Origin of the sequence: Citricoccus muralis (assembly GCF_029637705.1) — a bacterium.
In the GTDB taxonomy this organism is placed as follows: Bacteria; Actinomycetota; Actinomycetes; order Actinomycetales; family Micrococcaceae; genus CmP2.
This window is the reverse complement of sequence record NZ_CP121252.1, coordinates 2819882-2876555: the sequence shown is the minus strand read 5'-3', so window position 1 is coordinate 2876555 and position 56674 is coordinate 2819882. Positions and strand designations below refer to the sequence as shown.

General features: G+C 64.7%; 52 protein-coding genes and 4 pseudogenes (2 of these 56 cut by a window edge). 37 read left to right on the top strand and 19 right to left on the bottom strand.

All coding sequences use genetic code 11. The features are described from left to right. Positions 1 to 910: the 3' portion of a hypothetical protein gene (locus tag P8192_RS13255; protein WP_278157478.1), read on the top strand. 623 nt of this gene lie to the left of the window's left edge; only the last 910 of its 1533 coding nucleotides appear in the window; its start codon lies off the left edge, out of view; it ends in the stop codon at positions 908 to 910. Positions 911 to 947: 37 nt separating this feature from the next. Here the strand turns inward: P8192_RS13255 and P8192_RS13250 are convergent, their stop codons facing one another. Then, positions 948 to 1364, bottom strand: a complete 417-nt coding sequence (locus P8192_RS13250; RefSeq protein WP_278157477.1) for a phage holin family protein — start codon at positions 1362 to 1364, stop codon at positions 948 to 950. Between the two features lie 49 nt (positions 1365 to 1413). Next, a complete protein-coding gene (locus tag P8192_RS13245) occupies positions 1414 to 3303 on the bottom strand; it encodes an FAD-binding monooxygenase (protein ID WP_278157476.1) in 1890 nt (629 codons plus the stop codon). 161 nt (positions 3304 to 3464) lie between these two features. On the opposite strand from P8192_RS13245, the gene P8192_RS13240 reads away from it, so the two are divergent. From P8192_RS13240 to P8192_RS13170, 15 genes are all read left to right on the top strand, one after another. Next, entirely contained in the window at positions 3465 to 4172 is a 708-nt protein-coding gene (locus P8192_RS13240) for an IclR family transcriptional regulator (RefSeq protein WP_278157475.1), read from the top strand. 46 nt (positions 4173 to 4218) lie between these two features. Next, entirely contained in the window at positions 4219 to 5328 is a 1110-nt protein-coding gene (locus P8192_RS13235) for a histidinol-phosphate transaminase (protein WP_278157474.1), read from the top strand. 102 nt (positions 5329 to 5430) lie between these two features. Further along, positions 5431 to 6606, top strand: a complete 1176-nt coding sequence (locus P8192_RS13230) for a thiamine pyrophosphate-dependent enzyme (RefSeq protein WP_278157473.1) — start codon at positions 5431 to 5433, stop codon at positions 6604 to 6606. Continuing rightward, the gene (locus tag P8192_RS13225; protein WP_278157472.1) at positions 6603 to 7589 is read left to right on the top strand and encodes an alpha-ketoacid dehydrogenase subunit beta; all 987 of its coding nucleotides are present in this window, start codon (positions 6603 to 6605) and stop codon (positions 7587 to 7589) included. Before P8192_RS13230 ends, P8192_RS13225 begins: the two co-directional genes overlap by 4 nt. Positions 7590 to 7627: 38 nt before the next feature. Next, the gene (locus tag P8192_RS13220) at positions 7628 to 9100 is read left to right on the top strand and encodes a dihydrolipoamide acetyltransferase family protein (RefSeq protein WP_278157471.1); all 1473 of its coding nucleotides are present in this window, start codon (positions 7628 to 7630) and stop codon (positions 9098 to 9100) included. Between the two features lie 12 nt (positions 9101 to 9112). After that, positions 9113 to 9955, top strand: a complete 843-nt coding sequence (locus P8192_RS13215; RefSeq protein WP_278157470.1) for an IclR family transcriptional regulator — start codon at positions 9113 to 9115, stop codon at positions 9953 to 9955. Between the two features lie 76 nt (positions 9956 to 10031). Further along, on the top strand, positions 10032 to 11240 hold the full coding sequence (locus P8192_RS13210; protein ID WP_278157469.1) for a 4-hydroxybenzoate 3-monooxygenase: 1209 nt from the start codon (positions 10032 to 10034) through the stop codon (positions 11238 to 11240). 110 nt (positions 11241 to 11350) lie between these two features. After that, a complete protein-coding gene (gene pcaH, locus P8192_RS13205) occupies positions 11351 to 12181 on the top strand; it encodes a protocatechuate 3,4-dioxygenase subunit beta (RefSeq protein ID WP_431521117.1) in 831 nt (276 codons plus the stop codon). Next, positions 12181 to 12828 (top strand): protocatechuate 3,4-dioxygenase subunit alpha, encoded by a 648-nt coding sequence (gene pcaG / locus P8192_RS13200; protein WP_278157468.1) that lies wholly within the window; start codon positions 12181 to 12183, stop codon positions 12826 to 12828. The genes pcaH and pcaG overlap by 1 nt, the downstream gene beginning before the upstream one ends. Before the next feature lie 172 nt (positions 12829 to 13000). Continuing rightward, on the top strand, positions 13001 to 14425 hold the full coding sequence (locus P8192_RS13195) for a lyase family protein (RefSeq protein ID WP_278157467.1): 1425 nt from the start codon (positions 13001 to 13003) through the stop codon (positions 14423 to 14425). Next, entirely contained in the window at positions 14422 to 15222 is an 801-nt protein-coding gene (locus P8192_RS13190) for an alpha/beta fold hydrolase (RefSeq protein ID WP_278157466.1), read from the top strand. Before P8192_RS13195 ends, P8192_RS13190 begins: the two co-directional genes overlap by 4 nt. Before the next feature lie 33 nt (positions 15223 to 15255). Further along, on the top strand, positions 15256 to 15714 hold the full coding sequence (gene pcaC / locus P8192_RS13185; RefSeq protein ID WP_270107072.1) for a 4-carboxymuconolactone decarboxylase: 459 nt from the start codon (positions 15256 to 15258) through the stop codon (positions 15712 to 15714). Positions 15715 to 15771: 57 nt separating this feature from the next. Continuing rightward, complete coding sequence (locus tag P8192_RS13180) at positions 15772 to 16977, top strand: thiolase family protein (RefSeq protein ID WP_431521116.1); 1206 nt, start codon at positions 15772 to 15774, stop codon at positions 16975 to 16977. Between the two features lie 50 nt (positions 16978 to 17027). After that, positions 17028 to 17774 (top strand): 3-oxoacid CoA-transferase subunit A, encoded by a 747-nt coding sequence (locus tag P8192_RS13175; RefSeq protein ID WP_278157465.1) that lies wholly within the window; start codon positions 17028 to 17030, stop codon positions 17772 to 17774. Between the two features lie 17 nt (positions 17775 to 17791). Then, the gene (locus P8192_RS13170) at positions 17792 to 18454 is read left to right on the top strand and encodes a 3-oxoacid CoA-transferase subunit B (protein ID WP_270107074.1); all 663 of its coding nucleotides are present in this window, start codon (positions 17792 to 17794) and stop codon (positions 18452 to 18454) included. A 108-nt stretch (positions 18455 to 18562) separates the two neighbouring features. Here the strand turns inward: P8192_RS13170 and P8192_RS13165 are convergent, their stop codons facing one another. The 3 genes from P8192_RS13165 to P8192_RS13155 form a co-directional block, all read right to left on the bottom strand. Beyond that, positions 18563 to 19141: a polymer-forming cytoskeletal protein gene (locus tag P8192_RS13165; protein WP_278157464.1), complete on the bottom strand. Its 579-nt coding sequence runs from the start codon at positions 19139 to 19141 to the stop codon at positions 18563 to 18565. A 251-nt stretch (positions 19142 to 19392) separates the two neighbouring features. Further along, positions 19393 to 19605: a hypothetical protein gene (locus tag P8192_RS13160; RefSeq protein ID WP_278157463.1), complete on the bottom strand. Its 213-nt coding sequence runs from the start codon at positions 19603 to 19605 to the stop codon at positions 19393 to 19395. Between the two features lie 656 nt (positions 19606 to 20261). Further along, complete coding sequence (locus P8192_RS13155; RefSeq protein ID WP_278157462.1) at positions 20262 to 20474, bottom strand: hypothetical protein; 213 nt, start codon at positions 20472 to 20474, stop codon at positions 20262 to 20264. 83 nt (positions 20475 to 20557) lie between these two features. On the opposite strand from P8192_RS13155, the gene P8192_RS13150 reads away from it, so the two are divergent. The 3 genes from P8192_RS13150 (at position 20558) to P8192_RS13140 (ending at position 23613) form a co-directional block, all read left to right on the top strand. Next, the gene (locus tag P8192_RS13150) at positions 20558 to 21187 is read left to right on the top strand and encodes a winged helix-turn-helix domain-containing protein (RefSeq protein WP_278157461.1); all 630 of its coding nucleotides are present in this window, start codon (positions 20558 to 20560) and stop codon (positions 21185 to 21187) included. Between the two features lie 218 nt (positions 21188 to 21405). Then, complete coding sequence (locus P8192_RS13145; RefSeq protein WP_278157460.1) at positions 21406 to 22647, top strand: GmrSD restriction endonuclease domain-containing protein; 1242 nt, start codon at positions 21406 to 21408, stop codon at positions 22645 to 22647. A gap of 108 nt (positions 22648 to 22755) precedes the next feature. Next, positions 22756 to 23613: a methylenetetrahydrofolate reductase gene (locus P8192_RS13140; protein ID WP_278157459.1), complete on the top strand. Its 858-nt coding sequence runs from the start codon at positions 22756 to 22758 to the stop codon at positions 23611 to 23613. 2 nt (positions 23614 to 23615) lie between these two features. Here P8192_RS13140 and P8192_RS13135 read toward each other — a convergent pair whose 3' ends face one another. From P8192_RS13135 to P8192_RS13125, 3 genes are all read right to left on the bottom strand, one after another. Then, positions 23616 to 23927, bottom strand: a complete 312-nt coding sequence (locus P8192_RS13135; RefSeq protein ID WP_270107081.1) for a hypothetical protein — start codon at positions 23925 to 23927, stop codon at positions 23616 to 23618. Next, entirely contained in the window at positions 23924 to 24835 is a 912-nt protein-coding gene (locus P8192_RS13130) for a hypothetical protein (protein WP_278157458.1), read from the bottom strand. Before P8192_RS13130 ends, P8192_RS13135 begins: the two co-directional genes overlap by 4 nt. 194 nt (positions 24836 to 25029) lie before the next feature. Continuing rightward, a complete protein-coding gene (locus tag P8192_RS13125; RefSeq protein WP_278157457.1) occupies positions 25030 to 26562 on the bottom strand; it encodes a protein adenylyltransferase SelO in 1533 nt (510 codons plus the stop codon). Positions 26563 to 26628: 66 nt separating this feature from the next. Here P8192_RS13125 and P8192_RS13120 point away from each other — a divergent pair, with 66 nt between their 5' ends. From P8192_RS13120 to P8192_RS13100, 5 genes are all read left to right on the top strand, one after another. Continuing rightward, positions 26629 to 26952 (top strand): hypothetical protein, encoded by a 324-nt coding sequence (locus P8192_RS13120; protein WP_278157456.1) that lies wholly within the window; start codon positions 26629 to 26631, stop codon positions 26950 to 26952. Beyond that, entirely contained in the window at positions 26949 to 28604 is a 1656-nt protein-coding gene (locus P8192_RS13115; RefSeq protein WP_278157455.1) for a hypothetical protein, read from the top strand. The genes P8192_RS13120 and P8192_RS13115 overlap by 4 nt, the downstream gene beginning before the upstream one ends. Beyond that, on the top strand, positions 28604 to 29113 hold the full coding sequence (locus P8192_RS13110) for a hypothetical protein (protein ID WP_278157454.1): 510 nt from the start codon (positions 28604 to 28606) through the stop codon (positions 29111 to 29113). Before P8192_RS13115 ends, P8192_RS13110 begins: the two co-directional genes overlap by 1 nt. A gap of 6 nt (positions 29114 to 29119) precedes the next feature. Beyond that, complete coding sequence (locus P8192_RS13105; protein WP_278157453.1) at positions 29120 to 29731, top strand: hypothetical protein; 612 nt, start codon at positions 29120 to 29122, stop codon at positions 29729 to 29731. Between the two features lie 159 nt (positions 29732 to 29890). Continuing rightward, positions 29891 to 32134, top strand: a complete 2244-nt coding sequence (locus P8192_RS13100) for a hypothetical protein (protein ID WP_278157452.1) — start codon at positions 29891 to 29893, stop codon at positions 32132 to 32134. A gap of 107 nt (positions 32135 to 32241) precedes the next feature. On the opposite strand, the gene P8192_RS13095 is transcribed toward P8192_RS13100, so the two are convergent. The 3 genes and pseudogenes from P8192_RS13095 to P8192_RS13085 form a co-directional block, all read right to left on the bottom strand. After that, positions 32242 to 33612 (bottom strand): MFS transporter, encoded by a 1371-nt coding sequence (locus P8192_RS13095; protein ID WP_278157451.1) that lies wholly within the window; start codon positions 33610 to 33612, stop codon positions 32242 to 32244. Positions 33613 to 33893: 281 nt separating this feature from the next. Next, positions 33894 to 34325, bottom strand: a pseudogene (locus P8192_RS13090) (AAA family ATPase); the annotation flags it as partial. Between the two features lie 42 nt (positions 34326 to 34367). Further along, positions 34368 to 35693: an ISL3 family transposase gene (locus P8192_RS13085; protein WP_278157450.1), complete on the bottom strand. Its 1326-nt coding sequence runs from the start codon at positions 35691 to 35693 to the stop codon at positions 34368 to 34370. Positions 35694 to 36046: 353 nt separating this feature from the next. Between P8192_RS13085 and P8192_RS13080 the strand changes: the two genes are divergently transcribed. Continuing rightward, a complete protein-coding gene (locus P8192_RS13080) occupies positions 36047 to 36454 on the top strand; it encodes a four-helix bundle copper-binding protein (protein ID WP_110123100.1) in 408 nt (135 codons plus the stop codon). Between the two features lie 149 nt (positions 36455 to 36603). On the opposite strand, the gene P8192_RS13075 is transcribed toward P8192_RS13080, so the two are convergent. Further along, a complete protein-coding gene (locus P8192_RS13075) occupies positions 36604 to 37200 on the bottom strand; it encodes a YdhK family protein (RefSeq protein ID WP_278157449.1) in 597 nt (198 codons plus the stop codon). A 197-nt stretch (positions 37201 to 37397) separates the two neighbouring features. Between P8192_RS13075 and P8192_RS13070 the strand changes: the two genes are divergently transcribed. Further along, positions 37398 to 37607, top strand: coding sequence for a heavy-metal-associated domain-containing protein (locus P8192_RS13070; RefSeq protein ID WP_110123102.1), 210 nt, complete (start codon positions 37398 to 37400; stop codon positions 37605 to 37607). Between the two features lie 134 nt (positions 37608 to 37741). Further along, on the top strand, positions 37742 to 39982 hold the full coding sequence (locus P8192_RS13065; protein WP_278157448.1) for a heavy metal translocating P-type ATPase: 2241 nt from the start codon (positions 37742 to 37744) through the stop codon (positions 39980 to 39982). Positions 39983 to 40069: 87 nt separating this feature from the next. On the opposite strand, the pseudogene P8192_RS13060 reads toward P8192_RS13065, so the two are convergent. From P8192_RS13060 to P8192_RS13050, 3 genes and pseudogenes are all read right to left on the bottom strand, one after another. Then, a pseudogene (locus P8192_RS13060) lies at positions 40070 to 40384 on the bottom strand (integrase core domain-containing protein); the annotation flags it as partial. Between the two features lie 4 nt (positions 40385 to 40388). Further along, complete coding sequence (locus tag P8192_RS13055; protein WP_431521115.1) at positions 40389 to 41786, bottom strand: IS30 family transposase; 1398 nt, start codon at positions 41784 to 41786, stop codon at positions 40389 to 40391. A gap of 40 nt (positions 41787 to 41826) precedes the next feature. After that, positions 41827 to 42803: pseudogene (locus P8192_RS13050) on the bottom strand (IS3 family transposase); the annotation flags it as partial. Between the two features lie 39 nt (positions 42804 to 42842). Here P8192_RS13050 and P8192_RS13045 point away from each other — a divergent pair. The 4 genes and pseudogenes from P8192_RS13045 (at position 42843) to P8192_RS13030 (ending at position 47100) form a co-directional block, all read left to right on the top strand. After that, positions 42843 to 43157 (top strand): metal-sensitive transcriptional regulator, encoded by a 315-nt coding sequence (locus P8192_RS13045; RefSeq protein WP_278159833.1) that lies wholly within the window; start codon positions 42843 to 42845, stop codon positions 43155 to 43157. Between the two features lie 251 nt (positions 43158 to 43408). Beyond that, positions 43409 to 44050 carry a DUF305 domain-containing protein gene (locus P8192_RS13040; RefSeq protein ID WP_278157446.1) on the top strand — a complete coding sequence of 214 codons (642 nt, stop codon included), beginning with the start codon at positions 43409 to 43411 and terminating at the stop codon, positions 44048 to 44050. Positions 44051 to 44592: 542 nt separating this feature from the next. Then, positions 44593 to 45630, top strand: a complete 1038-nt coding sequence (gene glsA, locus P8192_RS13035) for a glutaminase A (RefSeq protein ID WP_278157445.1) — start codon at positions 44593 to 44595, stop codon at positions 45628 to 45630. A gap of 289 nt (positions 45631 to 45919) precedes the next feature. Then, positions 45920 to 47100: pseudogene (locus P8192_RS13030) on the top strand (IS3 family transposase). A gap of 336 nt (positions 47101 to 47436) precedes the next feature. On the opposite strand, the gene P8192_RS13025 reads toward P8192_RS13030, so the two are convergent. From P8192_RS13025 to P8192_RS13015, 3 genes are read right to left on the bottom strand one after another with little or no spacing between them, the layout of a single operon-like run. After that, a complete protein-coding gene (locus tag P8192_RS13025; protein ID WP_278157444.1) occupies positions 47437 to 48714 on the bottom strand; it encodes a hypothetical protein in 1278 nt (425 codons plus the stop codon). Further along, entirely contained in the window at positions 48714 to 49583 is an 870-nt protein-coding gene (locus P8192_RS13020) for a cytochrome c biogenesis CcdA family protein (RefSeq protein ID WP_278157443.1), read from the bottom strand. The genes P8192_RS13025 and P8192_RS13020 overlap by 1 nt, the downstream gene beginning before the upstream one ends. Continuing rightward, entirely contained in the window at positions 49583 to 50395 is an 813-nt protein-coding gene (locus tag P8192_RS13015) for a DsbA family protein (RefSeq protein ID WP_278157442.1), read from the bottom strand. The genes P8192_RS13020 and P8192_RS13015 overlap by 1 nt, the downstream gene beginning before the upstream one ends. A 69-nt stretch (positions 50396 to 50464) precedes the next feature. Here P8192_RS13015 and P8192_RS13010 point away from each other — a divergent pair, with 69 nt between their 5' ends. The 4 genes from P8192_RS13010 to P8192_RS12995 all read left to right on the top strand — a co-directional run bounded on the left by P8192_RS13010 (position 50465) and on the right by P8192_RS12995 (position 52939). Then, a complete protein-coding gene (locus P8192_RS13010) occupies positions 50465 to 51046 on the top strand; it encodes a hypothetical protein (RefSeq protein WP_278157441.1) in 582 nt (193 codons plus the stop codon). Continuing rightward, positions 51043 to 51432, top strand: coding sequence for a BlaI/MecI/CopY family transcriptional regulator (locus P8192_RS13005; protein ID WP_278157440.1), 390 nt, complete (start codon positions 51043 to 51045; stop codon positions 51430 to 51432). The genes P8192_RS13010 and P8192_RS13005 overlap by 4 nt, the downstream gene beginning before the upstream one ends. Further along, positions 51429 to 52424, top strand: coding sequence for a M56 family metallopeptidase (locus P8192_RS13000; protein ID WP_278157439.1), 996 nt, complete (start codon positions 51429 to 51431; stop codon positions 52422 to 52424). Before P8192_RS13005 ends, P8192_RS13000 begins: the two co-directional genes overlap by 4 nt. Positions 52425 to 52519: 95 nt before the next feature. Next, positions 52520 to 52939: a DUF302 domain-containing protein gene (locus P8192_RS12995; protein WP_278157438.1), complete on the top strand. Its 420-nt coding sequence runs from the start codon at positions 52520 to 52522 to the stop codon at positions 52937 to 52939. A gap of 69 nt (positions 52940 to 53008) precedes the next feature. Here P8192_RS12995 and P8192_RS12990 read toward each other — a convergent pair whose 3' ends face one another. Next, entirely contained in the window at positions 53009 to 54313 is a 1305-nt protein-coding gene (locus P8192_RS12990) for an MFS transporter (RefSeq protein ID WP_278157437.1), read from the bottom strand. Positions 54314 to 54434: 121 nt separating this feature from the next. Between P8192_RS12990 and P8192_RS12985 the strand changes: the two genes are divergently transcribed. Both P8192_RS12985 and P8192_RS12980 read left to right on the top strand, forming a co-directional pair. After that, a complete protein-coding gene (locus P8192_RS12985; protein ID WP_278157436.1) occupies positions 54435 to 55142 on the top strand; it encodes an ArsR/SmtB family transcription factor in 708 nt (235 codons plus the stop codon). Positions 55143 to 55401: 259 nt separating this feature from the next. Then, a protein-coding gene (locus tag P8192_RS12980) for an MBL fold metallo-hydrolase (protein ID WP_278157435.1) crosses the window boundary here: on the top strand, positions 55402 to 56674 show its 5' portion. 119 nt of this gene lie beyond the right edge of the window; 1273 of the gene's 1392 nt are visible here — the first part of the coding sequence; it begins with the start codon at positions 55402 to 55404; its stop codon lies off the right edge, out of view.

Genomic DNA, 56674 nt, shown 5'->3' with positions numbered 1-56674 from the left:
GGGCGGATATCAGGTGCAACGGTCGGCGGCGCCGTCTCATGAGTCGGTGTCGGACGGGTCGATGACGTGGCTGACCCAGAACCTACGCCACACCTTCGAGGACACCGCGGGTTCCTCGGCGTTGGGCGTGACCCGCATTGATGCGTCCGACGGGCAACCGACCTGGGTGGTGGCGATCCCGGGCACCCAGTTCGGCTCGGTCAACACCACCGACTCCGTGGAAATATGCACCCCAGAAGAGACGGGGCTCGGCGCGTTACTGTCGTCGGTGGAGCACGAGGATAACGCCTGGGGTGCCTCCGGGGTGCGGGAGGCGATGGCGCTGCGCTCGCAGCACGTGGTGACCGCCGTGGACGAGGCGCTCGTGGCGGCCGGCGCCCAGCCGGGGGAGCGCATCGTGACGGTGGGGTACAGCCAGGGCGGATCCCATGCGGTGAATGTGGCGACGGATCCGCGCATCGCCGAGGTCTACGACGTCGACACGGTGGTCACCTACGGTGGGCTTTCGGCCAATGTGGAGTTGCCCGACGATGTGGTGGCCCTGCACTTGGAGCATGAGGAAGACGTCGCCATCGCACTGGACGGGGCGCCCAACCCGGTGGGGATGCAGCGCACCACGGTGATGTTTTCCGGCTATACCCCCGAGATGGAAGCCTCCGGTGACTCACCCCAAGAGGCCGGATTCTTCGGCGCCGCCCACGGATTCGACACCTACACCCACCATGTGGAGACCTCGCTGCAGGATCCGGGCGTCGTCGAGCAGATTCATCCGACCCTGGATCATCTGATGGCGGTGACGGCGGGCCCTGCGGTGGCGACGGCGTTTACCTTGCGCCGTGAGAAACCCGATCCGCCGCGGAACCCGTTGTCTGGTTCCAGCTCTTCTCTACCTCCCACGCGCGCGCACTGAGATGTCCTGGAGCAGCGGGCCCGTCGGGAGCATTTGCTCAGGCGCGTACCGGGGCCGTGATGGCCGCAATGAAGCGGTTGGCGATCGCGGAGACGAGTGAGATCACCAGGGCGGCAAACAGGGCGGCCCAGAATCCGGAGATGTCGAGCTGGAACGGAAACAACAGGTTGGACAGCCAGGCGGTCAACGCAAGCATCGCGGCGTTGATCACCAGGGTGAACAACCCCAGGGTCAGGCAGGTGATGGGCAGGGAAAGGAAAGCGACCACGGGGCGAACGGTCGCGTTGATCACGCCGAAAATCAGTGCGAGAACACCGACCGCCAGTGCAGCGGTGCCGGTGTCGCGGTCGGCGCCGATGGGTGCGCCATCGTGTAGCAGTTGGAAGCCGGGAATGATCCAGAGAGCGGCGGCGAAGCCGAGGCCGGTCGCCAGGATGCGAAGAAGGAAGCTCATGCCCTCTATCGTTCCATGGCTGACCGGCCCCACGGCAAGTGGTGGTGGATCAGCCCTCGACCAGCACGCCGTCGAAGAACCCGGCGAGTTCATCGTGGGCGCTTAGTGGCAGCACCGCGGAGACGTACTGGTCCGGGCGGACTACCACGATGGCGCCGTCGCGGGAGATGCCGCGGGCTTCGAAAATGTCGTCGTCGGCGAGCGTGCCGAAGATCTTGTTCCGGTTCTCCAGCCGGAACGGACCCACCCGCGGGCGAAACACCTCCGGGACGTCGGTGGTCTGCAGGTCATGGTGGGACTGCTGGTAGATCACTTTCAGATCGAACAGCGAATCGTCATCCGTGCCGGCCCGAGTGTACTTCGCCACCGGTGAGGCCGGATCCTCGGCCAGCCAGCGAGCCAGGTCGTTGACCTGCGAGTCTTCGGTGGGTGCCGGAGCGTCGGCGAAGACGTAGATCCGCCAGCGACCGTCGGCCTCGGCCAGGTGCCCCAGGTGCAGCGGGTTGGTGTCGGACACTCGGGCTACCCGGGCCGACTTGAACCGCTTGCCGACCGGGAATCCGGTGGCTAGCTCCTGGTGCTCGGTGCCCAGGGTCAGCTCGGAGGGCTTGTACTCCGTCATGAACCCGGCGGGAAATTCAGCCGTCTTCATGTAGAAGTCCTCCAAATAGGAGGGCTCCGGTAGGTCCTCCGGCTTCGCGGCCATCAGCGACGACCACTCCTTATCGAAATCGATGAGGTTCTGCGCGATCTCCTGACGCTCACCGGAGTAGGTGTGCAGCAGCGATTCGGCGGAGCGCCCGGAGAGCACCTGGCCCAGTTTCCATCCCACGTTGAAACCGTCCTGCATGGACACGTTCATGCCCTGGCCGGCCTTGGCGGAGTGGGTGTGGCAGGCGTCGCCGGTGATGAAGACCCGCGGGGTGACGGTGTCTTCCTCGCCCTCGGCGACGTCGTCGAACTTGTCGGTGACGCGGTGGCCGACCTCGTAGACGGACCACCAAGCGGTCTCCTTCACCTCCACCGTGTAGGGGTGCATGATCTTGTTGGCACGCGCCACGATCTCGTCGTGCGGAGTGTTGCGGACGGCGCGGTTGTCGTCCTGGGACACTTCGCCGAGGTCGACGTAGAGCCGGAACAGGTGCCCGCCCTCGCGGGGGATGAGCAGGATGGAGCCGCCGTCGTGGGACTGGATGGCGCACTTGGTGCGGATGTCCGGGAAATCGGTGTCGGCCAGGATGTCGAGCACACCCCAGGCGTGGTTGGCGACGTCTCCGATAGCTTTGCGGCCGATGCCGTCGCGGACCTTGGACCGGGCGCCATCGGCCCCCACCAGGTACTTGGTGCGCACCACACGCTCATCGCCTTCGCGTTCGCCGGCGGTGCAGCGCAAGGTGGCGGCGACCGGGTACTCCTGGCTGCGATCGATCTCCAGGGAGACGAACTCGTAGCCGAAATCAGGGGTGAGCCGGGTGGGGGCGTTATAGGCAGCCTCGGCGAAGTAGTCGAGCACGCGGGCCTGGTTGACAATCAGGTGCGGGAATTCGGACACACCCTCCGGGTCATCCGGGGTGCGGGCCGAACGGTAGATCTCCCGCGGGTTCTCGGGGTTCGGCTTCCAGAAGTTCATCTCAGTCAGCCAGTAGGCCTCGGAGATGATGCGCTCGGCGAAGCCGAAGGCCTGGAAGGTCTCGACCGAACGGGCCTGGATGCCGTCGGCCTGACCGATCTCCAGGCGGTGGGGGCGACGATCGATGATCCGGGTGTGCACCTCGGGGTAGGCGGCCAAAGTGGCGGCCGTGGACATGCCGCCGGGGCCGGTGCCGACGATCAGCACGTCCATCTCGTCGGGAAGCTCTTCGGGTCGATCCAGGCCCGTCCCGGCCGCCGGTTTGATGCGCGGGTCGGTGGAGACATAGCCCTGGTGGTGGAAATGCATGGTTGGTGCGCTCCTGAGATCGAAGGGGTTGTTCTATAGTTGAACACTGTGTTCTACTAAAGAACATTACTGATGAGAGTACCGTCACGTGATCGCGATCACAAGGCCTTGTGGCGATCTCACATGCTGACCACCGACCTGTCGTGAACCAAGGAGCCCTCATGAGCGCGAACGCCGCACCTTCCCAGACCCTGGCTCGCGGGGTGCGACTGCTGAAGCTGGTCGCCGAGGCGCCCGTCGCGCCCACCATTGCCGAGGTCTCCGAGCAGATGGGCGTGCACCGTTCGATCGTCTACCGGATTTTGCGCACATTGGAGCAGGAGGCGCTGCTGCGTCGGGATGACACTGGTCGGATTCGCCCCGGTATTGGCTTGGCACCCCTGGCTCTGGCGGTGGAATCTAGCGTGCAGGCGGCAGCACTGCCGGTGCTCACCGAGGTGGCTAACGAGCTGGACATGTCCGCTTTTATTGCGGTCGCCGAGCATGGCGACTGCTACACCCTGGTGACCGTGGAGCCGGCTCGGGCGCACGCGGTGACCCAGCGCCCCGGCACTCGTCACCCCCTGGAGCGCGGGGCACCTGGACTCGTGGTGCTCAGCCAGCTCGACGAGGCTGCGGTGACCGAGATGAACCTCGATGCGGAGCGGCTGGAACGCCTGGAGCGCATGCGCGAGACCGGCTACGCCACCTCCGGCAATGAGGTGATCCCGGGGGTTTCGGCCATTGCGGTGCCGTTGCAGATGCCGGGGCAACTACCCGCTGCGCTCGCCGTCGTGTATCCGACCCAAGACAAGGACATCGAGGCCGTGGCCGCCCGATTGCATCGAGGTGCCGAACAAGTGCGCGCCCGCCTCGGCGATCACTCCTGAGCCTGACCAACTGGTCAGTTATTGTGACGGGCATTACTCTGGTCTCATGAGCACTTCCACCACTGATGCCGTCTACCCGCGCCCGGTGCTGGGGCAGATGCCGCCCTACGCTGCTGGTAAGCCCCCCGCCGTGATCGAGGGACTCACCGCCTACAAGCTCTCCTCGAACGAGAACCCCTTCGGCCCGGTGCCGGCCGTGGTGGACGTGATTCGCCGCTACGCGGAGTCGGGTCAGACCTGCCGGTACCCGGAGACCACCTGCTCCGCGCTGCGGGGGCGCATCGGTGAAACTTTTGGGGTCGAGCCCGACGACGTCGTGGCCGGCGCCGGCTCCCTGGGGGCGCTGATGCAAATCATTTCCACCTTCGCCGGGGCGGGCGAGGACGGTCAGAAGGACGAGGTCATCTTCGCCTGGCGCTCGTTTGAGGCCTACCCGATCGTGGTGCGTGCCGCCGGGGCCCAGGACGTACAGGTCCCGCTTACCGCGGACCACCGCCACGATCTGAAAGCCATGACCGCGGCCATCACCGATCGCACCCGCGTGATCCTGCTGTGCACTCCGAACAACCCCACCGGGCCCTCGCTGAGCACCGCCGAGGTGGAGGGTTTCCTGGCCACCGTGCCACCGCACATCATGGTTGTCATCGACGAGGCTTACATCGAATTCAACCGCGCCTCCGACGCTGTCGACGGGGTGGACGTGTACCGCCGGTACCCCAACGTCGTCGTGCTGCGTACTTTCTCCAAGGCCCACGGCCTGGCGAACCTGCGGGTCGGCTACTCCATCTCCCGGCCCGAGATCACCCAGTACCTGCGCGTGATGGCCACCCCCTTCGCTGTGTCCTCGCTCGCGGAACAAGCCGCGATGGCGTCGCTGGATCATCTCGACGAGGTGCAGGAACGCGTGCAGCGGGTGGTGGATGAGCGCGAGCGTGTTGTCGCCTCGCTGCGGGAACTCGGCTTCGAGGTGCCTCAATCGGAAGGCAACTTCTTCTGGCTGCCGCTGGGCGAGCGCACCCCGGAATTGGTGGACACCGCCGGATCTCAGGCGTTGTCGGTGCGCGGATTCGGTACCGAGGGCGCCCGGGTGTCGGTGGGCGAAGTCGAAGCGAACGATCGTCTGCTGCGGATGATGAGTGAGTTCGGCGTCCGCTGAGGTCGGCAACATCACGTGATGCTCGACCGCGGAGGGGGAGAAGACGGTTAAGCTGGAGGATGCCGGCGGGAACCCCCGCGCTCTTCGGCGAGGAAGGAACTGATGGTGTCCGACGCACAGACTGTGCCCCAGCCGCTGCCCCCTGAGGCCGTGCAGCTGATGACCCCGCAGGGCGCGCCGCCGTCCGCGCTCAACGAGGCCTCCGAGCGGTTCCTGCCGTATCTGCAGCGCTTGAATACCGAGGCGGCACAGAACATCTACCGCACCATGGTCACCACCCGCCGTGTGGACCAGGAGGCGACCGCGCTGCAGCGCCAGGGTCAGCTGGTGCTTTGGGTTCCGTCGTCCGGACAGGAGGGTGCCCAGGCGGGTGCTTTGGCCGCGCTGGCCCCGCAGGACTGGATTTTCCCCACCTATCGTGAGCACGCCATGGCCCTGGGTCGGGGGGTCACTCCGCGCGAGCTGTTGCTGCTCTTCCGCGGTGCCGCCCACTCCGGCTGGAACGCCCAGGACTACCGGGTGCACCCCTACACGCTGGTGCTCGCCGCCCAGGCGCTGCACGCCACCGGCTACGCCTGGGGGGTGGGGCTGGACCAGTGCGACTGGACCTCGCAGCAGCGCGCCGAGAACGGTGAAGTGGTGCTGGCCTGCTTTGGCGACGGCGCTTCCTCCGAGGGTGATATTCACGAGTCGATGGTGTTCGCTGCGTCTTACGATGCGCCCGTCGTTTTCTTCTGCCAGAACAACCACTGGGCCATTTCGGTGCCCTTCGAGGTGCAGTCACGCGTGCCGATCGCCCGTCGTGCCGCCGGCTATGGGTTCGACGGCGTCACCGTGGACGGCAACGACCCGCTGGCCACGTACGCCGTGACCGCTTGGGCTGCAGAGCAAGCCCGCTCTGGCACCGGTCCCGTGCTCGTGGAGGCGCACACCTATCGCATGGGCGCGCACACCACCGCGGATGACCCCACTAAATATCGCGGTCGGGACGAAGAACAGAGCTGGTCGGCCCTGGACCCGATCACCCGGATGCGCAGCTACCTGACGGCCCAGGACCTCGGCGACGACGCCTTCTTCTCCGCCGTCGACGAGGAAGCCGAAGATCTGGCCGCGCAAACCCGGCAGGCGGTGGTATCCATGACCGCCGAGACCATCCCGGCGCTCGACGACGTGTTCGCCCACGCCTACGCCGAACCGCACCCCCTGGTGGAGGCCGAGCGGGCCTGGCACCACACCTGGGAAGCCGGATTCGCCGAGACCGAGGGGGAGAACCGATGAGCACCGAGAAGCTCACCATCGCCAAGGCGATTACCGCCGGCCTGGCCGACGAGCTGCGCGCCGATGACAAAACCATGCTGCTCGGTGAAGATATCGGCTCCCTGGGCGGGGTCTACCGGGTGACCGAGGGTCTGAAAGCCGAGTTTGGTGCGCAGCGCGTGGTGGATTCCCCGCTGGCCGAATCCGGCATTATCGGCACGTCCATCGGCCTGGCCATGCGCGGCTACCGCCCGGTGGCAGAGATCCAGTTCGACGGTTTCGTGTTCCCCGGGTTCAACCAGATCACCACGCAGCTGGCGAAAATGCGGGCACGCACCGCGGGCACCCGGCAGGTCCCGGTGACCATCCGCATCCCGTACGGCGGCGGCATCGGCTCGGTGGAGCACCATTCGGAGTCACCGGAAGCACTGTTCGCCCACACCGCGGGGTTGCGCATCCTCACCCCGTCCTCCGCGCATGATGCGTACTGGCTGACTCGCAAGGGCATCCAGTCCCAAGATCCGGTGATCATCTTCGAACCCAAGCGCCGGTACTGGCTCAAGGGCGAGGTGGACCGCGAGAACCCGGGCGCCGCCGACAATCCGTTCATCGCTCAGGTGGTGCGCCGCGGCACCGACGCCACCGTGGTGGCCTGGGGCCCGCTGGTTCCGGTGGCCCTGGCCGCGGCCGAGACGGCAGCCGCTGAGGGCCGCCAGCTCGAGGTGATCGACCTGCGATCGCTCTCACCCATCGACTTTGACGCCCTGGAAACCTCGTTGCGTAAGACCGGCCGCATGGTGGTGGCCCATGAGGCCCCGACCTTCGGCGGACTCGGCGGGGAGATCAGCGCCCGGCTCACCGAACGCGCTTTCCTGGCACTGGAGGCCCCGATCCTGCGGGTCGGCGGCTTCCACCTGCCCTACCCGCCTTCCCGGGTGGAGGAGCAGTACTTGCCCGATCTGGACAAGATTCTCGACGCCGTCGACCGCTTGTTCACCTACTGACCACCCCGGACGCAGCGAGCAGAGAAGAGATAGCTCACATGGAGATTTTCAACCTTCCCGACGTCGGCGAGGGTCTCACCGAGGCCGACATCGCCGAGTGGCGCGTGAACGTGGGCGATACGGTTGCGGTCAACGACGTGCTCGTGGAGATCGAGACGGCGAAGTCCCTGGTCGAGTTGCCCAGCCCCTACGCCGGCACCGTGGTGCAGCGCTTCGCCGAAGAAGGCCAGACCCTCAACGTGGGTGAGCCCCTGATCGGCATTGCTACTGCTGATTCACCGGACACCGACGCTGACTCCGGAACCGCGGCCGCCGCGCAGGTGGGTCCCGACGATGCGGAGACGGCCCAAGACGAGGTGGAACCGGAGCCGGAACCACCAGCATCCAACGAGTCCGAGGCCCTGGTGGGCTCCGGCCCGGTGGCCGACCGCGCCGGTCGCCGTCGTCGCGTCAGCACTGCCGCGCCCGCTGCGTTGGCCCAGCCAGCTGCACCTGTTCAGCCAACCCCGCCGGCCGAACCCGAGCCCGAGCCCGAACCCGAGCCCGCACCGGCACTCGCGGCACCCGCTCGCCCGGCGAACAAGCTGGTCACCAATGTCCGCGAACGCACTGCGGAAGTGGCCGGACTCTGGCAGCGGGTGCTCGCCAAGCCGCCAGTGCGCCGGATCGCCAAGGAGCTCGGCGTCGACCTCACCCAGGTCACCCCCACCGGCGCCTACGGCGAGGTCACCCGCACCGACGTCGAGAATTACCTCAAGGAGCGCGACACCTACATCGAGCAGTCCGCCGGTTTCTGGATGCCCGACACCGGGGATAATGCCCAGCGCACCGAGCGGATCAAGGTCAAGGGGGTGCGCAAGGCCACCGCGAAGGCGATGGTGAAGTCCTACACGGAAGCTCCGCACGTCTCCATCTACGTCGACGTCGACGCCACCCGCACCATGGAATTCGTCAAGCGGCTCAAAGACAACCCCGACTTCGAGGGCGTGAAGGTCACCCCGCTGCTGATCCTGGCCAAAGCGGTGATCTGGGCCGCGGCGCGGAATCCGCACGTCAACGCCTCGTGGACCGACGAAGAGATCCTCGTCAAGCACTACATGAACCTCGGCATCGCCGCCGCCACCCCGCGTGGGCTGCTGGTGCCCAACATCAAGAACGCCCACGAGATGTCGCTGCGCGAGCTCGCCCACGCGCTCTCCACGCTGACCAAGCGCGCCCGCGACGGCAAGATGCAGCCCGCCGACATGTCTGACGGCACCATCTCCATCACCAACATCGGCGCCCTAGGCATTGACACCGGCACCCCCATCCTTAACCCCGGGGAAGTGGCTATCGTCGCCTTCGGCACCATCCGGCAGAAACCCTGGGTGGTCTCCGGGGAGGTCATCCCGCGTTGGATCACCACCCTGGGCGGATCCTTCGACCACCGTGTGGTAGACGGAGACCTCTCCGCCCGGTTCATGGCGGACGTGGCTGCGATCATGGAGGAGCCGGCTCTGCTGCTCGACTGAGCCGCTGCGACCATGACCGCCCCCGACACCACTCTGGACCGGCTGATCCGGATCCTCGAGGCCTTCGACGCCACCGCGCCGCAACTCACGGTGGCGGAGCTGGCCGTGCGAGCGGATCTGCCGCTGCCCACGGCGTATCGCTGGGTGGAGCGGCTGCACGGCTCCGGGCTGCTGCGTCGCCACCGAGACGGCACGGTGGGCCCCGGGTTGCGGCTGTGGGAGCTGGCCGCGCGCTCCTCGCCCACCTCTTCGCTGCGCGCCGCCGCCATGCCCTACCTCGACGACGTCCACGCGGTGCTGCGCCAACACACCCAGTTGGCGGTGCTCGACGACGACGGTGTGCTCGTGCTCGAGCGGCTCTCCGCGCGCGGGGCCGTAGCCAACCAAGCGACTGTGGCGGGGCGGCTGCCCTTGTTCACCACCTCCATGGGACTCACCCTGCTGGCGTTTTCCCGCCCGCACATCGCCGAAACCCTGATCGAGCGCCACCAGCACCGCCTGGGCATGCCGGTACGCCGCCCGGCCGGCGAACACGGCACCGCCGTCGGCGTGGTCAACCCCACCGAACCCGAGCTGCGCGCCCTGCTGGCCGAGGTGCGCCGCACCGGCTACGCCACCGTGCACGGCCGCCTCGATGTCGACACTACCGGCGTGGCCGTGCCCATCGAGCTGTCCCACCGCACCGCCGTCGGCGCCGCTGGCGTGCTCCCTGACGCGGTCGGCCGAGATACCGTGGCCGCCCTCGGCGTCGTCGTGCCCGCCCACTCCGAGCTCGCCCCCGGATTGGCACCCATGCTCATGGCCGCCGCCCGCGGCATCACCCGCACCCTGGCCCAGAACAACGATTCTCACTGAGTAAGAAACCGGGTGCGCGGCCGGGTAAGCTGCATCACACTGAAGACGAGAAAGCAACGCTGTGAAAGGCAGGCTCATGAACGTCACTCGCACCCAGGTCGGCATCGTGGGCGGCGGCCCCGCCGGGCTCATGCTCTCGCACCTGCTGGCCAAGCAGGGCATCAGCAACGTCGTCATCGAATCGCGTGACCACGACACGATCGCTAACACTCACCGCGCCGGCATCCTGGAGCAACCTAGCGTGGCCATGCTCACCGACACCGGTGTTGACGGTCGCGTCCTCACCGTCGGTGACGAGCACGAGGGCATCAACCTGCGGTTCAAGGGGGAGTCGCACCTGCTGAACTTCCCGGAGCTGGTCGACGCCACCGTCACCCTCTACGCTCAGAACGAGGTCTTCATTGACCTCGCCGCGGCCCGCGCCCGTGACGGCGGCGACGTGCGCTACGAATCCGAAGTCACCGAGATCTTTGACCTGAAAACCGACACCCCGAAATTCCGCTACCGCTCCGTGGCCGAAGGGGCCGACCCGGACGCGCTGCAGGAAGTGCACTGCGACGTCCTGGTCGGGGCGGACGGGTCCCGGTCCTTCTGCCGTCGCGCCGTGCGCGATGAGCCCGGCCATCAGGATTTCACCACCGAATACCCCTTCGCCTGGTTCGGCATTCTCTGCGAGGCGCCGAAATCCTTCCCCGAGCTGATTTACGCCAACTCCCCGCGCGGCTTCGCCCTGATTTCCCAGCGCTCCGAAACGGTGCAGCGCATGTACTTCCAATGCGACCCGAACACCAACGTGGACGATTGGTCCGAGGACCGGATCTGGGATGAACTGCAGTCCCGCGTGGCCGGCCCCGACGGCTTCGAGCTCAAGACCGGCCCGATTTTCGACAAAACGGTGCTGCCGTTCCGCTCCTTCGTCCGCGAGCCGATGAGCCACGGGAATCTGTTCTTGGCCGGCGACGCCGCCCACACCGTGCCGCCCACCGGTGCGAAGGGCCTCAACCTGGCCTTTGCCGACGTCCGGGTGCTCTTCGAAGCGCTCGATTCGTTTTACTCCACCGGCTCCCGGGCACTGCTGGATTCCTACTCCGACACCGCGTTGCGTCGGGTCTGGAAAGCCCAGAACTTCTCGTACTGGATGACCACCATGCTGCACACCACCGCCGAGGAGAACCCCTTCTCCACCCGCCGTTCCCTGGGTGACCTGGAGTCCGTGACCTCCTCGGTCTACGGCCGTCAGTACCTGGCCGAGTGTTACACTGGCTGGCCCAACTCCCGCCCCTGAGTGTGACTGATCTCATGCGATTCTCGCCAGATGAGAATCGTGATGACGGGCGGCGTATCCCACGTCACACTGAAAGAACCACCACTCGCGCACCGCACCCGCACCGAGTCATGAGTAGAAAGGAGCAGCCCGTGAGTCAAGACACCTCCGTTGAGGAGACCTTCAACAACAGCCACGTGCTGGACCCTGCCGCCACGCAGGACTCCCAGGAGAGCATCACCCAGCAGATCAACGACATCGCAGCGACGACGTCGGGGGAGACCCAGCCACGGCTGAACTACCCGCCGTACAAGTCCTCCGTGTTCCGTCACCCCACCAAGAACATGCACCACACCGACCCGGAGACCATCGAACTGTGGTCCCCTGCTTTTGGTCACCGTGACGTGCACACTCTGGAATCGGACCTGACCATCCAGGGCAATGGCGAGCCGATCGGTGAGCGCATCAAGGTCCGCGGTCGCGTTCTCGATGGCGACGGCCGCCCCGTGCGCGGCCAGCTCGTGGAGATCTGGCAGGCCAACGCCGCCGGTCGTTACGTGCATAAGCGCGACCAGCACCCGGCCCCGCTGGACCCGAACTTCGCCGGAGTCGGCCGCACCATCACCGGTGACGACGGCTCCTACGAGTTCACCACCATCAAGCCGGCACCCTACCCGTGGAAGAACCACCACAACGCGTGGCGCCCGGCTCACATCCATTTCTCGCTGTTCGGCACCGACTTCACTCAGCGGATGATCACCCAGATGTACTTCCCGGGCGATCCGCTGTTCGCGCTGGATCCGATCTACCAGGGCATCACCGACCAGAAGGCGCGCGACCGCCTGGTGGGCACCTATGACCACTCGGTCACCAGCCACGAGTGGAACACCGGCTACACCTTCGACATCGTGCTGACCGGCTCGAACCGCACCTGGATGGAAGATGAAGAGGGGGATCACTGATGCGCATCGATGAGACCACCGAGCGGATGGCCAACGGCAAGCTGTTCCCCACCCCGGGACAGACCATTGGCCCGTTCTTCGGCTACGCTTCCGGCTACGAGCAGGTGCACCTGCCCTGGCGCGACGGCAACCTGCTGATCAATCCCGCCCACCCGAATGCCGTGCGCCTTACCGGTACCGTGTACGACGGCAACGGCGACCCCATTCCGGACGCCATGCTGGAGATCTGGCAGGCCGACGAGAACGGTGAGATCCCGCAGAAGTCGGGCTCGCTGGTGCGTGACGGCTTCACCTTCACCGGCTGGGGCCGCGGCACCGTGGACAACGAGGGCACCTACACCTTCTCCACCGTGAACCCCGGAGCCACCGAAGAGGGCAAGGCGCCGTTCATCCACCTGGTGATCTTTGCCCGCGGTCTGCTGAACAAGCTGCACACCCGGATCTACCTTCCCGACGACGAAGCCGCACTGGCCCAGGATCCGCTGCTGAGCTCGCTCGATGAGACCCGGCGTCAGACCCTGATCGCCCGGCGTGACGACGAGGGTGCACTGCACTTCGACGTCTGGATCCAGGCGACCGGCGAGCACGCCGACAAGGAGACGGTGTTCCTGGAGTTCCCCGGTATCGAATACCCGGTGCACGACTGACACTGCCGCCCGGCGGGTCGGTCGCAGCCTCGTTCAAGATGACAGGCTGTGACCGGCCCGCCGCGCCCGCGTGTGCGCCAACACGCTACCCTTGGACACATCAGACCCCAACGATGACCGATACCCTGTGGGAAACCACGATGAAATCGGTTGCACAGGAGCCGCGCTCGACATGATCGATCATCCCTCATCCGCATCCGTGGACGCCGGGTTGCTCAACCCCGGATGGGCCGCTTCCGTCGTGGCCGGGATGACCTCCGATCACTCCTTCCTGAAAACCCTGCTCGACGTCGAAGCCTGCTGGACCGAGGTGCTGGCCGACGTCGGCGTGGTCTCCGTTGAACAGGCCGAAGCCGCCCGTTCGGCCACGGATCCTGCTAGTTATGATCTCGTCGCCCTGGCCCGCGAGGCCCAGGGTGGCGGCAACCCGTTGATCCCGGTGCTCAAGGCCATGCGCTCCCGCGTGGGCAGCGCCTCGACGTCGCTGCACATGGGGGCCACCAGCCAGGACATTATCGACACCGCTCTGATGGTGATGTCCTCCCGGGTCTCCGCCTCGATCCTGACCGATATCAAGACCGCCGTCGCCGCGCTGATCGAGCTGGCCCGCACACACCGCGAGACTCCCATGGTGGCCCGCTCCCTGGCCCAGCATTCGCTGCCCTCCACCTTCGGGCTGCGAGTGGCCGGCTGGGCCGCCGGACTCGCGCAGGCCGGCCAGCACCTCGAGCAAGCCTCCGCCCAGCTGCCCGTGCAGTGGGGTGGCGCCGCCGGAACCATGGCCAACCTCTCCGGCCGGGTGGCCCGGGCCCACCGCACCGGCCGACTCGACGCCGGCATCACCGTCTTCGACCTGGTTGACCGCCTCGCCGAAAAGCTGGGCCTGCAGGCCCCGCCCGCCCCTTGGGACACCAACCGCCTGGTGGTCACCCGCCTGGGTTCCGCGCTGGCCGACACCGTGGTGGCCTGCGGCAAGATCGCCAACGATGTGCTGATTTCCGCCCGCATCGAGAACGGCGAACTCGGCGAGCCCCTGGCGGAAGGTCGTGGCGGCTCCTCGGCCATGCCGCACAAGCAGAACCCCGTGCTCTCCGTGCTCATCCACTCCGCCGCGCTCTCGGCCCCCGGGCTGCTCGCCCAGCTCTACACCGGTGCCGGTGCTGCGAATGAGGAGCGTCCCGACGGCGCCTGGCACACCGAGTGGCCGGCCCTGCGCCAGCTGCTGCGGCTGGCCGGCGGGGCCACCCAGATGACCACCGAGCTGGCCTCCGGGCTGCGCGTGCACACCGATGCCATGCGGCACAACCTGGAACGCACCGGCCCGCTGCTGGTCTCCGAGCGCATCATGGCCGAGCTGGCCCCGGTCATCGATGCCGCCGCCGGTGAGGCCGGGGCGGGCAAGTCCCGCATCCAAGAGGTGGTGGATCGGTCGCTGGCCGAGGGGGCCGACTTCGCCGTCTTGCTGCGCGAGATCACCCCGGATACGGTCTCCGACGCCGAGCTGGCCGATCTGCTCGACGTCGCCCAATACACCGGCGAAGCCGCCACCCTGGTGGATCGCCTCACCGCCGAATATGAGGAATGGAGCCGAGCATGACCGTCCCCCAGATCACCGCCCTGCGCCTGAACGACGCCCCCGCCGACACCGTGAAGGACGTGCTGTTCGTCGGCGCCGGACTGGGCACCGGTGTCCAGGGGCTCTGGGGCGAAACCGCCCAGCAGCTCACCGACCGCTTCCACGTGGTGGGCTGGGACCTGCCCGGTCACGACGCCTCCCCGGCCCACACCGACGAGCTGTCCATCAGCGACCTGGCCCAGGCGGTGGCCGACCTGGTGCGCTCCCAGCACGAGACCGGGTCCATCGCCGCCGGCGCGAAGGTCTACTACGCCGGCGTCTCTATCAACGGCGCGGTCGCCCTGCAGCTCGGGCTCGACCACGGCGACCTCTTCGACGGCATCGCCCCCATCTGCACCGGTGCGAAAATCGGAGAGCCTGCCTCATGGAAGGAACGCGCCGAACTCGTGGAGAAGGCCGGCACCCCCACCATGGTCGCTGGCTCCGCTGCCCGCTGGTTCGCCGAAGGGTTCATCGAGGCCCAGCCCACCCGGGCCACCACCCTGCTGCACACCCTGCAGGATGCCGACCGGCACTCCTACGCCCGCCTGTGCGAGGCCCTTGCCGGTTTTGACGTGCGCGAGCGCCTTGGTGAGATTTCCACTCCGATCGTCTCCATCCAGGGCAGCGATGATCAGGTCTGCTCGGTGGACGACGGCGCCTTCATCGCCGAGAACGTCCAGCACGGCACCGCCGAGGTCGTCGACGGCGTGGCCCACCAGGCACCCGTCGAGAAGCCCGAGGCCGTGGCCGAGCTGCTGCGTACCCGCTTCGCCTGACCCGAGATAGACACAGAGAAGAGCACCCACCGCATGACTGAGCAGAACCCCGCCGACGCGCAGACCCCCGTCGGCCACCAGATGGACCGCACCTCCCAAGAGGTCTACGACGCCGGCATGGAGGTCCGCCGTGAAGTGCTCGGCAACGCCCACGTCGACCGCGCCGAGTCCAAAAAAGACGAGACCACTGAGGACTTCCAGAACCTCATCACCCGGTACGCCTGGGGCACCATCTGGACCCGCCCCGGCCTCGACCGCCGCATGCGATCAGCGGTGACCATCTCCGCCATGGTCTCCGGCGGGTACTGGGAAGAGTGCGCCATGCACCTGCGCGCCGCCCTGCGCAACGGCCTGAGCCGCGAGGAAATCAAAGAGATCCTGCTCCAGACCGCCATCTACTCCTCCGTGCCCGCCGCCAACGTAGCGTTCAAACTCGCCCAGGAGGTCTTCGCCCAGGTGGACGAGGACCTCGCCGCCGGCAAAGAACTCTGACCTGCACCTCCTTCGCCCCCTGTCTTTCCCTCGTCTCCTCCTGAAAGGATCGGCCCGATGACCGAATTGACCGACGCATATATTTACGACGCCGTCCGCACCCCCTTCGGCAAGGTGGGTGGCGCCCTGGCCAAGACCCGACCCGACGACCTGGCGGCCCTGATGGTCGGCGAATCCGTGAAGCGTGCCCCGGCCCTGGCCGACAACGGCATCGGCGTCGATGAGGTGATCCTCGGCAACGCCAACGGCGCCGGCGAGGAGAACCGCAACGTCGCTCGCATGGCCACCCTGCTCGCCGGACTCGACACCTCTATTCCCGGCACCACCGTGAACCGGCTCTGCGGATCCTCTCTCGACGCCGCCATCATCGGCTCCCGCCAGATCAACACCGGTGAAGCCGACGTCGTGCTCGTCGGTGGCGCAGAATCCATGTCACGTGCCCCCTGGGTGCTGCCTAAGACTGAGCGCCCCTTCCCCATGCACAACCTCGAGCTGGCCAACACTACCCTGGGCTGGCGGCTGATCAACAAGAATATGCCGAAGGAATGGACCGTCTCCCTCGGCGAGGCCACCGAGCAGCTGCGCGAGAAGTACGGGATCACCCGCGAGCGGATGGACGAGTTCGCCGCGAACTCCCACCAGCTCGCTGCCCAGGCCTGGGAGGCCGGCAAGTACGACAACCTCACCGTTCAGGTTCCCGACGTCGACCTGGCCCGAGATGAAACCATCCGCCCCGACTCCACCGCCGAGTCGCTGTCCGGGCTGCGCACCGTGTTCCGCAAGGAGAACGGCATGGTCACTGCTGGCAATTCGTCTCCCATGAACGACGGCGCCTCCGCCGCCTGGCTGGGATCCGAGAAGGGCGCCGACATCCTCGGCCTGCAGCCTCTGGCCCGCATTGCCGGCCGCGCCACCGCCGCCAACGAGCCGCAGTACTTCGGCTACGCCCCGGTGGATGCCGCGAACCTGGCGCTGAAGCGGGCCGGCATCACCTGGGATGACGTCGCCGCTGTGGAACTTAATGAAGCCTTCGCAGCCCAGTCACTGACCTGCACCGACGCTTGGGGCGTGGACCTGGAGATCGTCAACGCCTGGGGCGGTGCCATCGCCATCGGCCACCCGCTCGGCGCCTCCGGCACCCGCGTGCTGGGCACCCTGGCGCGCCGACTCGAGGAATCGGGCGACCGCTGGGGCGTGGCCGCGCTGTGCATCGGTGTCGGCCAGGGCATCGCCGTCGTCATCGAGAATGTCACCGCCCGCTGACCGAGACCCACGAGGCCCCCAGGTCTCCCCATTCCCCTTCAGGAGGACACATGCTGGAATTCGTAGATTCCGCAAAAGAAGCCGTCTCCCGCATCACCGATGACTCCACCGTGCTCATTGGTGGTTTCGGCAACGCCGGCCAGCCCATGGAGCTGATCGACGCCCTGCTCGACTCGGGCGCGACCAACCTGACCGTCGTCAACAACAACGCCGGCCAGGCCGACGCCGGGCTTGCGTTGCTCATCAAGGAACGCCGCGTCGCCAAGATCATCTGCTCTTTCCCCCGCCAGTCCGACTCGTGGCACTTCGATGAGGCGTACCGCAATGGCGAGATCGAGCTCGAGCTGGTACCCCAGGGCAACCTGGCCGAGCGCATGCGCGCCGCCGGTGCCGGCATCGGCGCCTTCTTCGGCCCCACCGGCTACGGCACCGAGCTGGCCGAGGGCAAGGAAGTTCGCGAGATCGACGGTAAACACTACGTGCTGGAACACCCGATTCGCGGCGACTTCGCCCTGATCAAGGCCTACCAGGCAGACCCGTACGGCAACCTGCGCTACCGCAAGACCGCCCGCAACTTCGGCCCGGTCATGGCCACGGCAGCCGAGCACACGATTGTGCAGGTCGACGAGGTGGTCGAGGGGTGCCTGGACCCGGAGAACGTGGTGACCCCGGGCATCTACACCGACACTATCGTGACCATCCCGACCGCATCGGGTGAGAAGCAGCGCGCAGAAGATGCCGCGGTCGCTGCCGGACAGCCCAAGCCCTGCGCCCCCAGCGCCGGACAGCAGAACTGACGCGAGGAGAGGACACCATGGCAACTATCACTGATACTCCGCTGGACCAGGACGCCCTGGCCAAGGTCATCGCCGATGACATTCAGCCCCACTCGTTCGTCAACCTCGGCATCGGCCAGCCCACCAAGGTGTCGAATTACCTGGACGCCGAGAAGCGGGTCACCCTGCACACCGAAAACGGCATGCTGGGCATGGGACCGCAGGCCACCGGCGACCAGATCGACGAAGACCTGATCAACGCCGGCAAGATCCCGGTCACCGAGTTGCCGGGCGCCAGTTACTTCCATCACGCTGACTCGTTCGCGATGATGCGCGGCGGCCACTTGGACGTCTGCGTGCTCGGTGCCTACCAGGTCTCCGCCAAGGGCGACCTGGCGAACTGGTCCACCGGCAAGCCCGGGGCGATCCCTGCCGTTGGTGGGGCCATGGACCTGGCTATCGGTGCGAAAGACACCTACGTGATGATGGACCTGTTCACCAAGAAGGGCGACGTGAAGCTGCTGCCCGAGTGCACCTTCCCGCTCACCGGTGTGGGCTGCGTCTCCCGCATCTACTCCGACAAAGCGGTGCTGTTGCTGGATGAGACCGGTGTGGTTAAGGTCCGCGAGCTGCATGGCATCACCTTCGATGAGCTGAAGGACGCCCACCGCGGCGTCGAATTCGAGCTGCTCGAAGACTGATCCCCCCAGATCACGGTTACTCCGTGAACGACGTCGGCCGGGTCGCGCATCACTGCGCGGCCCGGCCGTTGCCGTTGGGGTTATTGAGTTGTGAGGGCTGATACGGGGTCAGAGGTTGCGGCGGACGCCGGCGCCGTTCTCGGAGATCTTGCCGTCGACCTTGGCGCCCTTGTAGACGAAGAGGTTGCCGTCGCTCTTCTCGGTGACGTTGCCGTCCACACGAGCGGTCTTGAACAGGTAGAGCTGGCCGGTACCGTTCTCGGTGACATTGCCGTCGACCTTGCCATACACGCGCAGGGTGCCGGCACCGTTTTCAGTGACGTTACCGTCTACCTTGCCGCTGGCGCGGACGTTCAGGTCGCCGGAATCAGCCTCGGAGATGTTGCCATCGACCTCGCCATAGGTGGTCACGCTCCCGGCACCGCTCTCGCTGACGTTGCCGTCGACCTTGCCGGTTTTAGCGATCACCACGGAGCCGGAGCCGATCTGGCGGACGTTGCCGTCGACTTCGCCGCGGATGGTGACGGTGCCGCTGCGCACGGTCAGGTTTCCGTCGATCTTTTTGCCTGCCGGCACGGTGTAGTTGCCCGTGCGGCTGACGTTGTCATCAGCCACAGCGAGGGAGGGAGTCGCGGTCAAGAGCAGAGCAGCGACGGCAGCACCGGCAATGACGTTTCTCTTGTTCATGGCTAGGTCCTTTCAAGGAGATGTCCCGGAGGACATCTCCGGCGACTCCTTGAAGATAAACAGGCATCGTGAAGCAGCTGTGAGAGCACGGTGAGAAATCGATGAGACCGAATCGGTGCTCAACCGGCGTTGGCGCCGTGCAGAGAAACGCCGGCGGGCGACAGCCTCGCGAGGAGGGTGCCGCCCACCGGTGTGATGCGCATTGGTCGAGGTGGACAGTCGGTTCTGTTTGCTGGATGCGTTTCCTCTGGTCAGCGACCGGCTTCACGAGCCAGCGCCATCAGATCGGCGTCACGTCGTGGCGCCATGTCAGGGCGCGGCAGACCACAGTTCAGCGTCAGCACGACGGTGGCCAGCAACAGAACCGACAGTGCCGGTGCGCTGAGGATCCACAGTGCTGCGGCGATGCCGAGGGCGATCAGGCGGCCAGACCAGAGGGATAAGCGTCGGGGGAGATGTCCCACGATGAAATTCCTTTGTTCGTTCAGGAGAGGGAGGGTTGGTGGTGTACCCGCATGAAGGCACAGAAGAGCCAGCCCTGAGATCCATCACCGAGCCCCTTTCCGAAATTGGGCGCACGACATCACGGCGTGTGCGTTTCGGAAGAGTCACGTGCCGGGCGAGATCACCGGACACACGAGCGGTGTGGCAGGGAGCGGGATGCGAGGAACGGTGCGAGCCAGTGACCTGAAGACAGGCCTACTCGTCGGCTGGGACGGTCTGGGGCGCGGTCCAGCGTCGTCCGCAGTACGGACCATGATGGTGGATGCCGCTCAGGTCCCCGAAATCGGGTCCTGTCATAACGTCAGCAGGGGGAGCAGGTGAGACGGCGGCGTGCGCGCATCTCGTCACGGCGGCGAGAGCAACGGCTCTAGCCTCGCGGAATTTTAGGAAAAGACCTTTGTCATCATGAATCTGCCCTGCTTTCTTGCTCTGGGTGCTGTTCGAGCCCTTCCAGCTGAAGAGCGTCGAGATCAAACCCGAGCATGTGGTGATGGAATCGCAGTGAAGTGTGATGCGTTCCACAGAAAAACGTATCACAGATCTCGAGCGTGTGGAACCGTGCCCGATGATGGGGCGCGGCGCCCTGATGGTGATGGTGAAGGCGACGGGCGCCGGGTCAGCGTCCTGCTTCCCGTGCCAATGCCAGAGAGTCGACCGTGTGGCGCGGCGCCATCTGTGCTCGATGCGCACCGCCGACGAGGTGTATCAAGGCAACGGCGAGCAAGATCAGCGACCAGGCCGGTGCTCCGAGGAACCATAGGAACATGGCTAGGATCAGCAAGGCGGTCCGAGGAATCCAAGGGATCAGGGGATGGAGGGGGTGTGTCATGGCGGGGTCCTTCGTAGACTGGTGTAGAGATCACTTTGCAAAGAACCCTTTGCAAAGGTTGTTATGCAAAGGTACCTCTGTTTATGGCTGAAGACAAGACCCCTGTACAAGACCCCTATGACGCGCTTCCGGGGGAGTCTGATCTGCAGATGAATGCGAAGACGATGAAGGCTTTTGCGCACCCCCTGCGCATGCGGATGTACACCTTCCTGTCAGACCACGGATCAGCCACCGCGACCAGGCTGGCTGAGGAGCTCAATGAGAGCACCGGCCAAACGAGCTATCACCTGCGTCAGCTCGAAAAGCATGGGCTGGTAGAAGAAGATACAGAGCGAGGGTCCGGTCGTGAGCGCTGGTGGAAACCCGTTGGTTACTCCCTGCGTCGTCACCTCATCCAGGGAGATTCGGGATCGGATCCGGCGATGAATCTGTTGATCAACGAGCAGGTGCGGGATCGTTCGGAAAAGCTGCGACACTGGCTGACCACCATGGACTCGGCGCCGCAAGAATGGGTAGAGGCATCTATTTTGTCGACCAGCACGGCAACGATGACTCCCGAGCAGGCCCGAGCACTCACTCAAGAGCTAATGGAGGTGCTGGAGCGGCACACCGAAGCCGCCGAGGCTGCACCCAATGCTGCGGCCTCGGATCAGGCGCAACGTGTCCGGATCTATCTCAGCCTCTTCCCCTTGGAGACCGGCGTCGCAGAGTGAACTGCGGTCTAACGTGTCCGTAGACTTCGGTAAAATTTCAAACAGTGATCATTCCGAGAGTACGTGGATGGTTACTCGGATGAAAGGAACCGAATCGCGCTGTGAGCAAGCGGAAAGCGTTTGACCATTCGACTCCAGTGCGGCCCTCGAAAAAGCGGAGAGGCCCGTCGACGTCGCGATGGATCGTGTTGCTGGCTTTCCTGTCCCTTCTGGTCACGATGGTGGCCAATCAGGGGGTTGCCGGAATCGCGCTGACCGCAGTGGTGTTCGCGGTGTTTTTGGGGATCAGCGCGCTCTATGCCCTGGTGCTGCGCCGCCCGAGCTGGATGGGTCTGCGTCGTCCGCAAACCACTGGCAAGGCGCTGGGCGCGAGCGTCGTGATGTTCCTGGCGGCGACGGTGGCTTTCGGAGCCACCCTGCCGGACACGGATGATGAAACCACTGCCTCAGGCTCGGCTGTCTCCGCTTCACCGTCCGCGACTCAAGCCTCCCCGACCGAGAGCGTTGAGCCGAGTGAAACGAGCGCTTCCAGCCCGTCACCGACCGAGGCGAGCGAAGCTCCCACCCTGAGCGAGGAACCGGCTCCCTCCCTTTCGGAGACCGGTGCGTCCCCGAGTACGAGTGCAGAGCCCTCTCAGGGAACAGCACTGGCGCAACTCGAGACGATCGAGATTAAGGGGCGCGCGCCACGGACCGGCTATGACCGTGATCTGTTCGGCCGAGGCTGGAAAGATCCAGATCGCAACGGCTGCGATGCCCGCAACGACATGCTCAATCGAGATCTGACTGAGGTAGTGCACCGTCCGGGGACCCAGGGGTGCGTGGTGGCATCCGGTGTGCTGCACGATCCCTTCACCGGCACGCGCATCGATTTCGTGCGCGGCAACGACACCTCGGTTCTGGTGCAGATCGACCACGTGGTGGCCCTGTCGGACGCCTGGCAGAAGGGCGCCCAGCAGCTCTCCCCGGAACAGCGTGAAGTCTTCGCGAACGACCCGCTGAACCTGCTCGCCGTCGACGGTCCCACCAATATGGCCAAGAGTGATTCGGATGCCGCCACCTGGCTGCCCCCGAACAAAGCGTTCCGCTGTGAATACGTGGCGTTGCAGACCGCGGTGAAAGCCAAGCACCATCTCTGGATGACTCAGGCCGAGCATGATGCGATCCACCGCATTCTGACCACCTCGTGCCCGGATCAACCGGTTCCGTCTGATGAAGGGGGAGTGGCCGTGCCAGCGGCGGCAACCTCCGCCACCCAGGCGCCGGTGCAGACCGGCGCGCCGGCTCCGGCACGCCCCGTGCCGGCCGCCTCGCGAGACGAACAACCGGCTCCTGCGGCGGATGTGTACTACCAGAACTGCTCCGAAGTGCGTGCCGCCGGTGCCGACCCGATCTACCCCGGGGACCCGGGGTGGCAGACCAAATTCGATGGCGACGGCGACGGAGTGGGCTGCGAGTAGCAAGGCGCCGGGGCTACGCGAGTTTTTCTACGGCCGATAGAATAACTCTAAGGTGAGACCGCCGTGTGGTCTTGCACACTGCTCTTGAGGGAGAATTTGGTGAGGGACATGCACGACATTCGAGCTCCATACACCTTGGAAGTCACCGGTAAGGCCATTGCGCAGATCGAGGACGCGAAGGACGCGATTCCCGCGGGAACCCCGATCAATATCGCGTTCCTTGGAAATGAGCACCACAGCCAACGTGTCAACGCGGCCAGCGTGATTCGCGCTGGCGGGTTTGAGCCGGTCCCGATCATTTCCTCCCGCCGTCTGCGCTCCGGAGAAGATCGAGATCAGCTCATCGACGCACTGTTCGCCGTCGCGTCGCCGAGTCGGGTCTTGCTGGTCGGTGGAGATCCTGACCTGCAGGCGGGTCCCTTCGAGAACTCGATGGAGCTCATGTCCACCGCATTCCTGGACGGATACGACATCCAGCAGGTCGGTATCGTCGCGTATCCAGAAGGGCACCCGAAAATCGAAACGGACATACTCTGGGACAGTCTGCGTTGGAAACTCGGCTTCCTGCAGGATGCCGGGCGAGACGTCGAGATCACCACGCAGTACGCGCTTGACCCAGAGTCCATCGTGGAATGGCTGAAGAGCCTGCGCTCCGAAGGGATCACCGTTCCCGTGCGGATCGGTGTGCCGGGGCCGGCGAAGGCCAGTACTATCGTGGGTTACGCGCGTCAGTTCGGGGTGAACATCACGGACGATGCGGCGGAACGATATGGCGTGGCTACCGTTGATGGCGATAGGGAATTCGACGGTGACCGACAGTTCGGCGCCGACCAATTCTTGGATGACCTTACCGCGGGCCTGAACCGCTTGAGCAACGAGGATCGAGGTGACGTGCTGTTCCACCTGTACCCGTTCGGCGGAATGGCCGACAGCGTGCGGTGGATCAACCGTCGCCTCGCGAACTGAGCTTAGTGAGTAGCTGAATGGTCCACGTGGGCGCGGACGGCGGTGCCGGTCTCGTCGAGCCAGGACTGTGAACGGGCGTAGTTGATCATCGCGTCGAACTCCTCATCCCACTCAGGGTCATCGATGCGGGCGTGATCGCGCAGCTCGGAAATGCTCAGCCAGGCGTGCTCGCCGTCGAGGCGGCCCAGGCCGGTGCTGGTGAGCACCTGGTCGACGTCGTCCATCGTGACGCCGCGTGCCTGCACGGCCAGGGCTTTGAGGTCGTGCTTCTGCTCCACCACGAGTCCGGTGTCTGCGGTGATGGCAACGATCATTCCGGTGACTCCTCGCTGTCGTCGGTGTCGAAGATCCGGGTGTGGAACTCGTCGTTGAGCTCCTGGACCTGATCTTCGAGCGCGTTGAGATCGTGGGCCGGAAGGCACGAGCTGCGGGCGTTGAGCGCGGTGTGACTGCCTTCGGAGGTGAGCGAGACGATCTCACCCCCGTTATCCTCGTCCAGCCAGGTGAGCGTGGTGTATCCGGCCATGGATGCGGGTCTGTCCGCCTCACTGTAGCCCACCGCGCCGAAGAGGTCATCACCGGTGTCGGCTACGAGCACCGGATCGAGATCCTGTACTGAGAGGTTATCCATCACGATGCGGGCGGCCTCGGTGGGCAGTGCGCCGTTATCGGCGGTGGTCATGCCGAGGGTGGTGCTGTCTGAGGGCTCCCCGGACTCGCTGGGCGCGCTCGGGGTGGTGGTGGGAGTGGGTGTCGCCGAGCCCGCGGCGTCGAGTACCTCGTCGGGCACGTCGCAGGAGATCACCCGGTAGGGGCGGTTGTTCGGTAGCGGCATGCGCAGGCTCTCGCCACCGGCGTCGATCATGGACTCCACCATGGTGGTCAATGCGGGGAGCGCCTCGGCCGCGTGCTGTTCGGCGGGGCGCAGCTGCAGAAATTCTGTGGCTTCGTCGTCGAACGAGACCAACCCGTTGGTGGACTGGGCGGCACCTTCGGAAGAGTCCGCGCTCGCCGATGGTTCGGCAGTGGAGGAAGAGTCAGCGTCCGCGCTGGGAGAAGTCGACGGGGTGGCGTTGCTGAAGTCGTCGAGGTTGTCGAGACCTTCCAGGGCTTCGCCGCAACCGGTCAGCGCCAGGGCGGCAACGGAGGCGAGGGCGCAGGTGGACAGCGCAGCGCGCCGTCGTCGTGGGGCACGTTGAACAGTGGAGGGTGCGAGTGTCATGGGGAAGTCCTCGTCAACAGGGTGCTCGGTGCGTCAGTGCCTACCAGTCTACCGGCCCCGCGTTACTTGCCCGATGCGCCGACCTTGATGGGGGAACAGGTCTTGTACCCGGAGACGCGTATGGTGGCGTCCGTGTTTCCGGCGCTCGGTGTGCTGTTCGGCGTCGGTGTCTGGTGGTACTTCCGCAGGCCCGCTCAGGTCCCGCAGTAGGTGACGAACCGCCCGAACGTCTCCGGGGCCGGCAAAGCGTAGCGCTCGCGGCCCGGCTGCTCCGCGAACGGGTGCCGTTGGACCTCCAACAGACTTTGGAACGGCGCCAGATCACGCTCGGCCGTATCCCCGAAGTCCAGCTCGCCGGTGGCTGCGGCCAGGGCTTCCTCGACCAGGTGGTTGCGCGGAATGTAGATCGGGTTGGTCCGGTCCATCAGCTCCGGGTCCGGGCCCAGCTGCTGCCAGTCCTCCACCCAGGCGTGAAATTCTGCGTCGTCGGGAACTACCTGTGCCAGCGTGGCCGGAATTTGGTCGGCGGGCACCTGTGCCGCCGTGGCGAGGATGCGGAAGAACGAGGTGTAGTCGGTGCGGTGCTGGGCCATCAGGGCGAACAGCCGATCGGTGAGATGCTTGAGCACATCGTCGTTTGTTGTTGCACTTAACCCGAGCTTGGTGCGCATCCCGTCGAACCATGCCTGCCGGTGCGCCTCGGCAAAGTCATTCAGCACCTGCTGGGCGGCCTCGATGGCGCGGTTCGGGTCGTCGTCGATGAGCGGCAGTAGAGTCTCCCCGAGGCGGGCCAGATTCCACTCTGCGATGGGCGGCTGGTTGCCGAAGGCGTAACGACCCTGGTGGTCGATCGAGGAGAACACGGTGCGCGGATCCAATTCGTCCATGAACGCGCACGGCCCGTAGTCGATGGTTTCCCCGGAGATCGTCATGTTGTCGGTGTTCATGACCCCGTGGATAAAGCCGAGCTGCAACCACTGTGCAACCAGTTTCGCCTGGCGGTGAGCGACCTCCCGGAACAGAGTGAGTGCTGCCGGAACCTCGGGATGCTGCGCGACGGCGCTCGGGTAGTGCCGGTGCAGCGACTCCTCGACCAGCCGTGCGACCAGCCCAGAACTCTCGGCGTTCTCAGCATTGGACTCCAGGGCGTGAGCATATTGGAAGCTGCCGACCCGCAGGTGGCTGGACGCGACCCGGACCAGCATCGCACCGGGACCGCCGGTGTCTCGGTACACCTCACGGCCGGTGGTGATCACGGCCAGGGCGCGGGTGGTGGGCACGCCGAGCGCGTGCATGGCTTCGCTGATCAGGTACTCGCGCAACATCGGGCCGAGCACGGCCTGCCCGTCAGCGGCACCCCGGGCGAAGGGGGTGCGGCCCGAGCCCTTCAGATGCAGGTCCAGGGTGCGCCCCTCGGCGTCGGTGATCTCACCGAGCAACAGCGCCCGGCCGTCGCCCAGCCGCGGCGAGTACATGCCGAACTGGTGGCCCGCATAGCCCTGGGCCACCGGTTGAGCATCCTCAGGCAACGCCTCTCCGGTCAGAAAGCGCAGCCCGTCCGCGGTGCGCAGCCATTCGATGTCGAGCCCCAGATCCTGCGCCAGCTCCTCGTTGAGGATCACCAGCCCCGGGTCGTACGTGGCCTCGGCCTGCCACGGAATGGACAGCTCGGGAAACGCCTGCGCGAAGCGGGCGCTCAAGGTGATCGGGGCGCTGGAAACAGCCATAAGGCCATCGTAGACCCGCGGTCAACCGCTAGACTCACACCGGGAACGGTATACAGAGGAGGGTCGATGCCCCCGGTGGAGAATCTCTCGCTCGAGGACGGAGAGCTCAGCACGGTGGCCGGACGTGCCGGGCTGATTGCCGCGGATCTCGAATCCGACGGTGCCCTGGTGGGCGTGGACGGCGCGGTCAGCACGGCCATGCCCGGATCGCGGGCCCGCACCAGCTACAGCCAGGCCTTGACCGCCGTCAACGAGGCGGTTTCCGCACTGGCGGAGGGGGTCACAGAGACCGCAGGCAACGCAGAGTTCGCCGAGGTTGACTTGCTCAGCCAGGACCAGGCCGGTGTGACCCGGCTGTTCCCTGGGGTGGGAACGGGGCCCACCCCATGAGGTGGGAAGACGTGCGCCGCTGGAACGCCGAGCCACTGCTGCGAGCGTACGACGAATTTCTTCTGCGCGAAGGAACAGCCGAAACCGCAGGCCAGGACCTGTTTCGCATGGCCGGAAGCATCGCCTCGACCGGGGAGACGGCCACGGCGCTGCGCACCCGGCTGACCGAGCTGCGCGCCGATTCCGACCTGATCGAGGCGCTGCTCAGCGACGGGGTGACCGCACTGCTGGTGGCCAGCCAGGGGGTTGGGGAGATCGAGCAGCACGTGCGCGAATGCTATGCGAGTGCCACCGACCAGGGCCTCGTGCTGCACGACGACGGACGAGTATCCATCGCCGAGTCGACCTTCGCCCGGGCACGCGAGCAGAGTGAGCGGATGTCCGAAGAGTACGGCTACTCGATGCCGGTGGAACACACCCCGGCACTGACGATCGCCATCAGCCATCGCATCTCGCTGGAAGAGCGGATCGAACGGCTGCTGGGCACCGCCGACGACGTCGACACAGACCTGGTCACCGCGCTGGACTCTTTGGCCGACGGCAACGCCAGCGACACCGCCGTCGAGACCTCTCAGCTCACCCCGAACCAGCTACCGGATCTGAGTCTGCTCACTGACGCGGGCACGGCAGCCGAGGTGCGCGGGGTCTGGGACAGTCTGGACGCCACCACCCAGCAGCGCTTGCTCGAGGAGCATCCCGAGGTGCTCGGCAACCTCGACGGGATCCCCTTCCAAGACCGGGTCACCGCAAATAGCATCACCATCGACGAAACGGTGGGGGAGATCGACATCGAGATCGAGGACATCCAGCAGCAACTGGACGAACTGGATCTCACCACGATCACCAACCGGGCCGACGCGTACGAGCACGTCAACACGAAAAACGATCTGGAGGAGCGCCTCGACGAACTCATCCCCGAGCGCGAGTACCTGAACAGTCTGCTGGCCCCGGGTAGTGGCGCAGTGCTTTTCGACCGCGACAACGACCGGATCATCCAGGTGATGGGGGATCTCACCCAACCCGCCGACGAGGTCATCACACATGTGCCAGGCACCTCCACCACCTGGGAGAGTTTCGTGGACGGTTCGGTGCAGAACATTCCGCAGTACATGGTGGAAACCGGCGCCGAGGACGGGCAAAACGTCGTCGGGTTCGCCGTCAAAGATGGCCCGTGGGTGACCTGGACGGGCGAGCGCAGCAATATCAGCAGCAACAGCATGCAGGAGCTCGGCGACCGGGTGCACAGCTTCACCGACGCCGCGGGACTCGAGAACAGTTTCCGCGACGCCGAAACCACCGGCACCGGGCACAGTGCGGGGATGACCGTGCTCTCCGGGGCGGAACAAGCCGGATCGCACTATGACAACGTCATCTCGCTGGCCGGCTCCTACACCGTGAACGACTGGGAAGCGAACCCCACCACCGAATACGATCATATGCAGTACGGTTGGGACGCCATCAACGCCGTGGACGTGGCCAAGTCCAACACGCCGCACCAGATGACCGATACTTTCGAACAGCACCATTTCGAGGGGGAACCGAACCGCTTCTGGATCTTCCCCCGCGGAGTAGAACACCACACGCGCATGCAGCAGGGCCCGGCCACGAACCAGGAAGTGCTCGATCAGATCTATCTGGAGGCGATGAACTGATGACGACGTCGCAACCCCCCGGCGGCGAGCCGCTCACGTTGCCGCAGGCGCGGAACACCGCGCTCGAGCTGGTGGCTGAGGCGCTAGCGCTCGTCCCGGAATCGGTGCGAGCCGCAGCCGATCAGCAACCGCCCCGCCCCGGTGAAGTGGCCCGCACCCTGGTGCCCGGCGATGTGCTGGACGGGCCCCAGAACCGGTCCGAAGCCCAGGGCGCCCGACGCTACCAATACCCCGGCGGCGGCTCCGTGGCGGTGCTCCCCGGCACCGACGTCCACCGCCTGGCCACCGAGATCATCGACGAGCTCGAACAGCGCCCCGGTTGGTCCGCCCAGCAACGCTCACAGCCCTCCGCCCATCTGAGCGATCAGCGAATCCTCACGGCCCCCGGCGGCTACGCGGTCTCGGTGCTGCCGATGCGTGCGGAGACGCAGCAGCCATTCATCCGGGTTTCCGTGCTGAGCCCCGGATTCACTCCGCCCGTCGATTTTTCCCCGCACCGAAAGTACTGACCCGCCATGTCCCTCCCCCGTTCTCGACGTCGACGCCCACTACATTCCGGGGGTGCTCTGCTCGTCCTGGGCCTGACCGCACTGGTGTTGGCCGGCTGCAGCATCGGATCCAGCCCGAACGAGGCAGAAGAGCTGGCGCAGCTCACCCCTCAGCAGGCGCGCGATGGCAGCGTTGAGTTACTCGAACAGATCCAGGCTCGGGTGCCCGCCGAGGCGATCGATGACGCTGAGCCCCTGCCGCGTCCGGGCGAAATAGAGCGCAGTCTGATCACCTGCGAGGACCTGCTGGGCAGTGATGTCAGTTCCAGCTCTACCGAGGAACGCGGGGTCACCTATCCAGCCGGGGCCTCGCTGCGGTTGACCGACGACGCCGACGGGGAGGCCCTGGCCGAGGGCCTGCTGGACGCACTGGAACAGGACGAAGGCTGGGCTGCCTCCGAACGCACCGTCACCGTCAACGGTGAGGAGCAGGCCAGCCGCAGCCTCACCACTGACGACGGTTACCTCATCACCATCCGCGCCCGCTCTGACCGCGACGGCGACCCGCTGCTCAACGTCAACGCCTGGAGCCCGTGCTTTGCCCTCGGCGAGGAGTACAGCATCCACGAAAAATACTGAGTTCGAGGTCACGGAGAATCACCGTTTCCAAGAAAGTCCGATCGCGGAGTTGCTAAGTTACTCGAGAGAAGGTTAGATGTAACCCAGGTCACACCGACCTGTGGCGGGCGTCACTTTCGTGTTGCCGGTCGTCGCTGTCCGACTTTCTTTAGGAATCTCATGAACGCACACCATGCCGCACGGCAGCAAGGGTTGATGCATACCGTCATCACCGTGCTCCTAGCCTTATTCCTCATCGCAGGCCTTGCCCTCTTCGCCTTGTTCAGTGGCCAGGTATCCAAGGGAGCCGCCCAGCTGAACGAGGGGATGGGTCAGGCCAAGGATGGCATCAGTGAACTCGACGACGGAGCCGGCCGGGCCGCTGAGGGTGCATCCGAGCTGGCCCAGGGCGCCTCCGACCTGAATGACGGAGCCGCCGACCTCAAGGACGGCACGAGCACTGCGCACCGCGGATCTCAAAGCGTGACTGCGGGTGCGGAAGCTCTTGCCGAGGGATCAACGTCGCTGTCTGATGGAGCGGGTCGCGCAGCGGAGGGTGCCGCGGCGCTCGCCGAAGGCGGCCAGGCACTCGGTACGGGCGTGGCGAAGGTTGCCGACGGTGCGGGACGTGCAGATGTTGCCGCGAAGAAGCTCGACGACGGGGCCGGTCGACTGGTGACCGGTGCTACCTCGGCTCACGAGGGTGCGAACCAGCTGGGTGCCGGAGCAGCCGAGCTCGGCGAGGGCGTAGGCGTCCTCGCGAACGGCGCGGGTCGGCTCGATGAGGGTGTTGGCCAGGTCGACGCCGGGGCTAAGTCTCTCGCTGACGGCGGACAGGAACTGGGTGCCGGGGCCGGTGAACTCAAGGACGGCGCTGGCCGACTCGCGGACGGTGTATCGCAGGTTGACGCCGGTGCCGCAAGCCTGGCCGAAGGTGCGCAGGCCGCTGCCGAGGGTGCTGGCACCCTTGCCGGCGGTGCCGCCCAGGTCAACGACGGCGCGCAGCAGCTCGGCGCCGGTGTGGATTCCGCCAAGACGGGTTCCGGTGACCTGAAGGAAGGCCTCGATACGTTGTCGGCCGGAATCGGACAGGCTTCCACCGGTGCAGACGAGCTTGCTTCCGGGTCGACAGAACTCAAGGCCGGCACCGCGGCCGCCCTCGATGGCGCGCGCCAGCTCGCTGCCGGTGCGGCCGAGGCCGGTCCGGGGGCTCAGCGACTCAGCGACGGTGCGGCTCAGGTCAGCGATGGTACGGCGGAGCTCTTGCAGTTCGCCAAAGACAACCCGGCCGTTCCGGTGGGCATGCTCCTCGCTCAGCTCGAGGAGCTGAACAGCGGTGCAGGCCAGGTCGCTGACGGTGCCGCACAGCTCGCCGCAGGTAGCGAGCAGTTGCAGGACGGAACCTCTCAGCTCGCCGCTGGCCTGGAAGAGGTCGACGCCGGGGCCGCTCGTCTCGAAGCCGGTTCAGGCGACCTGTCGGCAGGGCTGAAGGAGCTCAATGCTGGCGGTGCGGAAGCCGCCGAGGGTGCAGGCGCGCTCGATGCCGGTCTGGCTCAGATCCAGGCAGGATTCGTCGGCGACGGCGACGAGAACCCGGGCCTGCTGGCCGGCACCGCGCAGCTGGCTGAGGCTTCAACCCAGCTTGCTGAGGGTAACGGTGAACTGGCCAGCGGCGCAGGCAAACTGCGGGAAGGCACCGGTGCGTTGGGTCGTGGCGCGGGCCAACTCGTCGCCGGCACCGACCAGCTGGCCCAGGGCGCAGGTCGCCTTGCCGACGGTGCAACCCAGCTCAAGGCGGGTACCGGCGAGCTGAAGAACGGCTCGGGTGCCCTGGTGGCAGGTGCGGACGAGCTGCAAGCCGGTACGGGACGCTTGACCGCGGGCGCTCACGAACTCGCCGAAGGCAACGGCGCCATCGCCGAAGGTGCTGGCACGCTGCGGTCCGGTACTTCCGAGCTCGCGTCCAAGACCCCGGACCTGAAGAAGGGTGCCGACGACGCGGCTGCCGGAGCGCTCAAGCTGCGCGATGGCGCCAGCGAACTGCAGAACGGCAATGCACAGCTCTTCGAGGGCGCGCTGCAGCTCCAGGACGGTGCCGACCGGCTCGCCGAAGGCTCCGGCAAGCTCGAAGACGGCCTGAAGAAGCTCGACACCGGCGCCGGTGATCTCGGAGAGGGGACGACGCGGCTCCATGCCGGAGCCGATGAACTCGCTGAAGGCAACCAGGCTCTCGCCGACGGGACCACCCGGCTCGCGAGCGGATCGACCGAGCTGGCCTCGGGCACCGAGCGCCTCGAGGGCTCCACTCGGGCCGCGTCGGTGACGGAATCCCCGTCCGGTCTGTTGCTCCTGGTGCCGCTGGCGCTCCTGGCTATCCCGCTCGTGCTCTTGTTGCGGGCCCGTCGTCGCCGTCGGGTGAGCTGACCGCTAGCTCAACTAACTCAACGCACGTCACTCAAGAAGTGACTAAAACAGCACCGCGGTGGGGTTCCAGTGAAGGGCTCCACCGCGGTGCTGTTTGCTGTGCTGACTCAGTGTTCGTGGGTCTCCAGATCCAGGTTCTTAGACTCCCGGGTCAGGATGATCGCGACGGCGGAGACCACCGCCATCCCGGCCAGGAACCAGATCACCGGCGTCACCGAGACGCCCCCGGTGGAGGCGTACAGCGAGGCCAGGATGGTGGGGGTGAAACCCGCACCGATCAGGGTGGCGAACTGGTAGCCCAGCGAAGCGCCCGTGTAGCGTGCTCCGGTCCCGAACTGCTCCGAAATAAACGCGGCCAGCGGGCCGTAGATCACCGCGTGCAGGGCCAGCGCAATGGTGAACGCCAGCAGAATCAGCACCCAGCTGCCCGACCGCAGCAGCCCGAACATCGGGTACAAGAACGCTACGAACAGCACCAGGCCCACGAGCATGACCGGGCGGCGTCCCACCTTGTCGGAAATATGGGCAAAGAAGACGACGAAGAAGATCGAGGCGACCGAGGCGATCGCGAAGGCGTAGAGCACGTGGGAGCGCTCGGCGCCGTAGTCGGTGGCGTAGCTGACCGAGAAGGTGGAGAGCAGCACCTGCAGTCCGAAGCCGGAGGCGCCGGCGAACATGGTCAGCAGCAGCGCCTTCGGGCGGCGCAGCACCTGCAAGATCGGTAGCTTCGGCTTCTCCTTCTTCTGCTGGTCCGCCTGCTCCATGGCCGCGGTGAAAATCGGCGATTCGGAGATCTTCGAGCGCACGATCATGCCGATGATCAGCAACACGAACGACAGCAGGAACGGCACGCGCCAGCCCCACGCGAGGAACTGGTCCTGCGGCAGCACGGCGGCGAAGGTGCCGAGCACGAAGGTGCCCAGAGCCGCACCGCTGGGTGCGCCAGCGTTGGTAAACGACGCCGCAAATCCGCGCCGACCCTTCTCGGAGTGCTCCAGCGCCATCAGCGCAGCGCCACCCCATTCACCGCCGACGGCGATACCCTGGCCCATGCGTAGCAGTACCAGAATCACGGCACCCCAGGAGCCGATCAGCTCGGCCGGTGGCACGAGGCCGATCAGCGTGGACGCCCCGCCCATGATGAACATGGAGAGCACGAGCATTTTCTTGCGGCCCAGCTTGTCGCCGAAGTGGCCGAAAATCGCCCCGCCCAAGGGCCGCGCCAGGTAGCCAGCGGCAAAGGTGCCGTACGAGGCGATCGTCGCGGCCAGCGGGTCTAGGCCGGTGAAGAAGATGTACGGGAACACCAGCGCCGAGGCTGAAGCGTAGAGCAAGAAGTCGTAGAACTCGATGGTCGAGCCCAGGTAGCTGGACAAAATCACGCGACGAGATTCGCGCCTTTTCTGGCCCGGGTCGAGGTGATCAATCGCGGCCGTTGCCGACGACGTCGACGTGGGGTGCGCTGCGGAAGTGCTCATGGCTTCAGCTCCTTGGTGGTCTGGGTCACAGAGCCATCCAACTAGAACTGTTTGTGAATGTCAATCATTGTGAAAGCGTTACATGTGGCGCCGGGGATGCCTTCGGATCTGCCGGCAGCGTTGTGCTCGGATCGGTGTTGCTCGCTCTGGGCATCCTGCTGGTCTTGGCTGGTGTCCATGCCGACGGGTTTGCACCAGAAAGCGCGATGTCGTTGAACGGACCCTTCTCGGTGTGACTGTTAACTTCGTTTGGCGGGATTTCGCAGCTTTATTTGGCGGCTTCAGGTCAGGCCAACCACCAGAATTGATCGGGCTGCTTCAATGACGTCGTCGGTGATGGTGCGCAGCTCGTTAATCTTCATGACGCGTTCAATTTGGGTGAAGAGTCGATCGACGAGGCGGAAGTTGCCCCGGGTGATGCGGGCGATCGCGGCGATGGCTTGGGCGTCGGTGTAGTCCTCGGGGTCAAGGGTTTGACCGAGTTTGCGCCAGCGTCGTTCAAGGACAAAGCGCAGTTCTTCCTCGGCCAAGGGTCGGTATTCGTGGGCGAAGCCGACCCGGCTGTAGAGCTGGGGGTAGTGGCTGAACTGTTTTTCGATGCCGGGCATACCAATCAGGATCAGCCCGATATTGGTGCGGTCGTAGCGATCTCGGAGGTATTCGAGAGCGCTGGGACGCAGGCGTTCGGATTCATCGATGATAATCAGGTCAATATTTTTAGTACGCATTTTGGGTGGCCCGGTGAGTTTACCGGCTCATCCCAATCGGGGGTGTAGGAGTTGGGGTCTGAAGCCGCCGGTCTCGAGCAGGCTTCGGGCGATGTAGTTGGTCAGGTTGCGGAACCCGAGTGCGGAGCCGCGCAGGTGTTCGAGCCGTCCGTTGAGCGCCTCGGTCGGCCCGTGGCTGGTGCCAGGTCGTTCGAAGTAGACGAGCACGTCAGCGGCTCGCTTCTTCCGGGTCCGGCCCAGGGTGGTGAGCTCGGTGAGCACCTTGGGGACGCCGGCGCTGAGGTCGGTGATCAGCTTCTCCATGAGCTCGCGGCCACGTTGCCGGTCCTCGTGGCGATCGGCGGCGATCATGCGCTGGTAGACACCCCAGGTCGCCTCGACCTCGACGTGAGCGTCATCAACGAACAGCGCGCGTAGCCTGTCGCTCTGCTTATCGGTGAGCAGGTCCGCGCCGGTGTGCAGCGTGCGCCGCGACTTGTAGAGCGGGTCGTCCCTGAACCCACGGTGCCCGTGGATCGCGAGTTGGACCCGGCGCCGGCACCTGTCGAGGGCGTCACCGGCCAGGCGCACGACGTGGAAGGGATCCATCACCGTGACCGCGTCCTGGATCTCCTCTGCAGCGGCGGGCTTGAACCCGGTGAAGCCGTCCATCGCGACCACCTCGACCGCGTCACGGAAGGCGTCGTCGCGGTCGGCGAGCCAGGTCTTGAACGCCGCCTTCGACCGGCCCTCGACCATGTCCAGCAGTCTTGCTGGGCCGGCGCCATCGCGGACCGGGGTGAGGTCGATGATCACGGTAACGTACTTGTCACCACGCCTGGTGTGGCGCCAGACGTGCTCATCGACGCCAACGACCTTCACGCCCTCAAACCGCGTGGGGTCGTTGATCAGCAGCCGCTTGCCTTCAGCCAGGACCGCGTTGTTGGCGGTGTCCCACGCGACCCCGAGTCCCTCGGCGACACGGGCGACGGTGAGGTGTGCGACCACGATCCGTTCCAGCGCCCACCGCAGCCCGGTGCGCGAGAGCTTCGCGCGTGGCTCCGCCGCGGCGCTGGTGTCTTGGCGCCACACGTGTCCGCAGTCGGCACAGCGGTAGCGGCGCACTACAACTTCCAGCACGGTCGGTCGCCAGCCCAGCGGCTCGTGGGCCAACCGCCGGATCACGGTGTCACGAGCAGCGCCTTCGCTGCCGCACCGTCGGCACCACTGATCTGGTTCCACCACGCGGCACGCGAGGACCGCACGATCCGGTTCAAGTCGTTGTCCGGTCACGCTCAGACCGAGGCCGTCGAGTCGAGCGAAGGCGGTCAGGTCAGGGCGGCCGAAGCCGGCCGGCGGGGTAGCGTCGGACACGTCGAGGTCTTTCGGATGGATGGCGTAGGAACCTCCGTCGGCGGGAGACCTCGACGTCTATCTGCGGACCGACGCGCCCGGCCGACCTACACCCTCATCTGGGAAGAGCCTGTAAATGGGTATACCCTTCTTTACACATCTATCGGTGACCCTGGCCGTCAGAACACAAGGGTCGTGATTGCGATAGTTTTCACTTGCACCTTTTACCGGCAGGGCGCCCACCTGCGCGGGGATGATCTATGTTGCTGGTCGGCCTCTAGATTGAACGGTAGGCAAGGGCGTAGCATCGCACCCACCGGGCCATTTTCCGGGGAGCAAGAATGAAACCGCTGTGTTGTAGGAGGACGATACCCGTGAGCCATATCACTTCGATGATTGAAACCCACCCCAATACCACCAGTGATCTTGACGTAGCCAAGCTTGCCGACTGTATTGCCGCCTGTTTCGAATGCGCCCAGACCTGCACCGCATGTGCCGATGCCTGCCTGGGAGAGGAGATGGTCACCGAACTGCGCAACTGCATTCGCCTCAACCTCGACTGCGCCGATATCTGTACTGCAACCGGCCACATCCTCAGTCGGCGCACCGGCAGTAACCTGGCCACCGTGAAGGCAGTGTTAGAAGCATGTCGCATCGCGTGTGCAGAATGTGCCGCCGAGTGTGAAAAACACGCCGACATGCACGACCATTGCCGTATATGTGCTGAGGCCTGCCGACGCTGTGAACAGGCCTGCGCAGACCTGCTGGCAGTTATCGGCTAAGCCACCATATCCAGTAGCCCAAAGGACCAGTCGAAACATGCCTCTCCGACTGGTCCTTTGGCATTATGGCCACTACTTCGCACCGGTCGGCCATCGCTGGTTCGTGGCGATAGATGCAGCCACCTGCTGGGGTGTGGGCTGGTGGGGTCTTAGTTGCCGGGTTGGATTTCGCTTTCCACGACCCATTTGTGATTGGTCATTTCCATGCCGTCCATCTCGAAATCGACCATGTAGACGGTTTCGTCGGTGGAGCGATCAATGGTGGCCTCGGCACCATTCATACCGGGCATGTGATCGGCATTCAAAAGGACTTGACTGCCTGCTTCAAGCGGCGCTTCGCCGGGGTCTTCGAGTTCTTCGTGGACAACCCATTTGTGGTCCGTCACCGGGTCACCGCCATCGGTGGGCGTGTAACTCACCGAATACGTGGTCGTATCAAATGCACCAGAGATGGTGGCTTCAGCACCATCCATGCCGGGCATGTGGTCGGCGTTGAGGATCACATGGTCGCCGACGGCATATGTGGGATCGGTGGCTTCCTGGATTCCCGACGGTGGTGGCCCACCGTCCGGGTCATGATCGTGGGCTTGCGCATCGGGACTGGAGGTATCGGTCTGCGCCTGGTCTTGGGTGGACGTGGATTCTGGGGCGGTCTCGTCGTCACCGGTTCCGGCACAGCTGGTCAGGGCCAAGGCCCCCACTGCTGCGCCGAGAGTAAGTCGAGTCATCAGAGTCAGTTTGTTCATCAGTGCTCCTATCGTAAGAACGCATCTCTGGACGGTTCCGCTCCGGCAAAGATCTCACGGCACAAAGGTCATTTCACGCTGTGAGCCCTCCCTGTGGCCATCCTGGAATGGCAGGATGCCAAGGAAGCCATTCATAGAAATATACCCTATAGGGGTATAGAGTATCGAGGCAAGCATGTCGGAAAAGGAGCACAGGAATGCACACTAGTGAATTTGTCGTCCAGGGAATGAGCTGCGGTGGGTGCGAGACCTCGGTTCGCGAGGCCGTCTCACAGCTTCCCGAGGTGACCGACGTCCAGGTCAGTGCCCAATCGGGTCGATTGGCCGTCACCGGTCAGCAACCGGTTGATGATGCTGCCGTGCTAGCCGCGGTCGATGCGGCGGGTTACCGTGCGTCGAGTGTCTAGCGTGAAACCACCACCCAACCCAACGACCTGATGAGCCCACAGGCCCTCACGAGGTGCTACACGCTCGATTGATATCGCCCGGATCTTCGGGCACGGCGACATTTCATGATCACGTCCACGGAAAGGAATCCGGCATGGTTGCACGCGACCACCACGGACACCACCACCCCAACGGCCATACGGCTCACGACCAGCCCCAGTCTGCTAAGGCCACCGCCACCCACACGGATCATCACGCAAGCCACGAAACTGCCATGGGGCACGGTGGGCATGAGCATCATGAACATGCCTCGGGCGGGCACGGCCCGGAGGGCAAACACCATGCCGGCCACGAAGCACACGGTGGACATGCCGGTCACGGCCACGGGGACCACGGAGACCATGTCGGACAGTTCCGGCGGTTGTTTTGGATCATGCTGGTCCTGGGCATCCCGGTGGTCGCATTCAATCCGATGTTCGCCGATTTGCTGGGTTATCAATTACCTGACGCGACCTGGGTGTGGTGGGTCTCGCCAATTCTGGGCACCATTATCTATTTCTGGGGCGGCCAGCCCTTCTTGACCGGGGCCGTCTCCGAGATCCGGGCCCGCCAGCCGGGCATGATGCTGCTTATCGGGTTAGCCATTACGGTGGCGTTTCTTGCCTCCTGGGGCGCAACCCTGGGCATCCTGGATCACGAGCTGAACTTCTGGTGGGAATTGGCCCTACTGGTGGTCATTATGTTGTTGGGCCACTGGATTGAGATGCGATCCCTGGCCCAAACCACCTCCGCCTTAGACTCCCTGGCCGCCTTGCTGCCGGATGAAGCCGAGAAGATCGACGGCGACGAGGTGGTGACGGTCGCTCCGGCTGAGCTGGTCGTCGGAGATGTCGTCATTGTCCGGCCAGGTGCTGCGGTCCCGGCTGATGGCCAGATCGTCGATGGTAGTGCCTCCATGGATGAATCCATGGTCACCGGAGAATCCAAAACCGTCCGACGCGGGCAGGACGACCATGTCGTGGCCGGCACTGTGGCCACAGATTCCGGCCTGCGGGTGGAAGTCACCGCCATTGGAGATGACACCGCGCTGGCGGGGATCCAGAAACTCGTCGCCGACGCCCAAGCCTCCTCATCCAAAGCCCAACGCATCGCCGATACCGCCGCAGGCTGGTTGTTCTGGTTCGCCCTAGGGGCTGCGGTAATTACCGCGCTGGTGTGGTCCATGCTGGGCATGCCCGACGCCGCCGTAGTACGCACCATCACCGTGCTGGTCATTAGCTGTCCTCACGCCTTGGGCCTCGCCATTCCGTTGGTGGTCTCCATTGCCACCGAACGTGCGGCCCGTGGCGGGGTGTTGATCAAAGATCGCTTGGCGCTGGAATCGATGCGCACCGTGGATTCGGTACTGTTCGATAAAACCGGCACCCTGACCAAAGGCGAGCCCACCGTCACCGGGATCCACCCGGTCGGGGACCACACCGAAGATGACATCTTGGCGTTGGCGGCGGCGGCCGAAACCGACAGCGAGCACCCCTTAGCCACCGCGATTGTTGGCGCTGCCCGCACCCGCGACCTCGACGTACCCGGTGCCACAGATTTTTCCTCTTCCCCGGCTGTGGGTGTCAAAGCCACCGTCAAGGACACCGTCATCGAAGTCGGGGGCCCCTACCTGTTAGACCACCACGCCCAAGATGAGTTAGCGATTGCTGATCAATGGCGCGACGAAGGCGCCATCATTCTCCACGTCCTAGCCGATGGTCAAATCATCGGCGCGCTGCGCCTCGCCGATGAAATCCGACCCGAATCCCGTGACACCGTGGATGCCCTGCATGCCCATGGGGTTCAAGTCGTGATGATCACCGGAGACGCCCAAGCCGTGGCCGACACCGTGGCCCACGAATTAGGCATTGACCGGGTCTTTGCTGGGGTCCGACCCGAAGATAAAGCCGCGAAAGTCGCCGAACTGCAAGCCGAAGGCCGCAAAGTGGCCATGGTCGGTGATGGCGTCAACGACGCCCCAGCCTTGGCTCAGGCCGATGTCGGGATCGCCATTGGTGCCGGCACCGATGTGGCCATCGGCTCGGCCGGAGTCATCCTGGCCTCATCAGATCCACGCTCGGTACTGTCGGTCTTTGAACTGTCGCAGGCCAGCTACCGGAAAATGAAACAAAACTTGTGGTGGGCTGCCGGCTACAATATCGCCGCCGTCCCCCTGGCCGCCGGGGTGCTCGCCCCGATTGGGTTTGTCCTGCCGATGAGCGTGGGGGCAATCCTGATGTCGGCCTCCACCGTGGTGGTCGCCCTCAATGCCCAGCTGCTGCGCCGCTTGGATCTCACCCCGGCTGCCAGTGTCGCCAGGTCCCTGGACAGGGCACCCGAAACCTTGGACGCCTAACATGAGACACTGCTGTGGCAACACCGGTGCAACCCGAAAGTAGACCCATGACCAACACCCTGAAGCGTCCCAGGTTCTCTGCCGCTGTTACACGGGCTGCGGCTCACTCACATTAGCTTCATAGTAAGCGCGTTCGTACTCTACCGGGGTCAGGTTTCCCCTCGTCCCGTGGAGGCGGCGGTTGTTCCACCAATCGACCCAGCCAGCGGTGGCGAACTCGACGTCTGCCAACTGCCGGTAGGGACCTTCGTGGAAGACAGCGGTGCGGATGCACTCGGTCTTGAACAGCCCGATGATGGACTCCATGAGGCTGTTGTCATAGGCATCACCGACGGTGCCGATCGAAGGACGAATGCCCTCGATCTGAAGATGCTCGGTGAAGCGGACCGAGGCGTACTGGGCGGATTCAATCGGTGGTCGCAACACCAGTCTTTTCAACTGATTCTAACTGCTCGGAAAAGACTTCTGACGGTGTTCTCCACCCCAGGACTTTCCGAGGTCGATTATTCAGCGTGTAGGCGACAGCCTCGAGTTCTTCTGAGCTCCACCTCGAGAGGTCTGTGCCCTTCGGGAAGTACTGACGCAACACTCCATTGGTGTTCTCATTCGTCGGTCTCTGCCACGGTGAATGCGGATCGGCAAAATACACCTTCGTGCCCGTTTCCACCGCGAACTGGGCATGGTCCGACAGTTCCTTGCCACGGTCCCAGGTGATCGTCTTACGCAGTTGTTGCGGCAGCTTCGCCATCGATACTGTCAGCGCCTTCACCATCGCTTCGGCTCCGTAGCCGGCTAGCGCGGGCCCGTTCTTCACCCGCGGCTGCTGCCCATAGCCATCGAGTCTGGGCAGGTGTACCAGCAACGTCGATCGGGACTTACGCTCGACGAGCGTGCCGATGGCAGACCTGTTCGTTCCGATGGTCAGATCGCCCTCCCAGTGCCCTGGCACAGCTCGATCAGCGGCTTCGGCCGGACGCTGAGAGATGACCACATCAGAGGTGACATGCCCCTGCGGTTTGTTCTGGGCTCGAGCTCTGGGCTTGCGCAGCGACCGCCCAGTCCGCAACGCTGCCACGAGCTCTCGTTTGAGCGCTCCACGCCCCTCGATGTACAGGGATTGATAGATGGCTTCGTGACTGATCCTCATGCTGTCATCATCGCTGAAATCGATCTTCAACCGTTGAGAGATCTGCTCCGGACTCCACGCGATCGACCACGCCCGATCCCCGCGGTGGGGCTTGTTCCGTCCCCTCCACACCGGGACCGTGGGCCCATCGACCACGGTACTGCCTGGTAGCCGTACACGCCCGTCAAGACGCTCCTGCACGTAAGTGCGTAACCGCGGGTTATTGACCAGTTTCGCTGTCTTCGGTCGACGCGACATCAGCTCAGACTTCCACTGAGCCACGGATGCCCGATACTGCAGCTTCCCGCCCCTGGTTGCCGCATTCCGGCGCAACTCACGCGACACCGTCGACGCATCACGACCGAGTCTCCTCGCGATCTCGCGAACCCCGACCTTCTGGGTGCGGAGCAACGCGATTTCCTCGCGCTCAACGAAGGACAGATACCGACCGCCGGGCTCGGCGAGTGTGATCGTTGTCATGCCACCACCTTGCCGGAACCATCGAGCTCCCACAGCCTGCGACACTCCGACCGCGGCAGCAGCTTCCTCCGAGGAGACCCCAGTTGCGATCTCCTTCCAGAACTGCCGCTCGACGCTGCGCCTGCTCTTCGGAGCACCTGGCGAGAGCATCGGATCTCTGCCTGTCAATTCCTTCAGCCACCCTGCTGGTCGACCCATGATCGTCCTTTCGCTCAGAGTGTTGCAACGACCAGTTGAATCCGCCCTGAGAACCGGCATCCGAGTGACTGATCAGCTGACCCCGTTCCACCGGGTGGGCCTCGCGATCACGCTGCCAGAGCGCCATGCGCAGCGGGATATCCACCAGCTCGGTCTCTCGGGTGGTGGCCGCGTTCCAGCCGATGATCTGCTGGGCGTAGACGTCCACGATGAACGCCACATAGGACCACCCCGCCCAGGTTCGCACGTAGGTGAAGTCAGCGACCCAGACCCGATTCGGAGCATCGGCGGTGAATTCCCGGTTCAGCAGGTCTCCGGGACGGACCCCGTCCTTGGCGGGGATCGTGGTGCGGATGCCTTTGCCTCGGCGTACTCCGGTCAATCCCAGGCTGCGCATGGACCGGTCTACTGCGCCCCGGGAGGCGCCCGGGATGCTGCGGCGGGTCAGCGCGGTCATCTTCCGCCGGCCGTAGAGACCTTCCGGAGCGAGCTTGGTGTTGCCGTGGCGATCGGTCGTGAAGGCCCGTTGCCGGATGTGGCCCTCCACTGCTGCATCAGTGATGGTCCGGGAAGCGACCTGCTGGTTACTTCTAGCCCAGGCCCGGTAGGTCCTCGCTGCGATCTTCAGACCCTCGGCAGAGAGAATCTGACAGATCGACTCGACAGCGAAGCCTTGGCCTCTGAGTTCCTCGATGAACGCCAGGATCAGCGGCTGCGGGGGTCGAGTTCCCCCGCGAAGAAAATTGAGGCCCTGCGCAGGATCTCGTTGGTCTCTTTCAACCTCCGGTTCTCCATGCGCAGACGCTTGAGCTCGGTGTTCTCCTCGGTGCTGACACCGTCGCGGGCGCCATGGTCGACCTGGTGCTGACGCACCCAACGCCGGAGGGTGTCACGACCGACACCGACCTGCTTGGAGATGACCTCTACAGCGGCGGTGCGGGAGGAGTATTCAGACTGGTGATCGAGCACCAACCGGACGGCGCGCTCCTTCAGAGCGGGATCGATTCGACGAGGCATGGCTACATCCTTTCAGCTTAAAAAGATGCGGCATCAAACCTGGGACGCTTCACCCCGCATTCCGAATCCGCTGACCACGGCTATATCAGTGACAAAGACCGCTACCTGGCCCGATTGAAACGCATCGAAGACCAAGCCCGCGGCATTCATCGCGTGATCAATGAAGAGACCTACTGCATTGATATCCTCACCCAAATCAGCTCAATCACCTCAGCCCTGAACAACGTCGCGCTGAGCCTACTCGATGACCATGTGCGCCACTGCGTCGTCCGTGCAGCTCAAACCGACGGGCCAGCAGCCGAAGAAAAACTCACCGAAGCCGCCGACGCCATCGCCCGCCTCGTCCGCTCCTAAAAACCACCACGGCCAGACGTTCAACCTCCTGCGCCCACTGCCCAAGTGGACCAGATCGATAAGTAAAAGCAGGTCAGCAGGCTGCTGACCTGCTCCCAACCTGAGCTGGACCGGGGTCTCGACCCCAGGGCGCTGCGTGGAAGACACCTTGAGCACAACGGACACGTCCTCAACGCCCCGACGGTACTCTGAGGGGGTAGTCCTATCTTGGACGCTACGTCAGATACTTCAGTCGTGGAAAGGCTCCATTCATGACAGGAACACCACTACGGCGCCGCATCACCGGCTTGATTGCCGTTGCGGTACTGGGGGCCAGTGTGGTCTCATGCGCCGGACAAGACCAAGACGCCACAAACGCCCCTCAGACCGATATGGATGGTGTCGCAGTGACAGCCGGAGCCAATCAACCCGCAGAAGTCAACGAGGTGGACCTGCACTTTGTGGCGATGATGACACCACATCATCAACAAGCCGTGGACATGAGTGAGATCATCCTGACCGCCGAGGGCACCAGCGCAACCACCGCGGACTTAGCCGACCGGATCAAAGTCGGCCAACAAGAAGAAATCGACAGCATGGTCGGCTGGGCTGAGCAATGGGACCAACACGACCTGATGGCACATCATGCCCCCCACATCGCCAATGGCATGATCACCCCAGAACAGCTGGACCAACTGGAAACACTTGCGGGCGAGGAAGCAGACACCCGATTTCTCCAGCTGATGCATTTCCACCACCAAGGGGCCATTGCCATGACCCACGACCAAATCGACAACGGCGGCTACCAACCTCTAGTGGACCTAGCCCAACAAATGATCGACATCCAAACCGCTGAGATGCACGAGATCGAACAACTCCTGGACGCCAAAGGTGAAAGCCTTCTGACTGAGTAACCAGCACGCTGCATCCAAGGCCACCACACGGGTATACCCTCTTTTACGCCTGTAGGATCTCGCGGAACTTGTCATACGGGTCAGCCGCTGACCTGGGGAGTGACATTTCGCTAAGGCGCAGTCTGTCTCACTAACTTGTCGTAATCCTCAGGGGCTCGAACAGTCGGTGAGGGTGATTCCGCGACGCGGGCACCAGTCCAACCGGTGGACCTAAAATTAGGGGTCACACCACGAGCAGTTAGGGAAAATGCTTACGGATGCTACGACTCGGCTTGGTGAGAGAATCCCACGTCGCCCGTCTAGCGGTAATCCACCAAGTTCACAGAGTCGGTAGGCTTTTCGGGCCCATCGAGGATAACCAAACTCTCGGGCAGGCGTAAGACGTCACTTATTAGAGGCGTTCTGGGCGAGCCGAGTAGGACTTCATATGCTGCAGCGGCAGTTCCTCTATGTGTGATGTTCGCGGCCGGAGACAGCGGAATTGGCGCGGCAATGCTGTCGTGCATCGTGTGGCGTGGCTGTGATCTCAGTACGCTTGAGTCATGTCGAATCATCCGAAGAATCCGGTCTTGTTCCCGTACGCGCGCGATCAAGGTCACTTGGAAACTGACGTGGTCTCCACGGGAGACCTTCCTGAGGCAGCGGTCGTTGAGAACATGATGCAGCAGACGTATGAGATGCACGTGGATCTGTCGGAGGGGACTGTTGCGAGTTACATTCCGAAGCTGGCTGAGGCGGATCCTGGGTGGTTCGGTTTGACGCTGGCCTCGGCGACGGGGAGCAGGTTCAGTAGTGGTGATTCGCAGCAAGAGTTCTCGATTCAGTCGATCGCTAAAGCCTTCGTTTATGCGCTGGTCTGTGACGCCGTGGGCCACGAGGAGGTGCGTGAGCGAATCGGTGTCAACAACACGGGGCTGCCGTTTAACTCGGTGATGGCTATCGAGTTGAATGAGGGTCACACGATGAACCCGATGGTCAACGCTGGCGCCCTGGCCACGACGTCCCTGGTTTCCGGGTCGACCTGGGAGGAGAAGTGGGAGTTCATCCTCCAGGGGCTTTCAGCTTTCGCCGGCCGTGATCTGGAGCTCGACGAAGGGGTCTACGCCTCCGAGATGGAGACGAATATGCGCAACCTGAGCATCGCTCGGTTGCTGCAGAGCTATGGTCATATCACCGTTGATCCGGCTCGCGTGACCGAGCTTTACACTCGGCAGTGCTCGCTGCGTGTTACTACGGAAGATCTGGCGATCATGGGAGCGACGCTGGCAAACGGTGGTGTCCATCCGATTACCGGGACACAGGTGGTGGGTGCTGATGTCAGCCGGGACGTGCTCTCGGTCATGGCGAGCACCGGCATGTACGAAGCCAGTGGCGATTGGCTCTTCGAGATTGGGATGCCGGGTAAGAGCGGAGTGGCCGGCGGCATTGTCACCATCGCCCCGGGCAAGGGCAGTCTTGCGACCTTTTCTCCACCTCTTGATCCGGCAGGGAACAGCGTGCGCGGGGTTCACGCGACTCGGCACCTTTCCCATAAGCTCGGCTTGAATCTGTTCTCCTCGACAGCCCGAGCTCGCCAGTAGAAGATGTGGCCTCGGTATGAATCCGCTCATCACGGTGGGAGTGTTCTCACAGTGTGCACCTGCGGACGACAGGTTGGTGCCGGAGGACTGTAGGCCAGTCGGGGAGACTGGCGATCAAAGAGCGCGATGACGTGATTCCGCTGGGAGTGGGGAGTCAGCGTCGGGGTGTGGATGACGTACTCAAATGTCAATGTTAGCGGAGACATCGGCGAGATCGTAAGGGCGTGAGGAACGAATCGGTGACAACTGATCGTTAGTGCCGGGAGGCGCTGGCGGGGAGGATGTCATCATGCCCGGTCCCTATCCCAGAGAGTTCCGCGAAGACGTTGTCGCGGTCGCTCGTAGCCGCGAGAGCGGCGTCACCATCAAACAGATCGCCACCGACTTCGGCATCAGTGAAGCAACCCTGCAGAACTGGCTCCGCCAGGCCGATGTCGAAGACGGCAATCGACCTGGTCAGACCGCGGCGGACGCGGCCGAGGCTCGGGAGCTGAAGAAGCGGATCCGGTTGCTGGAGCAGGAGAACGAGGTCCTACGCCGTGCGGCGGCGTATCTGTCGCAGGCGAACCTGAAACTCGGTGGCTCCCCAAAATGACGTACCCGCTCGTATCTGAGCTCGCCGACGCGGGGATTCCCGTCACGGTGTCGTGCCGGGTCCTCAAGCTCGCAAGACAGCCCTACTACCGGTGGCGCAAAGCGCCTGTCCGGGAGGCGGACGTGCTCCGTGCGTATCGGATCAAAGCGCTGCATGACGCGCACCATGACGACCCGACGTTCGGATACCGATACCTCGCCGACGAAGCCCGCCGGGCGGGGTGACGGATGAGCAGGCGCACGTCCTGGAAGCTGTGCTCGCAGGCCGGGATCCTCTCGTCCGCGCAGCGCCGCCGGCGCGGGAAAGGTAAGAAGGCTGGCCCTCCGGTGTTCGATGACCACGTGAAGCGCGTCTTCCGCGCCGACGCACCGAACCGGGTGTGGCTGACCGACATCACCGAGCACCGCACCACCACCGAGGGCAAGCTCTACTGCTGCGCGATCAAGGACGTGTTCTCCAACCGCATCGTCGGTTACTCGATCTCGGATCGGATGACCGCGAAGCTGGCCGTCTACGCCGTCCGCAACGCCGTCACTCGCCGCGGTGAGGTTGCCGGCTGCATCCTGCACGCCGATAGGGGCACCCAGTTTCGAAGCAGGGCGATGGCTCGCGAGTTGCGACTTCACGACATGGTCGGCTCGATGGGCCGCCTCGGCGCGGCCGGCGACAACGCGGCCATGGAGAGCTTCTGGTCCCTGCTTCAAACGAACGTGCTCAATCAGCAACGGTGGACGACGCGGCAGGAGCTGCGGCTGGCGATCGTCGTGTGGATCGAGAGGAAGTATCACCGCCAGCGAGCCCAGGACGCCCTCGGCGGCTTGACGCCCATCGAGTTCGAAGCGAAACTAACCGAGCCGCTCACGCTCGCGGCCTAAACCGAACCTGTCACCAGTTCGTTCCTCACGCCCCATCCACGTCATCCATCGCATCGATTTCTGCAGGGAACGGTCCGGCAGGAGCGTGAGCGATTGTGAATACTCCTGAAAATCAAACTACAGGGTGAGACTTAAGGAAAGCTGATCGAGTCGGCACGCCTCATGCTCGCTTTATCGAGAGACTTTGGTTTCCCATGGTGGCCGCGTAATAACTGGCGCTATCAGACGCCTGGTAGGAATCCTGAGGCCTACTCATCCCTGGTCATTGTCAGAAGTGGCCTGCATGCTGGGCCGCGTGTTCTCGAAGCTGTGCATCGGCTTGTGCGCGCTGAATATTCAGTCTGCGTCGTTCTCCGCAGGACGCGGTACATCAGTGACGAGAAGCAACTCGTTTCCCGTGTCGATCGCTGTGGCACCGGATTCTGTGAAGGCCAGGGGGATGGCTGTGGCGCCTTCTTCCAGTGGGTCATAGACCCGTGCGGTGTTGCCGGTGACTACGTTGTAGATCTCGAGGTTCTCTTCGTCAGTGAGGACATAGGCCATCACGCCTCCCACCCCTAGGAGTCTGGGTGCGTCGGTGGCGTCGATGGACCACAGTTCCTCGCCGTCGACGTCGAGTCCTGTGAGTTCGTCCTCTCGCACCGCCACCCAGGTCTGGGACATCACATCGAACATCGCGTCATCGACTTCTTCGGCCAGCGTCTGCCCGGAGGTGAGGTCCCACAGGTCGTAGCCACCGTCGGGTGAGCCGATGAGCGCTTTCCCAGGAGGCAACCGATTCGTCGCCGGACTGACAAGCGCTGCCGCGTCGTCAGCAGTGGTGGCACTCGGTGCCTGCGTGCTCCACTGATCCTCGGAGCTGCCGCTGGCCGAGGCGATGAGATCCCCCTCGTCGGTAATGACAGTCGTTCCGAAGTACTCACCGATCACGTGTTCACCCTCATGACGGCGTTCACCGGTCGACGCGTCCAGGGCGACTCGCTGTCCGGTCTCTCCCAATGGTTCGTCACTACGTTCGGCAAACACCAGTCCGGGGCCCTGATGTGGCCCGGGCACCTCCACGGGGCCCCAGACCTGCTCGCCGGTGTGCAGGTCATAGGCGGTCGCAGTGGTGGTCCCCAAAGGGGCTCCTGCTGGCCCAGCATCCTCTTCGCTGTTGGAATCCCCGGACTCGCCTGGCTCGCTGAGATCAGTCAGTACGGCCACGGGGCGACCATCAGCACTGCTCAGCGCGAAGCCAGAACAGCTCAACGGGCGTTCCGCAGTCCACAGGACTGTTCCATCTGCATCCACAGCGCTGAAGACCAGCTTTCCGTCCTGTTCCCCGGGGGCGAGGAAGACGTCATCGTGGACCTGTGGGGGAGTGTCCCAGTGAGGGTCCACGCTGATCAGGTGCGTCAGATGTGTGGGGAGGTGGATGGCGTCCAGGTCTGCCTCCTCGGCCGGTGTCTGCACCTGGGCCGGTTCACTATCGATGGACACCGTCGGGCTCGTCTCTGCCGCGCCCGAGGGGTCCTGGTCTGATGGAGCTGAACAAGCGCCCAGGCCAAGGACCAAGATTCCGAAGAGCGCAGCTGCACGGGAGTCCGAGAGGACTGACTGTCGAGGGATCATCACGAACTCTCCTTCCGGAGGCCGTCGGCGTGGTGCTGGGTGTCTCGGGTGCGGCGACGGATCAGGGCCCAGACGAGAAGAATCGCTCCGGAGACCCCCAGGATCAGGAGAATGTCTACTACTGGCCCAGAGACCGAGGAGCTCATCGACTGCAACCAGCTCTGCGTCTGACTTGGCACCAGGGAAGGCGCGGTCACCAGGCCGTTGGTGGTCCAGAACAACACGCCGACCCCGGCGATCAAGCCTCCCGCGAGGACCGAGGTCGTGTGGAGCTGGCGGCCGAAGAGGGTGAAACCTCGTCCACGGAGCAGCCTCATCGACTGGGCGCTGATGCGTCCCCACAGGGCGGCAAGAATCACCAAGGGAACCACCATGCCCGCGCCATAGACCGAGAGCATGAGGCCCGCTTGCGGGATGCTTCCCTGCGCGACAGCCAGGGTGAGGATCGCACCCAGAATTGGGCCGGCGCAGAAGCCTGCCACGCCGCTGGCCGCACCGAGGAGGAAAGTTCGAAGGAGCCCCCTTGTGGAATGCGCCTGGTGCTGCAACCGCTGAGTCCCGGGGAGAGCCTTCGAGAAGTCGAACCCCATCCCCGCCATCTGGGCCAGACCCAGCAGAATCAGGATGACCGAGGTGCCCACGATCAATCCCTCGCGGTGATCGATGAAGAGTGTGCCCAGCGCGCCCAACCCCAGTCCCAGTGGCACCAGAGTGAGAATCAGCCCCAGGTAGAAGGTTGATCCATGGACCAGCAGCTTCAGTCGCGCGCCGACGGTGGAGGCGAAGAACGCTGGCAGAAGCAAGGCGCTGCACGGGCTCAGCAGTGCCAACATTCCACCGAGAAAGGCCGTGACCAGACTGATCTCCATCAGCGGTTCTCGGCCAATGCGTCATCGACCGCAGAGACAAAAACCTCGGTCGGCTGTGCGCCGACGATCGGCTCCCCAGAGACGATGAATGCGGGGGTGGAGTAAGCCCCGATGTCCCGGCCCTCCTGCGCATTGGCGGCGATCTGCTCGGCGACGGCGGGGGAGTTCATATCTTCTTCGAATTGAGCGGTATCGAGACCCACCTGCTCAGCCAGACCGACCAACCCTTCTTCGGTGAGTCCAGATTCGGGAAGGGTCTCTCCGTCTTCGAAGAGCAGTCCGTGATACTTCATGAAGCGGTCCTGCATCGCGGCGGCGTAGGTGGCCCGAGCGGCACGCTCCGAGGCTTCTCCGAAGACGTTGACATCACGCCATTCGATGCGCAGGTCACCGTCCTCGACGTAGTCCATCATGGTGGGCAGCGTCTGGTCGTACCAGGTGGCGCAGAAAGGGCACTGGGCGTCGCTGAACATCACGATCGCCACCGGAGCGTCCACAGGACCGACCGCGAGAAGATCATCCGGATCGCGACGCTCAATGTCGCTCATGTCCTCCGCCTCGGGCTCAGCGCCTCCCTCGGGTACCTCCACTGGGCCTTCCGCCGGGGTGCCCTCCTCGGGGGCACCTTGGTCGGCCGTGTTTGGCGTTGATTCCGAGGCGTCACTGTCGATGCGCTGCCAGAGGACGAACGCGATCAATGCTGCAGCGATGATGATCACGACCAGCGGCAGCACTGCTTTCTTCCGGCGACTGGGCTTCTGGACGGTGGGGGTGAGGTTGGACATGGCGTCCTTTCGACGATGAGCACTCATACTACGCACCATAGTAACTATCTTGCATAGTAACTATGCAAGATAGTCGAACTGAGGCATCATGGAGTCATGACCTCACTCTCGACACGGCTAGCATCCTGGAAGGCCTCGATGGTGCTCGCGGCCCAGGCGCTGCGCTCCTGGACCCCGCGACAGATCATCGTGGCGACCATCGCCGCCGCCGCTGTCGGGCTGCTGGTGGGGATCGCGACAGTGCTCATCCCCAATTCACTCTTCTCCCGCGAGATCCCGCCGGTGTGGTGGAACTACCCCGTCTGGATTCTGACTTCCGTGCTCAGCGGGATGCTGCTGGCGACCTATGTGCGGGCATCGACCCCGGATGGACCCGGTGTGGGGCCGTCGTCGCTGGCAGCCGATGAAGACAGCAGAAGTTCCTCTCCTGGAGACAGGCGCAGCAGCCGCTTCGGGATGATCGGGACCGTGCTGGCCTGGTTCGCAGTGGGCTGCCCGGTATGCAACAAGATCGCGCTCATCGCCCTCGGATACTCTGGAGCCATCACCTACTTCACGCCGCTTCAGCCCATCCTTGCGGTCGGCGCCCTGGTCCTCACCGGGGTCGCGCTGACCTGGCGACTCAAAGGCCAGGTCGCCTGCGCCGTGCGCCCCCGGAAGAACCTGGTGCTGGCATGAGCGCAGCGCGTCAGACCCGGGTGTCCGCCGAACGGCTTGGGCCCTTGGAGCAACAGGTCATGGACCTGCTGTGGGACCATTCTGGGCACACCGTCCGGGAGGTCATGGATCAGCTGCCCAGCAGCCCTGCCTACACCACCATCGCCACAGTGATGGGCAATCTCGAGCGCAAGGGCCTGGTGGCGCCGACTCGCGAGGGACGTTCGGTGCGGTATCTGCCCCAGCGCACCCGCGAGGAACACACCGCGGGCCTGATGCGCCAGGCGCTGGGAGTCAGTCGAGACCGGACCGCCTCCATCCTGCATTTCGTCGACACCATGCCCGCGGAGGAGCGGAACCTGCTGCGCTCGTACCTCGCCGGTGAAGACTCCCAGGGTGCACCGTGAGTCCACTGCTGCTCTCCATGCTGATGATCATCGCCGTGCTGGCCGCGGCCGTGCTGGGGCGTCCGCTGATCCGCGCTGCGGCGCCAGTGCTGATCCGTTTCCCCCGCCTGGCGGTGCTGGGCCTTGCGCTGAGTCTGGTGCTCTGGCTGGCCTCAGTGCTGGCCGCAGGACTGTTCCTGGCCTGGTCGCTGACCGGACCGAGCCCGCTGCCCGCCCCAGTGGCCGAGGTGTGTCAGCGGTGCTTGGAGGCCTCGAACCCCTTTACAGCCGATTTCGCACTGCAGACCGTCATCCCTGCTGTTGCCTTCCTCTTCGCTCCCGCTGCGGCGGTGCTGCTCGTGGTGGTCCTGGGCCTGAGGGCGGCCTGGAAGCGGCAGAGATCGCTGCGCGACACGTGCCGGTCGCTGCTGCCGGTGGGCCGTCGGCAGATCATTGATGGGCACCTGGTTACCGTGGTCGAAGATTCAGCACCGTCGGCATTCGCGCTGGGCAGGGACCGCTGGGGCATCGTGGTCTCCACGGGGCTGCTCGCGACGCTGGACGAGCAGCAGATGCGCGCGGTGCTCGCCCATGAGGCGACGCATCTGCGTGAGCGTCATCATCTGGTCCTGGACTTCATCGGCAGCATCACCGGCCCGCTGCGGTGGGTGCCGTTCGCTGCTGCCATAACTGACGCGGTGCCGCACTACCTGGAGGTCTCCGCAGACAACGCCGCTCGACGCCGTACCGGCACCCGCGCACTGGCCTCGGCGCTGTTGGTCATGGGGGAGGCAAGCAGTGACCAGCGCACCGCCAGCACCACGCCAGGAGCACACAGGGTGATGCTGGCCGCCGGACCGGACCGGGTGCGACAGCTGATCTCGCCAGTGAACCCGAGGCAAGGGATTCTGGGAGCGGTCGCGTTGAGCGCGATCATCGCAGTGCTGATCGTCACCAGCGCCATCGCCCACGGAGCGGCGCTGGCCGCAGTCGTCTCAGGATGCGCCATCTGAGACCTTGAATTGAACCGGACTGAGCTGAACCGCCTTGAACCCAACCCCGCCGTCCCGGTCCAGGGTCGGTGAACTGCGAATCGAAGGAGCAGGCCATGAGCTACACCCATACGATCACCGTGCCGATGTCCTATGCCCAGGCGGTGGAGGCCACCCGCGACGCCCTGGCCGAGCAGGGCTTCGGGATCCTCACCGAGATCGACGTCAAAGCCACCTTCACCAAGAAGCTCGGCGCTGAGTCGGGCGAGGCTGTCGGCGATTACATCATCCTCGGTGCCTGTAACCCCACGCTGGCCAGCAAAGCCCTGGCCGCTGAGCCCGAGCTCGGCGCCCTGCTGCCCTGCAACGTGGTGGTCCGGCGCGGCGCCACCGAGGACCACGCCACCATCGACGCGATCGACCCGCAGACCATGGTCCAGCTCAGCGACGCACCGGCGGTACGAGAGGTCGCCGAGGACGCGGAAAAGCGACTACGCGCCGCACTGAGCGCTCTCCGCGCAGCCGGGCAGAACTGAGCTCAAGGGTGGGGCGTCACCAGGAGCGCCTCTCGGTAAGCAGAGAAGCAGATGCAGAGGCGGGTCGCCTCAGGCCTTTGGTGACTTCTGGTGGGTCTCGTACATCCGCACGGCCACCACTGCAGCAGATGCTGCGCTGACCAGCGCAGCCGCCCAGACTGCGGCGGAGAGGCCCAGCGCATCGGCCACGACACCGCCCAGCACAGCGCCTGCCGCGTAGCCGAGGTCACGCCAGACCCGGTAGACACCGACGGCTCGACCGCGCCAGGCAGGGTGGGCGACATCGCCGACCACCGCCAGCAAGGTCGGATAGACCATCGCGGTGCCAGCCCCGAGCAGCGCCGTGCCGAAAGCCCAGTGGGTGAACCCATCCCCTGAAGCGATCAGCATCAACGCCGCTGCCTGAAGGGCCATCCCGGCGGTGATCAGGTGCTTGCGGCCAATGCGATCCGAGAGTGCCCCGGTGACCAGCTGCCCTGCGCCCCACACTCCCGGATACAGGGCGAAGAGCACGGAGACCTGGCTGACCGAGAGGTCAGCGGTGGCGAAGAGCAGCGGGAAGAGACCCCAGGACAGACCGAAGTTGAGATTGTTGACCAGCCCAGCTTGGCTGGCCGCGGAAAGTGCCGGCTCCTTCACGCTCGTCTGAACCGCGACCTGCCGGTTGGTGAGATTGGCGTGTAAATGATCGTGGATCCCATCGCCTCGAGGCCGATGCTGCGCAGCCTCCAACTGGGCGTGCCCGCGTGTCTCGCGCACGAACACCCCGGAGAGCAGCAGCGCCAGCGCCGTATAGGCGAGGCCCAACAGGAAGGGCGCCGGACGCAGCCCATATTGCTCCGCAAGGTATCCGGCAATCAATGAGGTCACCGCGACCGCACCGTATCCAGCGGCTTCGTTGAGCCCCATGGCCAAGCCACGCTTGGCAGGCCCCACCAGGTCGATCTTCATCACCACCGTGGTCGACCAGGTGAGCCCCTGATTGATCCCCAGCAGGACATTCGCCGCGACCACCCAGCCCCAGTCTGGAGCGAAGATGAGCATCAACGGCACCGGCACGGCAAAGAGCCAACCGATCAGCAGGACCGGCTTGCGACCGTACTTATCCGACAGCGTCCCGGCGAAGTAGTTGGCGATGGCCTTGGTGATCCCGAACGCCGCAACATAGGTGAAGATGAAGCTGTAGCCGGTGAGCTCGAACTCAGATTCAGCAAGAAGCGGCAGCACGGTCTGCTGCTGACCCACCATGCCTCCGACCAGCGCGTTGACCGCGACGAGAAGAGCGAACTGAGCAGCGTTGGCACGCAGCCCCAACTTCAGAGACTGGGTCCCCGGGCCCTTGCCTGTGTCGCTGTCCGAGGCTCGTCTTGGCATGTCCATGTCTTTTCCGCTCTCTGATCGCCGCCCCACAGGCGGAACCTCACAATTATCCAGTATTCCAAAGATATATGGAATAATGGATGTCACGATAAGCCAGAGACGACTGGGGGAGCAAATGGGTGATCACGAGAAGAAGACTGTGCTCTTCGAGCAGGTGGCGCGCGTGGGGAAAGCGTTGGGAAGCGGCAAGCGTCTGGAGCTTCTGGACCTCCTCGCCCAGGGGGAGCGCAGCGTGGAGCATCTTGCGACTGCGGCCCACCTGGGCGTGAGCACAACCTCGGCACACCTGCAGGTGCTCCGGCAGGCTGGACTGGTGAGCACCCGTCGCGACGGCACTCGGGTGCACTACGAGCTAGCGGGGCTCGACGTGTTCCGCCTCTACGAGCAGCTACGCAATGTCGCCGGAGAGCGGGTCGCTGACGTGGGTCGTGCCCGCGAGGACTACCTCACCAGCGGCAGGACCCCCTCGAGCCTCACGCCGACTCAGGAGGTCAGCCGGGAGGAACTGCTCAGTCGGGCAACCGCAGGGGACCTCACGGTGCTCGATGTGCGCCCACTCGAGGAGTATGCGGCGGCACACATCCCCGGCGCGATCTCTATACCCCTGGAAGACCTTCCGCGACGCATCGACGAATTGCCCTCAGATCAAGAGGTCGTTGCCTACTGCCGAGGCGCGTACTGCGTGCTCGCCTATGAGGCAGTGGATCTGCTCCACGCCGCAGGAAGAGACGCCTCGCGGCTTCGCGAGGGAATGCTGGAGTGGCGCCTGCATGAGCTGCCCGTGGAATCGGGCGCCACCGCAGTCGGTCCAGATATACGCTAGCCCTCATCAGCCGAGGCGAGAGCCCTGGTCTCCTAGGGAATGCGGACCCAGTGTCGGCCCGGGCGCCGCGAACTGGTGCGCCGGCGAAACGCATGACGACCCCCGGAGGGGGGCTCAGTGCGAGCTGACCCGGCACCGCACTGACGCCGGCCTCGGAGGACTGTTTCTCTCCCATCTTGCATACCCCTGGGGGTATGTGCGAAAGTAATCCATATACCCCCGGGGTATCCAACGACTTTCAAGGAAGGGGAGCGATCTCATGCTTCTGGAACGGATCTATGACGAGGACCTGGCCCAGGCCAGCTACTTCATCGGCTGCCAGGCCACCGGCGAGGGCATGGTCATCGACGCCCGCCGCGACGTCGGCGAGTACTTCGACCTCGCCGCGAACCACGGGATGCGCATCACCAAGGTCGCCGAGACCCACATCCACGCCGATTACCTCTCCGGCACCCGCGAACTCGCGGCCGCCGCAGAGGCCGAAGCGTTCATCTCCGGCGAGGGTGGCGAGGACTGGCAGTACGGCTTCGACGCCACCCGACTGAAGCACGGAGACGTGATCACGCTCGGGAACATCCGCGTGGAGGCACGGCACACTCCCGGACACACCCCGGAGCACCTGGTGTTCCTGGTCACCGACGGCGCCTTCAGCGATGATCCCGGCTACATGATCTCCGGAGACTTCGTCTTCGCAGGAGACCTCGGCCGCCCCGACCTGCTGGATGAGGCCGCCGGCGGAGAGGACACCCGTTTCGAGGGCGCCAAGCAGCTCTATGCCAGCCTGAAGAACGAGTTCCTCACCCTGCCCGACCACATCCTGGTCTACCCCGGCCACGGCGCAGGCAGCGCCTGCGGCAAGGCTCTGGGTGCGCTGCCGGCCACCACGGTCGGCTACGAGCGGACCAACGCCTGGTGGTCCAAGCACCTCGCCAACGATGACGAGCAGGGCTTCATCGACGAGCTCCTCGACGGCCAGCCCGATGCCCACGCCTATTTCGGGCGGATGAAGCGCGAGAACAAGGACGGCCCGCAGATCCTGGGCCCGCTGTCCCCGCTCGAGGCCTTCACCTCGGACCAGGTGCGCAGCGCCCTGGAAGAGGATCGCGCGGTCTTCGTGGACACCCGCCCCAACGAGGAGGTCAAGCAGGGCACCGTCCGCGGTGCCCTGAACATCCCCGCCGGCGGAAAGTTCGCCAGCTTCGGCGCCTGGGCCTATGACCCCGAAACCGAGACCCAACCGCTGATCCTCCTTGCTGAGGATCAGGACCAGGCTGAGACCATGCGCAATCACCTCATGCGGGTCGGCATCGACCGGGTGAAGGGCTACACGATCAGCATCGCCGATCTGCCCAAGATCCAGCCCGCCACCATCACTCCGGAAGAACTCGAGAACTTCGAGCCCGCGCTGTTGCTGGATGTGCGCAACAAGTCCGAGCACTCAGACGGCCACATCCCCGGGTCGAAGCAGCTCAGCGCCGGTCGGGTGCTCTGGCACCAGGACCAGCTGCCTGCCGAGGGTCCCATCGTGACCT

Bases quoted from the DNA above. Each gene is read 5' to 3' on its own strand.
- P8192_RS13180 (WP_431521116.1), top strand. From the start codon at position 15,772: ATGACCGAATTGACCGACGCATATATTTACGACGCCGTCCGCACCCCC.
- P8192_RS13175 (WP_278157465.1), top strand. From the start codon at position 17,028: ATGCTGGAATTCGTAGATTCCGCAAAAGAAGCCGTCTCCCGCATCACC.
- P8192_RS13230 (WP_278157473.1), top strand. From the start codon at position 5,431: ATGGTGTCCGACGCACAGACTGTGCCCCAGCCGCTGCCCCCTGAGGCC.
- P8192_RS13070 (WP_110123102.1), top strand. From the start codon at position 37,398: ATGCACACTAGTGAATTTGTCGTCCAGGGAATGAGCTGCGGTGGGTGC.
- P8192_RS13075 (WP_278157449.1), bottom strand. From the start codon at position 37,200: ATGAACAAACTGACTCTGATGACTCGACTTACTCTCGGCGCAGCAGTG.
- P8192_RS13165 (WP_278157464.1), bottom strand. From the start codon at position 19,141: ATGAACAAGAGAAACGTCATTGCCGGTGCTGCCGTCGCTGCTCTGCTC.
- P8192_RS13095 (WP_278157451.1), bottom strand. From the start codon at position 33,612: ATGAGCACTTCCGCAGCGCACCCCACGTCGACGTCGTCGGCAACGGCC.
- P8192_RS13010 (WP_278157441.1), top strand. From the start codon at position 50,465: ATGACCTCACTCTCGACACGGCTAGCATCCTGGAAGGCCTCGATGGTG.
- P8192_RS12995 (WP_278157438.1), top strand. From the start codon at position 52,520: ATGAGCTACACCCATACGATCACCGTGCCGATGTCCTATGCCCAGGCG.
- P8192_RS13215 (WP_278157470.1), top strand. From the start codon at position 9,113: ATGACCGCCCCCGACACCACTCTGGACCGGCTGATCCGGATCCTCGAG.
- P8192_RS13245 (WP_278157476.1), bottom strand. From the start codon at position 3,303: ATGCATTTCCACCACCAGGGCTATGTCTCCACCGACCCGCGCATCAAA.
- P8192_RS13190 (WP_278157466.1), top strand. From the start codon at position 14,422: ATGACCGTCCCCCAGATCACCGCCCTGCGCCTGAACGACGCCCCCGCC.
- P8192_RS13120 (WP_278157456.1), top strand. From the start codon at position 26,629: ATGCCCCCGGTGGAGAATCTCTCGCTCGAGGACGGAGAGCTCAGCACG.
- P8192_RS13005 (WP_278157440.1), top strand. From the start codon at position 51,043: ATGAGCGCAGCGCGTCAGACCCGGGTGTCCGCCGAACGGCTTGGGCCC.
- P8192_RS13145 (WP_278157460.1), top strand. From the start codon at position 21,406: ATGGTGGCCAATCAGGGGGTTGCCGGAATCGCGCTGACCGCAGTGGTG.
- P8192_RS13135 (WP_270107081.1), bottom strand. From the start codon at position 23,927: ATGATCGTTGCCATCACCGCAGACACCGGACTCGTGGTGGAGCAGAAG.
- P8192_RS13195 (WP_278157467.1), top strand. From the start codon at position 13,001: ATGATCGATCATCCCTCATCCGCATCCGTGGACGCCGGGTTGCTCAAC.
- P8192_RS13170 (WP_270107074.1), top strand. From the start codon at position 17,792: ATGGCAACTATCACTGATACTCCGCTGGACCAGGACGCCCTGGCCAAG.
- P8192_RS13140 (WP_278157459.1), top strand. From the start codon at position 22,756: ATGCACGACATTCGAGCTCCATACACCTTGGAAGTCACCGGTAAGGCC.
- P8192_RS13055 (WP_431521115.1), bottom strand. From the start codon at position 41,786: ATGGGTCGACCAGCAGGGTGGCTGAAGGAATTGACAGGCAGAGATCCG.
- P8192_RS13040 (WP_278157446.1), top strand. From the start codon at position 43,409: ATGACAGGAACACCACTACGGCGCCGCATCACCGGCTTGATTGCCGTT.
- P8192_RS13220 (WP_278157471.1), top strand. From the start codon at position 7,628: ATGGAGATTTTCAACCTTCCCGACGTCGGCGAGGGTCTCACCGAGGCC.
- pcaH (WP_431521117.1), top strand. From the start codon at position 11,351: ATGAGTAGAAAGGAGCAGCCCGTGAGTCAAGACACCTCCGTTGAGGAG.
- pcaC (WP_270107072.1), top strand. From the start codon at position 15,256: ATGACTGAGCAGAACCCCGCCGACGCGCAGACCCCCGTCGGCCACCAG.
- P8192_RS13210 (WP_278157469.1), top strand. From the start codon at position 10,032: ATGAACGTCACTCGCACCCAGGTCGGCATCGTGGGCGGCGGCCCCGCC.
- P8192_RS13100 (WP_278157452.1), top strand. From the start codon at position 29,891: ATGAACGCACACCATGCCGCACGGCAGCAAGGGTTGATGCATACCGTC.
- P8192_RS13235 (WP_278157474.1), top strand. From the start codon at position 4,219: ATGAGCACTTCCACCACTGATGCCGTCTACCCGCGCCCGGTGCTGGGG.
- P8192_RS13155 (WP_278157462.1), bottom strand. From the start codon at position 20,474: ATGACACACCCCCTCCATCCCCTGATCCCTTGGATTCCTCGGACCGCC.
- P8192_RS13015 (WP_278157442.1), bottom strand. From the start codon at position 50,395: ATGAGTGCTCATCGTCGAAAGGACGCCATGTCCAACCTCACCCCCACC.
- P8192_RS13240 (WP_278157475.1), top strand. From the start codon at position 3,465: ATGAGCGCGAACGCCGCACCTTCCCAGACCCTGGCTCGCGGGGTGCGA.
- P8192_RS13150 (WP_278157461.1), top strand. From the start codon at position 20,558: ATGGCTGAAGACAAGACCCCTGTACAAGACCCCTATGACGCGCTTCCG.
- glsA (WP_278157445.1), top strand. From the start codon at position 44,593: ATGTCGAATCATCCGAAGAATCCGGTCTTGTTCCCGTACGCGCGCGAT.
- P8192_RS13025 (WP_278157444.1), bottom strand. From the start codon at position 48,714: ATGATCCCTCGACAGTCAGTCCTCTCGGACTCCCGTGCAGCTGCGCTC.
- P8192_RS13020 (WP_278157443.1), bottom strand. From the start codon at position 49,583: ATGGAGATCAGTCTGGTCACGGCCTTTCTCGGTGGAATGTTGGCACTG.
- P8192_RS12990 (WP_278157437.1), bottom strand. From the start codon at position 54,313: ATGCCAAGACGAGCCTCGGACAGCGACACAGGCAAGGGCCCGGGGACC.
- P8192_RS13225 (WP_278157472.1), top strand. From the start codon at position 6,603: ATGAGCACCGAGAAGCTCACCATCGCCAAGGCGATTACCGCCGGCCTG.
- P8192_RS13110 (WP_278157454.1), top strand. From the start codon at position 28,604: ATGACGACGTCGCAACCCCCCGGCGGCGAGCCGCTCACGTTGCCGCAG.
- P8192_RS13250 (WP_278157477.1), bottom strand. From the start codon at position 1,364: ATGAGCTTCCTTCTTCGCATCCTGGCGACCGGCCTCGGCTTCGCCGCC.
- P8192_RS12985 (WP_278157436.1), top strand. From the start codon at position 54,435: ATGGGTGATCACGAGAAGAAGACTGTGCTCTTCGAGCAGGTGGCGCGC.
- P8192_RS13130 (WP_278157458.1), bottom strand. From the start codon at position 24,835: ATGACACTCGCACCCTCCACTGTTCAACGTGCCCCACGACGACGGCGC.
- P8192_RS13125 (WP_278157457.1), bottom strand. From the start codon at position 26,562: ATGGCTGTTTCCAGCGCCCCGATCACCTTGAGCGCCCGCTTCGCGCAG.
- P8192_RS13115 (WP_278157455.1), top strand. From the start codon at position 26,949: ATGAGGTGGGAAGACGTGCGCCGCTGGAACGCCGAGCCACTGCTGCGA.
- P8192_RS13065 (WP_278157448.1), top strand. From the start codon at position 37,742: ATGGTTGCACGCGACCACCACGGACACCACCACCCCAACGGCCATACG.
- pcaG (WP_278157468.1), top strand. From the start codon at position 12,181: ATGCGCATCGATGAGACCACCGAGCGGATGGCCAACGGCAAGCTGTTC.
- P8192_RS13105 (WP_278157453.1), top strand. From the start codon at position 29,120: ATGTCCCTCCCCCGTTCTCGACGTCGACGCCCACTACATTCCGGGGGT.